Raw genomic sequence first — 57,671 nt, 5'->3', positions numbered from 1 at the left:
CCAGGGTGCCTGAAAATTCGATGACAATGATTTCTGCCGGAGCACCGCCTGGAATTTGTAATTTGGGCATCAATACCTTGGCTTGCATGAAGACTCCTGTGCCTCGATCGTTAAGGTGTACGAAAAACAGCCTGTTCTCAAAAAGAATGAGGTTTTTGCACTCTAAGTGGATGCATTGACAATAACGAAGGATTCTCATGCATGTCAAGGTAGATAGATACCTCCTGTCTTTTTCATGTAAGCTCATTGACAACCAATAGTACATCCCGCATATTATCTGCAACGCTCGAAGTTGATTGTTGCATTAGGACTATTCTTCAAAGATGAAGATATTTAAAGATAAATCACATACCGTAATCACCTTCAATTACCGACATCAGGGCAAATCAAAATTAGCCATTACGATCATGGCCATGTTTTCTTTCGCAAAACAAAATCAATTCCTCAGTTATGCTGATTTTTGGCGTGTCGCCAAAAAAACATTTAACTTTAAGGAAGGAGAATTTATTGATTTACATATGGCAAAGCAAAGAGCTGAGTTTTTGGTTAAAGGCTCCTGCTACAGCTATGAAAGTGAAACTCGCCAAAGTTTTGTGAAAGTCACTTTGGACAATCAGGAAAAACAACTGACAGTATGGGGTGACAGGCGATGGCTAAAGGATGAGGAACAGTATCGTTTATCTCAAGCAGATCATTTCACAACAATACCGATTACTTTAAAAAACGCATACGGGGGGATGGATCATGAGCTCAATCCCGATGGGAAGGGATGGGTAAAACAAACAGAGACCATCTGCGAAATAAAGGTACCGAATGTGGAATTACCAGGGCAACCGATAAAGCAGCCTACAGATACCCCTGCGCCTGCATTATTATTGCCATACTCGCCAACTTGTACGCACCAACTGAGTCACTTCGGAACGATTGATAATGAATGGTTACGCAATGAAAGTCCTTACTATCCCTCAGATATTGATTGGCTCTATTTTAATCTCGCTCCAGCAGATCAACAAAGAGAGATTTTCTTTAAAGGGGATGAACGGTTTTCCTGTATTAATATGCATCCCGAGAAAAAAATCATCGATGGTCAATTGCCTGGATTGCGTCTACGTTGTTTTTATAAACGGATTAATAGCACCGATCGCCTCAGTGAACTACAGGTGAATTTGGATACTATTTGGCTATTGCCTGATCAAGAAAAGGGAATACTTATTTGGCATGGCATTATCGATACACAAGATATTGCTGCTAATGATATTGAGTTTATTAATAGTGTGAATGAGGTTTTGGCCGAAACACCTAAGGATATCGATTATTATGCGAACCGGCGTAGCAAACCCAAAGAGGTAATCCCTAAAAAAATACCCAGTGATTCCAAAACTACGAATCAATCCATGTTAAGGGGATTGGGTTTTAATTTAGATGAAGAAGTAAATGAAATAGCTGAACATGTGTTTCCAGAAAGGAAAAAATATTTGCAGCAGAATCAAGCAGTTAAGATATTTCAGGGAAAAACCCCTACAGAGTCTCTCATGGCAATGGAACAGTACTTTAAAAATCGCAACCAAGCATTTCCTGCCCCCGCTTCTTTAAAAAATATGCTCAGGGCAGAATCACACCCTGAAAAAATCCCTTATGGAGGCAATGGCCAGGGGAGGCAATTTCTGGATTTTCTTAAAAAGCAGATTACGAATAGAACTTCTCCAACATCCGCTCAATCTGAAGAATTAGGTCGGTTTAAAAAGCTGGAACAACAGATTAAATATCTGGATCAAGTCAGTGCAATAACTCAATTTAGAACAGGGGCCGTGCGCACATCAACCTATTCACGTGAGGCAGTTGTTACAAGTCTAAAACAGGGAAAAGATTTTTCTGGAGAAAATTTGGCTGGAATTGATTTATCTGATTTGGATTTATCAGGAATTAATTTATCAGGCTGTAATTTGAGCGCATGTAACTTGACTCGAACGAGGTTAATCCACGCCAATTTAGCAATGGCCACATTATTCGATGCTCATTTATCTGAGACACAGTTGGCTCATGCCAATTTAACCAACGCCCTAATTAAAAACTCTGCTTTAGATGGAGCAAATTTTTCGGAAAGTTGTTTGCAGCATGCATTGATTGAGGACTGTTCTGGTAAAAAGATTAATTTCGCAAACGCTATTTTAAATCAAGTGCATTTTAAGAAATGCCACTTTCATGAAGGGCACTTTGTTGGCATAAAAGCTAATTTTCTTGATCTGGTAGACTGCACATTTGAGGGGAGTGATTTTACTGAAGCGAGAATGCAATTTGCGAATGTTCATCAAGGCCATTGGCGCTCGATTAATTTCTCCAAAGCGGATTTGTCGCATGCGCATTTTGTAGGAATTCAATTATCGGATGTGGTCGGAAATAATCTAATCGCACCTCATCTTTCACTCACTAATTGTGCTATTGAACATCTTCTTTTAGAGAACAGTCAGTGTGAGCGTCTTAGTTGTAAATGGTCAACCATTTCTGAGAGTACTTTTTCTAGTAGTCAACTAACCCGCGTCAATTTTCAGAAGGCCAAGCTAGCGCAAAACCATTTTATCCAATGCAATTTGGCTCATCTACGTGGCAATGAACAAACCAAAATATCAATAAGTCATTTTGAACAATGCAATTTGAGCAATTCGGCCTTACTAGGTGGTCATTATGAAGGCCTTACTGTGATTGACTCCAGCTTGGATGCCTCCCAGGTGGTACACAGCACCTGGAAAAAAGCAATGTTCCGCAAATGCAGCGCTAAAAAATTCAGGTTTGTGAATTCAACCATTGATTCATGTTCTTTTCAGGACATCAATTTTTTTCAGGGTATATTCCATAGTTCAACGTTTGACACAACGACATTTAATCATTGTAATTTATACAGTATCGCGTTCACTGATTGCCAAAGGAAGGAAGTGACAATCGAGGATTGCCTCGTGAAAAATATTACTTTAAATCAGGAGGAACAACCCTCATGAATGCTGAAGAATTGGCAACAAAGCTGGCGCAAAGAAAAATCATTCAAAAAGTTGTGTTGGAGTCTATAACCATTGAAGGAATTGAGGCGCTGCGCGCAGTATTCGTGGAAGTTGAATTTAAGAATGTGGTGTTTAAGAATGTGAGGTTGATAGCTTCTGTCTTTGAAAAATGTCGTTTAGAACACGTTACATTTGAAGCATGTACTATGCAGTTGTGTACGCTTACTTCCTGTACCATAAACCATTTAACCAGTATGCACACCAATTGGAATGCTTCTATGTTTCAATTAAATGAAGGTTCCATTAATCTGCATGCAACAGAATCTAATTTTTCGAATAGCAAATTGCTTGGGCATAATTTGCAAAAGAGCCATTTTAAAAATTGCACCTTAAATCAAACGAATTTTTCAAAATGTGACTTATCTAAGTCCGTTTTTATGAATTCAACCATGGAAAAAAGTACCGCAAAAAACGCACGTTTTGTTTCTGTTTTATTTGATAGAGTTAATTTAACGGCAGCAAATTTTGAGGCTAGTGAATTCAATAAAATAAAGTTCAATCACTGCAATCTTTTTAGAAGCTTATTTATTGAAGCGAAGATTTATGAGTCTGATTTTTCTGTAGCCTCAGGAATAAAACAGATCAATTTATTTAAAGCAACAATTAATCAAACTACGTTTAAAGGAATGGACTTGGCACCAGCGGTTTTGCAGAAAACTCAATTAAATGGGGTTGATTTTTCTCATTGTCACCTCAATCAATGCAATTTGAGTCAGTCCCAAATAAGTCATTGTTTTTTTGTTGCTGCCGATTTAACTCAGTCCTTGTTTGAAGAGTCCGAAATTCAGAATTCTTCATTCACTAAGGCGGTACTCAATTACGCTCGCTTCAATAACAGTCATTTAACGGCTTGCGACTTCTCCGAAGCAAAATTAAACCTGGCTTCTTTACACCATGTTACTGAAGAACAGGTCAATTGGACGCATGCAGAGCGCGATAATGTATTGACAACAAACCCAGAATTATTGGAAGCAGAACAGTGGTCATAGAAAGAAAAAAGGAGTCCATAATGCTTGAACCTGAATTAACAATTACCGGCACTCAAGGTGAATTAGTGAAAGGAAAAATTAAATTTTTTTCAGGTGATGGATATCATATCTTGACTCAAGGTCATTTAGTGAATGCTCAACCTGCATTTTCATGCGTTATTACTCCTCTAGTTGATGATGAAGTGTTGTTGTTTAAAGAGGCAAATAATTATTATATTTTGTCGATTATCCATCGTCCAAAACCTGCTCCTGTGACCATGAAACTAGGGGAGCACTTGAGTCTTATTGGCGAGAATCATGATTTAAAATTGAATGCTCCTCATATTCATTTGGTTGCTCAAGAAACCATAAATTTAAGTTCGTCCACCCAAAATATTGATTGCAATCAGGGGACATTTTCAATAAAAAATGCTTCATTCAAAGGGGATGTACTTAACTTTTCATATCAATCATTAAATCTGATGTGCCACTACATTCAAACGATTAGTGACACAATCAATACGCAAGCAATACGTTTTTATCAGCAAATCAATGAACTCGAGCATCAATTAATAGGCCACTTACGTAGTATTGTAAAACACACCTATCGGATCGATTGTGATGAAATGGAAATTTATGCTCAGGGTGATGCAAAGATTGCAGCGAAACAAGTTCAGTTAGGATAAGCAAAATGACAATGGCGTGTATGATAGGTGGAGAGGTGATGACTCCGGGCCCAATTGATGTATGCAAAATGCCCCCGCGTGGAACTCCTAACCCGTTTATGAATATTGGTACCTGGCTCACCTGCGTTGATTTCGTGCCCACGGTATTAATCAACGCATCCCCAAGCTGTAATACGGGAACTATTATTCCTGAATCGAATGGGGATCAAGCGGGGACCATGGGTGGCGTTATTTCAGGAACATTTATGGCTTTAGTGACCCCCTTAACCGGGGCCTTTAATGTACTTATAGATGGCTTACCCGCAAATAATCTTGGGATGACGGTTACTTTGTCAAATGATACAAACACCATGGGCATTTATTCGGTACCCTCGCAAACAGACGTTATTGCGCTGTAGATTGGTAGCCTGGGTTAGGGGTAAGCCATACTTCGGTTAGTCATTATGTGGACTGAAGTCCAACAATCCCGGGTTACGTTACGCTAGCCCAGACTGCGATTACTCTCGTTACGGTCCGAGTATTTATAAGAGTTGGGCCTTGGTCCAACCTACGGCTGCGGCAAATTGAGAGAAAACCTCTAAAATATATGATTTTACAAGTGAGGCTTAATTTGGTCATAAACAGAAGTTTCTATCCCAATATGGAAAAAGCCATCGAAAGCATGTAAGGGTAAGTCCATTACTTGCGCAAAAGTATGATAGATAGAGTTACTATTAATGGTCGCAGATAGAGGAATAGTGAATCCAGCGAAAGGATAATCAAGATCCAAATCATTGATTGCCTTCACAGCGTTTATTGCGCGTAACCAATGGTGCACGCAATCCTCTTTTTGATACACGGTGAAGTAGGCATGAATAGGCAGTGCAAAAGAACTTAGTGTTAAACCATATTGATGAGCGAACCGGGTATCATAAGTAAGACCATAGGCCCTTAAACTATGATCTCTGCGGTAACCAATAGGTACAATACATCCAGTACTTCGTGACATAGCAAGCCCATGCAATTGGGCGATTACCGTATTTCGCTCCAGATCTCTTAAAATCCAAAAGTCATGCACAAAACGATTAAAATAAGGGATTGGTAAACGAAACATAGCCGCTTGAATGCAATAGCTCATAAAAATCTCCCATTCAGTCGTGTCCCTGATGGAACTTCCTAATCTCTTTTTTTCGTGATCACTCATACATTGAGTATAGGACCTATTACATATTGAGTAACAGTCCTATTTTGTGAATTATGAACCTAAGAAAGCGTTAAGGATGGATGTGCTAAAATTATTCAATATGATTAATATTAGAGAGTTTAATGGCAAATCCTCTATCCAGGTTATCTGGATTTAATAAAGATGTGCGTTCGCGTTTGAAGAACGCAATACGTACGATTCTAAGCCTAGATGAAGAATACATCAACTACGATTGTTATAATGCATTTGATATTTTAACAAAGGCTGTCTGGCAAGCCGAACTTTCTAGCCTGCGCACCCATACAAAATATTCTGTTTTAGATGTTCTTACCGATGAGGACTTACTCAAAGTGATTGCTGAATTTGAAAAATCACTTCCCAACGTTTTAGCCGCTCTCAAAGAAATGAAGGCGAAGGTGGAGCCCCTTAAGCAGCTGGAACAACAAACGCAAGAAATAAAAAAGACGATACAAGAAAAGGATGGGACAATTGATAAAAAGCAAAGAATATTTGCTACGACTCCCATTCCTAAGGAACCCGGAGGCTGGAGCATTTTTATCGCCGATAAGAACCCTGGACCATTGAAGAGTATATTTTTATTTTTTGTACCCCAAACATCAATCGAGACGGCGCAAAAAATATGTCATGACTATGAACTGGCATCGCAAGCTCGAGAGGGATTGGTTGCTGAAATCGCAACATTAAGAAGGGAAAATACAACGTTAATGTCTGATTTAGATTCAAAACAAAAGCAAATTAAGGAACTAACATCAACGCAAGCAGCTTTTAAAAAATTAGGAAGAAATATAACAATTTTGCAAGATAATTTTAAAGTACTAAAAGAAAATGCTGCTTTGCTAATACCTCCTGAACAACAAGAGCATATGGCTCAAACTTTAGCGCGTCAACAAAATGAGAAAGACGATGATTTGCAGTTTTCCATGGAGATGTAACTCATTGGCTCAAATCAATGAGAAGCGATAGATCAAGCTTGAGCCGCTCTCCATCTGTCTATTAACTGCAAAAGCAAGACTCGATTTCAAGGTAACGGTTAAAACAACCCCATTATTAACATAAACTATGCCTTCCCACTAAATCTACGGATGTTGAATGTCTATGGTGTTGTTTTTTCGTTTTGAAAAGCCCATGGGACTCCAATGATGCACCTATCTCAGTATTTTGATTTTCCTCAGAGCGACCCTCAATTTCTACAGGATGATCAACGGTTAAGTGGTGATGATTTTCTGCGTTGTTATTATCCTCTCCTGGATTGCTCGTAATTTCTCTATCCGTTTCGGAATCATTGTCAAGCTCTGAAAAGTGACTAAACTCTGAATCGCTATGAGTCCCTGAACTATTATCCAGTTCATGGTCTATTTTATTCTGAGCATTTGTTTTACTTCGCAATTGTTCACGTAAGTATTCAGCCACTGCCGTTTGATTGCTTGCAGCTGCTTTATTAACAGCCATTTTTAATGATTTCTTTTCGGGCGAATTGGTTGAAAGTTCACATAAATAACGAACAATATCGGGTTTTTTATGTTTTACTGCTAAAATTAATGCCGTCTCAACAGTACGTTGGTTAAGCGCGCTCATTTCATAAGTACAGATACATCCAACACTATCCAGTTTCCCCATTTTCACTGCGAGAAGAAATGACTCTCTTATAGCCATTTTACTTGGAGCATGTTGATGTGAACGACATAATTCAATAAATATTTCTACCCGGTTATTTTTAACTGTCTCAAGCAATGCTTGATTGACACCGCGTTGAGTCGGCTGATTTGGGGTAGTCATGGAGCAAAAAAATTGAACAGATTCTCGCTTTCCTGCTTTTGCTGCGGCTACCAGCCCATGATTTATTGAAGATTGTTTTGGAGGGTTAGTGGATAAATTACATAAATGACTAATAATGTCTATATGCTCATAGATACTTGCTTGTGCCAAGGCTTCTCCAAGTATTGCTGGGGGGAATTGTTTAGAAAACTCACCAAGGCTTTGAACCACGGGTAAATTGCCCTCTTGGCACGCTTTTACAAATACGCGCTGAATGGTCTGCGCACTAGGGGCATTGGTTGATGAAAGGCAAAGTTTTTTCATTGCCTCCAGCTGCATGGTATTTGCGGCGTGGGTAAATGCTTTTTCGGTAGCCACAAGAGAGGGGGGATTTTTCTCTGATTGAGCGATAAATAGGGCGATATCCCAATGCCCTAGTTCAATCGCTGCCTGAAACAGCTTATTAATCCCTGATTGTTTTGGCATATTATCCGCAGAATAATAAAACAATTGAATAACACCCAGTTGATCATAGGTAATTGCCGCATTGAGAATGTGAATCAGTTCTGTTGAGGATGGCTCATAATCATAAGTGTTTAAAAGATACTTTATAACGTTTAATTGGCCTTGTCCTGCAGCCAAGAAAATTATTTTTTCGAGCTCCGCTGAGCTCAATTGTACCTTATTGTTTCGACAAAGATGATCTACAACGCGCCATTGATTTGCTCTTGCCGCAGTTCTTATCGCTTTATTCAATGCGTTGGGGGCAATTTGATCTTCTAAAAGAGCGATTAAACCCAAATTGCCATGTTGGGCCGCTTTTATAAAAATTGTTTTGCCTTCATATTCTTTTTCTGCCCAATTAAGCCGTTGTATTGGCTCATCTTCTAAAAGTTTAAGAATTTGTTCTCGGATGAACTCATCATCGATGACGGCAAGAATTTCAATCAAAACGCGTTCGTACTCACTGACTTCATCAGCAACTACCGGCGCTAAAGACAGGGCATCGATAAAGGCATTTAAATCAAAATGTTCCCCATGACAAAGAAAAGCGACTTCAGCTATTTTTGCTTGAAGAGCATATTTATTATCGAGTTCGAACTTTGCCTGTGGTTTGATTAAATCCAATACGGTAAGTTTGCGAGTTGCATTAAGCCAGGTATCTTCGATGAGATGATAATTGTCGCTACTTAATGCGGGTTCGCTCGTTTGGGCGATAATGCACGTATTCACGTATTGCTTTATTGCTTCACTTTTTTGGTCAATGATTCGCCCGCAATCTGGGTATTTTCTTAACCGGCGTAGTAATTTTTCGTCTTCCAGCAACATGGGATGGAGCGCAAGGTTATCGAGAATTGCCTCAAATACACGTTGAGTCACAGGATTTTTTTCCTTAGACAACATCGAGAATAAGGCCATCAATTGAAAAATAATTTCGGGATCCGACGTATTTCCTAGCGTGATTTGTTGAATAAAGCGAGTTACATTTTCTTCATTGATATGCTCTAAAAGCTTCGGTTTATAGGGTAATAGATAAAATACCGCGCCTTCATTATTGGATAAAAGTTGTTGTGCGGTATCATCATCGATTAAATGAGCCAGGTGTTCTAAAGTTTGAGGGGAATATTCCCGAGCAACAAGAGCAATAATAGTCGGTAACTCATGCGCAATAACTTGAGGTTGATTTAAGGTTTGGTTTAATGTGTGTAACCATTTTGAATTATTTTGTTCCTCTGAAGTGATCGCCGCGATAAGAAATTGTTGGCCAAAGAGTTTGTGTAACGCTAAAAAATTGGTTGGTTTTAAAGAAAATTGTAAAGGGGGTACTGAGCGAGAAATATCCTGTAATTTATTCTTGCTCAAAGTTCCGTCGAGTGCATAGTGCTGAAATGCTTGCTCATCGCTACGTGTTTGTTTCGCTGCTTCCAGGAGGGGCTTGGTTTCCGGAAAGTGATTGAGTAGAGCAAATAAGTGAAAAATTTCATTGTCTTCCGAGTACAAAGTAAATAAATGGTATTTAAGAAAGTCATGAAATAAGTAGGTTTGCAGAATTTGTTTCGTAGTGACATTACGCTGTAAAAGCCAGAGTATTAATGCAGCAAACAACTCGGGTTCGCTGACCCATTCTCGACATAATCCAATGATTCCTAGTGGATTTTTTTGATTGGCTAATTGTTCGTTTAAACGAATTAAATGGTTTTCAACTTGTTTAATTGCTTCATTACGTTTTTGTTCATGCAACTCAAGCACAACGCGTTTTTGAATTTCAGGATGATTTTTAAATAAAGCTGCATTGCCTTGATAAAAAGAAAGGAGTTTGTTTTTATCTGTTTGCAATAAGGCAAAAAATAATTCATTCCATCGAGCGCCTAGATACGCTATTTCCGGTTGAGATTTAGATAACACATATTGAAATGTGATTAAAAATAAAGAAGTTGCCGAATCTTCAACAAATTTTTGGCTGCAAAATTCAAGATAATCCATGAACCCTTGGTGCTGTTCTAATTTGTTTATCAGTTCATCTGTTTTTTGGCTATTGAATTTAGCAAGGCGTATCTCCGCCAAAAGTCTTCGGTGTGTTGTTTTTGCTTGGATTTGTTCTGATTCGAGAAGATCTCTGGAAAGGTAGTGATCGGAAAGATGAAGTGATTCTTCATTGGCATGAAGCCAGTTAAATAGCTCATTAATGATCATCTTTTGGCTCGAGCGGGTAAAGATAGCATAAGATGTACTACAAATAATCTCTAGTCAAGATATTATTTGGACTTTAAGATGCTATTTTGTTCTTGGTGTTATTTTAATACATGCTTTATTTAAAATGAATCTAAACAGCAATGAAATTAGCCAAAATAAAATAAGAATTGAGAAAAAATTGTGTCAAACATGGTGAAGATGGATGGAAAAATTTGATGAGATCCTATCTCAGGGGGCAGCGCCTAGAGCCCTCATCCTATTGTCGGAAGAATAGGGGATACTCGGGGTGAGGGTATTCTCAAGTTAAAATAAATAATGGGCTAGTAAATCTAATGGAAATACAAAAAAATTAAGTCTGATTAATTGGCATAACCAGACTTATATTGCAGACTAATACGAGGAGAGTAACCACATCCTTGTGGCATAGCGTCTTCCATGATGCTATAAATTCCCTTTAAGACATCCACTGTCATTCCTCGTTGATTTAAGCATAACAAACTGTTCTAAATTATCATCGCTTTTTTATCTCATATTCGTGTAAGAAATTTCTCAAAGTGACAGTACAATAAATCCTTATCAATTTTTAAAATTGAGGTAAAGTATGGGAACCTAACTCCATTGCTCAATTGCAGCAAACGGTACAAATACCTTCAGGCTTCCCCAGGAATTACTCCAGAACACATCACCATCAGTTCCGTCGCCATCCGAGTATCCCCATACCCATAAGTTATACAAACGATCACTCGTTGCTTGAAAATAAAGTGTACTTTGGGCTACGGGAAATAATTCGTCATCATCTGAGTTTGAGTGATCTTCAGACCAACCTGTTCCATCACTCCATAGTTGAAAGCGGGGATCTTGTTCAATACGAACATCATTACCATTAAAATCAAAACTAATGATCCGAATTGCAAGAAAGCCATCACTATGTGCCGTGGGGCCCAAATTGGACCAATCGTGCCATGCAAAACTGTATTTTATAAAGGGCGAAAAACGAACCCAGGTACTCTCAGCAATCGGTCTAAAAAATATCCCCACACCGGAAGCGCCTAATGCGGTACCACCACTAAAAACACTGTAGTCAGCGATAAAGCGACCATCTGCCTTGGATGCCTCTGCTTGGCCTCCTGTATTATCATGAACTAACGAATCAAAGGTCCATTCAAAATCATATGGAGGAGCGGTCACAATAAGCAATGAGCCACTTTTTATTTTGGGTTTTATTTTAGGATAGGTCGGTAAAACCAATTTAGTCTTTGAATGCTCAGATATTTTCCGCAATTCCTTAAGACTTTTTTGTGCCTCTTTATCTTCATAAATGAGTTTCGCTAAAGGGTTAAAAATGGTGGTATAATGCTTTAATTTCTCCGCATTGATAGACTCACGTAAGTCCATCTTTTTTTTGAGCTCTTGCTCTATGTAATCCATTCCTTTTAAAGCAATATTTTGTGAAAAAGGTTTGCCATTAATAGCAACAATCCGCTGGCGTGTATCATCATGATTTCTATCGTCCATGGCTTCTCTCCTTGAACTGGTAACTCCTTCCTAGGAGTTAAATTTCCTCCTCTTTTTTGTCATTAAACAATCCTTATTGATTAATATTTCGTCAATAAGTATAGCATATTTTTCGGCGCTTACTCTGTTGAAAACCGATTTCACTAATCAGCACATATTCGTTTTCTGTATTACTCATCATGTAAATTTTAGATTTTTTTCCATTTCGATTTGCTCCAATTTATCAATAGGAAAATTTATGGTCCAAGGCTTTATGGGGTGTGGTAAAGCGGTTTCTGTGCAGTACTCTTCTAAATCTTCAGTTGAAATATGCTCAATATGGAATTCATCAACAAGGAGTTGATGTGCCTCCTCAAAATCAGTCACTATTTTTTGAATGGAATCATTCCCTTCGCTTTTAGAGAATTTTAATTGTTTCGATTGGGCATCCCAAGCTAATGATTTACGACCATGTTCAGTAATGATCCCAATTACAGTTTTAGAATCGCGTATTCCAATTGCCAAGGGATAACGCTCCAGTTTGAGTAAATTCATTGCTGCCTTTTCTTGACTTATAGGACATAAATTAGTCTGCATTAAGCGAAGCCATCCCTGTCTTGTCTTTTTCTCGAGCACATAAACGTTATCAATCGAGTGAAACTTGAATTCATCTTCATTTTGACTAATCGACTCATCTTTTCCGGTAATCCGTATCGGAAATCGAGGTGCGGAAGAACCGAGGCCGGGATCTAAAAGAAATTTTTGTTCATCAATTTGTACCGTTAAAATGAGATGCGTGAGAGGAAGCTGAAGTATTTCTGGTGAATTGACTATTGCCCCCATAAGAACTCGCGCAGCACAAAATGAAACGGCATACCCTAGTTGTGATAGTGCATCTAATAATAATGCAGCTGTTTGAAAACAATATCCACCATGATCCGCGGTAAGTAAATTTTTATAGCTAAAAAAAGATAATGAATCTCTATAGACAGGGTGCTGGCGGGAAATTTTCCTTAATTCAAAATTTGAATAGGGAAAGGTTTGAACATGCGCAAAATAGATGGCGTTTAAATAATTGATTTTCTCCTCACTTGAGGGTTTATCTGGTAAGGGAGCAATTTTTATTGTTTGCAGGTACTGTTTTAAGTTTATTTTCATGGTGAATATTCGACCTATTGTTTCATTATAACGGTACTTAATATTTTGGTTTAATTCCAGTAGGGTAATGAAGCGCAGGAATTGACGGCATCTCTTATTTCCCCTGATTGTTCACATGAACTTCACGCACTAAAGCGAGCCATGCTTGCGCAGCTTCAGAAAGATAAGCGTTTCTGCGCCATGTCATTGCCATATTCCATTGAAGTTCTTTTTCTTTAAGTAACAGAGAATGAATTTGGCTGTGTTGCCTTTGCATCGCAATCATTCGTGGCAAAAAAGTAACCCCAAGACCTGCAGAAACCAGTTCTAACATAAAATCAATTTGACTGCTTTGTGCCACTATTTTGGGTTCGAAACCTATATGGTGGCTCGCATCCATTATCATTCGATGTAAAGCAAATCCACTACCGAAAAGAATAAAAGGAATCTCTTTCAGCTCAGATAAAGAAACGGAATGTTTTGTTGCTAATGGATGACTTGATGCTAAGAGCGCAACCAAGGGTTCAGAGCGGATCGGTTGACAATCAAACTCTTCAGGAATGGGTAATAAGGTTCCCGCGAAGTCTATGTCTCCTGCCCGCAAACATTCCGCGAGCTTATCACTTCCATGTTCAATGAGCTCAACCTCAATACCAGGATAAAGCTGGTTATAACGAGCAAAAAGGGGGGCAAAAAGAGTGCTACTCCCTACCGGAGAAATACCTAGGCGTAATCGTCCTTGCTTCAAGCCACGTATCTCATCAAGTTCTTTCAGAAGATCATCCCGCTCTGCAATCAGTTTGAGCCCTCGGTGATAAACAAGTTCACCCGCTTTCGTAGGTACATTACGTTTCTTAAATCGCTCAATGAGAGGAAAACCCAATTCATCTTCAAGCTGTTTTATTGCTTTACTCACCGTTGACTGAGTAGTAAAAAGGAGCTCCGCTGCTTTGGAGAAACTCCCTTGGCGTACGACTTCGACAAATGTACGAAGTGGTTTAAATTCCATAATAATTCCAAAATAGAATAAATATAAGTCTATAAATTCATTTTATTCATAATAAATAAAGATGTACACTTATTTGAAAGAATAATACTCATAACGGCTGAATATATGTCATTAAAATGTGTAAAAAACCCCCTGTTCCAAGTGGGATTGGTTTGCCTATTTTGGCTGGCTAGCGATCTGGTTGTTAAGCTTACCAAACTACCTGTGCCTGCCGGCGTCTTGGGCTTAGGTGTAGTTTTGCTTCTTTTGATGACCAAATGCATGAGATTAGACACTATAAAGCGTGGTACAGAACTACTCCTTGGGGATATGCTGCTTTTCTTTGTTCCAGCGGTGCTTGCAGTCCTGGAGCATCATGAATTTTTGAGTCTCCTGGGTCTTAAAATTCTGTTTGTTATTGTGTTAAGTACACTTTTGGTGATGTTATTTACCGCGGTGGTTGTGGATTGCTGTTATCGTTGGAGAACTGCTCATGTTCCGTCATCTACTGACTAACTCAGCGACCCACACGGTCTTTTGGTCCTTTATAACAATAAGCCTGTACTTTATTGTCAAACAAATGTACCGCCGGTGGTCATTTTGGTGGCTTATGCCGCTTATTCTTACCCCCCTTCTGATTGCAGTGATGATTCATCTATTGCATGTTAGTTATCAGGATTATTTTCGAGGAACACAATGGTTGGTCTTATTACTTGGACCAGCTACTGTCGCCTTTGCAATTCCTATATATGAACAACGTATGCTCATTCGTAAACACTGGCCCGTGCTGTCCATTGGTGTCATTACTGGAAGTTTAACTGCCATAATCTCAAGTTGGGCATTAGCTGTTCTTTTAGGCCTTGATGAAAATTTACGCTTGAGCTTATTACCGCGATCGATTAGTACACCATTCGCAATCGAAGTCTCTCGTGCCATTGGCGGTACACCTGATCTGACGGCTATTTTCGTTATTATTACGGGTATTTTGGGAGCCGTTATTGGTGAGCTTATCCTCATGTATGTATCGTTCAATTCATCTCTTGCCCGAGGTGCTTTTTTAGGTGTTGGCGCACATGCAGCAGGAACTGCCCAGGCGCGTAAAATAGGGCAAACCGAAGGGACAATTGCAAGCTTGGCGATGATCTTAGTTGGCCTTTTGAATGTACTTCTTCTTCCTTTTATTCGCTATTTTCTGAAATAACAATTCTCCATTCTCGCCCAATCCCACGTCATCTCGAGCATAACGGGTGTATTCCCCAGCCGACTCCTGTGCTACAGCGCGAAAGTCACTGGTTGTTCTCAAGATGACGTGTAGCGAATTGTGAACCGACATTAAATTTCAGTTGTTAATCAATCCTTAAGCTTATTTGTTTTAAACTGATAAAAAGCGAAAGAGGAGACTACCATGTCAAACAAAAAATTCACTGAACGTTTGAACCAGGAGCTCGATGAGCTTGGTGTTCCTGAGTTAATGACTGAGCGCGTACAAGTATGCTCCAAATTATTTCAATTACCTAAATTTAAAATTGAAGCGCTTTTGCACGGTGTTGTTGCTTTAGATGGCGATTCCATGCAAAAAATTGCCGATGAACTTGAAGTCAGTACCGATTGGTTGTTTGGCGACGGTAAAGAAAAAACAAAGCTTCATTAGCTCTTAATAAGCCCAGTTCGCTATGCTCTGGGCTTATGACAAGGAGTTTTTGGGGTTAGCTAACACGGGTCTTATGTGCAAACTGCTCCGATTCTTTGTCGATGTTTAGTTTAGCTTGCGCCAATGAAATAATGCCATCTAGTGAACGTGCAATCTCACCTTGAGTAAATGGGGTGAATAAATTTGTAGTATAGGCTGAATACAACATAGCTAATAAAAATAGAACTGAAAATACTACTTGCCTCATCGATTCACAAAAATAAGCTGCTGTATCCAAGAAAAATTCAGGGCTTCCACTCTATTCAGAATGAGATAAACAATAAGGAATAGCACACAGAATACCGATAAACAACATGATAGGTGCATGAACTATTCGAACTAGCCTTTTGCTCAAATCAATAAAGAAATTCCTTTGTTTCCAATTTTTTAATCTCTTCGGCACCCTGAATAATGGATAGGTAATCAAGTTGAGGTTGACTTAACTTTCTATTTATTTTCTGTACCAAAAGTAAGAGGCCTTTATAAAATTCATATTGCCTCTTCGCATCAATTGGGCACCATGCGACCTTTGTGAATCGATTCCTGCCTTCACAGGAATGATAAATACTCAGTTGGGCAACTATCTTATTCTTCTACGCTATTTATTAAACAAAGTCCCCCTGGGGGGAAATTTAATAATTCATAGTTACTAAGGCCGGAATAATAGCGACTCATCATGTAATACCCCTACAGTGACAACTCCTTGCTCAGACAGCCATTGATTTACCTGTTTGCGCCGGGTGTAAACAGGTAAATCAGTACGTAGAGCAGATTCATGTATCTTTTTTATTAATTCATCGGGCAGAAAATAGTCTGGATAATTTTTTTGTAGGTAGCGTTTCAGTTTTTTACCTTTGTCTGATAACCAAAATCCACCATCAAGTGATGCGGAAATACAGATTTTTTTAATGTCGCCAAAACGTGAAAAACGAATGAGTTTGTTTATTGAGTGTTTCCGTACGTAAAGAGTAGTATCTCGGCCAAAAAATTGGGTTTTGCTGTAATGATTTTCGACCAGTCCTCTTGGTTTAATTAACCAACCAGAAGCATGACGCTTATCTTTTTTCTCCAATACTCCACCAAAAAAAAACCAGGTTCCTGCATAACCAGAATTTCTACCTGTTGATTGGTACCAGGGGGTGTTATGGATCACTGTGATCAGACGTTGATGGCTTTTCTTCCATAAGTTTGCAGTAATCATGGTGTGCTGAGCGGACGGATCTTTTGGCGTATGCTTTTCTAAAAATCTCATTAGGAAAATGAACTAAGTTGACTAGACATGTAACGATAAACCATGCAGTACAGAAATTGCAAATACAAGAACTATATCTATTGCGATTCAGGTTAAGGAGCTCCTTAACCTGATAGAATGCATTTGGTTTGTTATTATGAAAGTCGGTGATACGTGTTGACTCCGTGATTGAATACATCAACAAAGTTCGCAACACTGGGAATAGTAGAGTGGCCTGAAAAAAAGGCCAGGCCCGCTTGTATTCCTCGAGTAATATTGGCGCCTGCGGCCAAATTATTTAATGAATTTGGGGCAATTGCTTCAAAGGCATGAATTGCAACATCCGGGAGATACTCTATTACTGCCGCTTCTGGATTATTAATGTATTGATACATTACAAGCCCAGCAACCAATGCATTGTAGCCTCGATATACAGTGCTCCAGCTTAACAGGTTATACATAGTCACCGATTTTGAGGTTGTTGCTGGTTGTTTTTCATAAGCCATGTTCACTACTCCTTGTTATTGTAAATTATAAAAATCGTTTTTTATCGTGCGACATTATAAAGTAAGTTTTGAATTTATATAAGAAATCTTTTGCTACTGAAAACCGTTAAATTCTTTCTGTAAATAAAGTTGAAGTTGAAAAAAAACGAGTTAAAATAATAACTTGCCTCTGGAAAACCTTAATGAAAAAATGAACAGGAATTTTCAGTAGCCCAATTAACTCAGTGGATTAAGCTAGGCTTTAATCGCCATTTATATTTTTTAAAAGGATTTTGAAATGCCAGGATCAACTTCAAACATATTAACTCGTCTTCAGGCACGCGTGCCTACTTCTTCCTCAGCCCATAGGAATACGCAAAGAACGAATGGCGGTTTATTGGTGACGCAAAGTACAATACAAGCAGGAATGCAAATTAATAATACAACAAGTCCTATTGCTTTAATCCCTATCGCTTTTGCCCAGACCCTAAATTCCGGATATGCTGTAGTACGGTCCGATACTCACCTCAATGAAAAATTGATCCAAGGGCTTCAAGCAATTTTTTCTGCTGTGATCCTGGGATTGGCAATCAGTTTGGTATTTCATGATGACCAAATAGTGAAGCAAGTCATGTTTTTATTTCAACTCCTCTATGGAGCCTTATTTCTCGTTACCTGGGGTGGTAGCGAGGTTTCTAAAGATACAACGTCAACACCTACCAACAATGGAGTCGCCCCTCTTCTCCTTAAATCGATTATTAAGAGCCCTGCTGAGGACGATTTAGAAAAGGGTGAAAAAAGTGAAAATGAGGAAGAACTTGGAGCAAGTGATGACGAGAAAATAGAAATAGAGGAACAGAGAAAACTCTCTAACTCGAAGTAATGTTGCTAGCGAGGGGATATTCTCATGCTGCGTAGACTGACCTTGGGCACTTCTCTGCCAAGGTCACGGGAGGGAAAATTGCAAATTAGAGCGAGATTTTAAATATGGGATGAGGGTTGCGGTGAGCTATCCTCTCCAAGTTTTATACCAGTCAATATTTTTTGAAAGATATCAAAATTTTTGCTTTGTGAACGGGTATCAATAATTGGAAACATGATATGTTGGAAAAAAGAGGCTCTTTTTTCAATTTCCTCAGCATAAATTTCAGCGATGAGTTCGGGCTCATTTTTAAATTCGCCACAACCCCAAGCGCCAAACATCGCATAAGGTTGGTTGGCAATAATTAATGTGTCCAGTTGTGCCGCAATGCGTCGTCGTAAATCATCCCGGTGTTCTTTAACTACTTCCGGCGCCTTCGAATGGGATTCAGCAAAGTGTTCTGGCGCTGCAGATCTTAATTCACGAAAAGGAAAAATATTTGTTGGCACAAGAAATGAGAAGCTCATATCAGGATCAGAAATCTTATTGGCTGAAAAATCATCTATTGACGGCGTAAGCAATACTTCAGGCCCTCTAAAACAAATTCTCGGTTCATCACTGTGGAAGGTTTTACATGCGTTTGGTGAATAGGCTTCTTTACAGCGTTGCTTTAAAATTTCGAGTTCTTCATGGGTCATTCTCCTTCGGCCTTCTACTAATTCTATGCCTTCAGGAGTATAAAGAAATGCATTCTCATAATCCTTATCATGTCGGACTATTTTATCCATTAATGAAAGCGCGCAAGTGGTTCGATGCCACATGTTTTCTTCTTGAGCACTTCCGCCTTCCAATGACCCTCCTCCAGGATAGAGGGAATTGGCCATATTTAATATGGAATAAATTTTTGCATACTTTTGGGTAGCCTCCATCGCTGTAACACCCCAATCTTGGTATACGACTTCAACCTCAGGAGGCGGATCAGATCTTTTTTTCGCCCAAGAAGTTAAATTTGCGGTTGCTGTCTTTTTTAATTCCTCTAATTTTTTATAATCAGTTATTGTACTTAAAGTTTTGCCCATGCTTTCATGACGCCAACGCTCACCAGAAAGAGCACCTTTGAACAAATTGGGTTTATGTGCTTCATGAACACCAAAAATGGCAGCATGCTCTACTGCATGACTAGCGCTGGGAGATTTTCCTCTAAAAAATTTTAGCAACATAATTCACAAACCCTTATTTTTTGGACTCAATGTGTCTCTTTGAAGAGCTAGAGCGCTCTGAATCAATATCTTAAAATCAATGCATCAAACGAACAGGCTACAAAAATTCAAATATAGGGTTCTGGGAAGGACCATATATCCATACATTCCTATCAAAATTAGAGTAGAAAACCTCTCATTCTATTCGCAGACGAATTCACCTGGCTATATATTGATAATAGTGTATATGATTTGGAATTCAAGAGCAGCACGTAGGTCTCCATTTGTTGACCGATATGAAACACGGAATTGATTTATCTGACTCGTTCCACTGGTTTATTCTTAAGAGAGTAACGAAAAACAAGCTTGAATTAGAAAATTTTTAGTATTTAGTTGAATTTATATTCCTTAAGCCTTAAATAAGTTATATTAAGAGAATCATAGAACAAGGAGCGTTTATATGATGAAAAATTTAATAAAAAATGGGATTGGGTTCATTATATTTTCTTTTGCAATTCAAGCCATCGCCAAGGATACGATCAGTGTTCAAGTAAAAACCGATGAGAAGACAGCTGCTGCTTTGGGGTTTACTGTGGAGGGTAAAAAATCGGGGGCTCGCGGGAAGTCCTATTCAGGCAAAGGACCTGCAAATAAAGTATATATCTTTGGTTATCGAAAAAATTCAGCATTTGGTCCAGACATTTTATGTGGTTCCCAAAAGCTAGCAAAAGACAGTATTGTGACTTTAGTGACTACAGGAGATCATTGCTCCATTGAAATCGATTAGGGGCTGCCTACCATTCTCCGATAATCGGGTTTTTCAGGATCATTGTCTGTCTTTATGGATTAGCGAACATGAGCCCCGCATCCTCAATCATTTGCTCATATATCAAAACCAAAACCGAGCCTTGATGAATTTCCAAAACAATGTCAGATAGTCGTGTTCGATTGAAACACGAAGTTTTTCCTGGAAAATAAAGTTGCGAATGATTGAGCTCCCATTGAAGCCCTTTTGAAGAAATAGTTGCTGTGGGTATTCCGATTAATGAAATTTTTGTATGCATGGGTAATGAGCACCCCATACTTGATTTTTCATTTAAAACAAAGCCGCGTATGGGGGGCGCATACAAAAGACAATTTGTTTCCATAAAAATATTTATGTTATTCAACACATGATCCAAATGCCCGCCATTGATTCCTACAATGATGGCAGGTAATAAATCATTCTCTTTTAAATAGTGCATCGCTTTTTGATAATCACTAAAATTTTGATCGGCTGAATGAAGAAAAGGATGGTTTTCTAAGAGAGATGGTCGAACAGAATCCAAATCCCCAGTAATTAAGTGCGGGCTAATTCCACGCTCTAATAAACTATTGGCCGCCCCATCTGCTGCGATAATGGGCATGTTCAATGTTTTGAAGAATGATGACTCAGGTAATTCTCCGTTGAGGCATAGAATCGATCGATAGCCTGTTAAATTAATTACATCGTGCATCATAATGTCTTTTTAAAAGAATAAGCAGCACACTGACAATCAAACCTACTGCATTAGAACTGATCACAAAAAATGAATCCGTACTGCTCCCATAAATAATCCAAGCTAGAGAACATATGAAGTAATTAACCAACATGAGCATGGAAAGATCATGAGTTGATCGTGTTTTTAAGGATTTGATAATTTGCGGCAATAAGCCGATAAAAGAAGTAATAAAAGCAATAATACCTGAGAGCATAACTATAGACACATTTTCCTCCGCTCAGACGAATGAGATCAGGTTCAAAGGGTTGGTTCATCCTCTCAGCCACAACGGGCACCCCTAATGTACGAACAATATTTTACCATGAAGGGTAAAAGCTGAAAAGTAAATCCTCTCAATGCTTCATTACTTGAACATGTTACTTGCTCTCGCGTCATTTTGTCTTCATTTAATCCAGAAAAATTCATTAGCTTACAATCTAGTTGTTTTTAATGACAAGTGAAATAAAAACACTCTAACAAAACATAAAAAATACTAAATGCTAAGGTTTTGTTAAGGTTGGTGTTTTAAAATATAGCTCATAAATTGGTCAGTCAGAGGATTCATTTTATGGGTAAGGTTATTGTTATTCACGCTAATTGTCATAATCCAACTGCAAAAGGTGATTTTGCTTTCGCAGGTAATATTGCCAAGGATGTTGTTCGCGAGCTCGAAAAACAGGGAGTTAAGGATATTGATGTCGTTTTAGTCAGTACGCTTGATGGGGTTCCTCGATTTAAAAGTATGTACGGCAATACAGTTAAGGGTCGTTTATCAATAGAGGGGACTGATGTTGGACTGTCTTCCTTGGAAGAGTTTGATGCCGTTGAAAATACAGTGGTAGCCTTTATCGATGCCAATCGTTGCAAGTATTCAGCAGCTAATCTTGTGAAGCGAGTTCTTTCTCCTGACAGTAAATTCATATTTGTAGGGAATGTAAACCAGGAGGCCTTTGCAGATATCTTCATGCAAACCTTATACCGTATGCAAGCCAAAATGAATCAACCCGGGCTTTATGAATCATTTAGTGATCAGGATATGTTGATTGGCAGTGCAGGTATTGGCCAGGACCGTTTAGGCTTACCTACCATTACTAAAGCAGAAGATTTACCGGCATTAAGTAATCCTGAGAAAGCCTCACTTCCGACAGGTAAATATGGTTTTATGTATCTTGCCGCAGTAGATTCTTCTAAAGATTATAAATTAATTGCACAATACATTAAGTTGAGTGGTCAAGATAAATATGTTCTTGTCGGGGATTTTGGCAGTAATAAATCGGATATCAAATATGCGTACGATCATGATACGACATTGCCTACTTCCAAGTCGCTGCCAGCAATCGAATACCATCAAAGCTTACCCAATGTAGTAATGCGCCAAACCGTTGCTAATTCATCAGGCGATTTGGTTTTGTCAACGGGTGTTACCAGTACTTTGGAAGCAATGAGGGATAAAAAGCTGACCTATTATCAAGATATGTCAAACAATACCGAATTTGTTGCAGCTTATTTAATTGCTGTGAAATCACTTGTTTCAAGTGATACTTCCTTATTTGGTGCCATGCCGCAGATGATTATCGAATTATCAAGCCTGCTTTTTGCTAAGAAGCCACTAAGCCGGGTTGATATGGAGCGTACCCATGAGCTGTTAGAAATCTCTTCTATAAGCTCCAGATTAGTGGACACGAATCAAACCATTATGGATCAAGCCAGTGGAAAACTCGCCCCAAAACTGCTTACTTTTTTGGGTGAGTCACGTAAGACACAAGATGCAGTTCAACTGGCTAACGTCTGTGCTTCATTACGTAAAACGGGTGAATTAGGTAGTCCAGTGCACGATCAGGCGCTAAGAAGAGCGGCAACTTGGGGGCGATTATTTGAACTTAAGGTTCTCATTAAATCAATGTCGAAATCGGATTTAGATAAAACAGATTCTACTTATAAACGCACAGCTCTGCATTGGGCCGTTTCCGGCAAAAATTTGGATTGCGCGCGCGCATTAGTGAACGCTGGGGCAGCTTTAGATCTTCAGGATAACTTGGGTCAAACGGCGCTACATAAGGCAGTGGCAGGGGGTGACCGAGAAATGATTAAAATGCTTATAGAGGCGGGTGCTTCTGTAGATATTCCTGATACGTCGCACCATAGTCCTAAAGATTGTGCCCCAGATAGTGGCGTCTTAGCATTTATTAATCATTGTCATTCACATCGGGCAGAAAGCAAAGTGAGTAAATTGGTAAACATCTAAAACATCAAAAAAATCATAGAATAGTTTTTCACCTCAAGGTTGGGGATCTTAAAAGTCCCCAATCTTTCTACGTACGGACATAATTTGTCCTCATTTAATGCAATTTTCTGGGTAAAATTGGTGCAATAAGTCATATTTTTTTCATCTGTTCAAAAGGCTTTCTTTTTTGCATAATGGGCTGCGATGTTAGTTTGGTTAAAATATTTTCTTTCTAAATTGACATTAGAGTTGATTATTAATCCTTAAAGACATGTTCCTTGAGGATGTTTTTCAAATAAGGAATAAAAATGAAAAAAATTGCTTTGTTAATCATGGGATGGACTTTAATGGGTTTGGCTGTAGCTGCAAACAACCCCAAAGAAGAGGTCCGGCATATTGTGACGCTCAATGGTCTAGCTCAAGGCGAAGGACGGTTTATTCGTACTGATGTTGTTGAGAATGGTAAATACAAATTTGGCTATTATTTTTGCGGGACCCGCCATAGCGTAGTCTATGGAGATATAGTTTTTGCTGACGAAGTGGGTGAGTCATATCGTGTAGAACGCTCCATCAAGTTTTCCATTTGCCAGGATGAAACATTAACTGATTGCCAGGAATTTGCTAATGACCAGTTTACTATTTTTAAGAATAAAGACGGCTACTTAGAAACCGATAGTCGGCCTGTTCTACCTCTAAGTATTGCCTCAGTAAAAGATGTATTTAAAGCCTGTGAGCCTAATCCTGAAGAAGATAATCGGATGAAAAAAATAATTCATGCGGGTAGTAATTATCTGATTCGCCAAGGCTGATTTTTTAGCTTGGTACAGCGAGTCGTATTTCGTGGCGCCAAGAAATTTTCTATTAAAAAAGCCTCTCTCCGATTTTTGGGAGAGGGGCAGGGGTAAGGGTTATTACTCGATTTAACCTTCATCCGCGCTGATGTGCACCTGCTCTCCATGGGGAGAAGGGAAAGACATATAAAATCTTGATTGCAGATTTTTTTGCGAATTTAGAGCAAAAGTATAGAGATTTTACTATAATGCCCACTATTTTTTTTCAAAATGAATATTATGTCACAACCAAAACCTTCGATTTTATTTATTGGTTTACTATCTGCTTTTTCTTTACTTACATTTGATCTCTATCAACCTTCGCTACCCTATATCACCAATTTTTTTGGTACGACACATAACTTAAGTCAATTAACCTTAAGTATTTATCTGTTTGTTTTTGGGGTGACTCAATTAGTTTGGGGGCCGCTAATTGATCATTTTGGACGGCGTCGTTTGTTGCCTGGCAGCTTACTCATTGCCGCTCTTGCCAGTTTAATCTGCGCCTTTGCGCCAAATATCTTTGTACTCATTCTAGGCCGCGCACTGCAGGGATTTGCTCTGTGTTGTGCTAATCTGGTTGCATTTTCCATCTCGAGAGACTTTGAAGATACTGTAGAGCGCGCCAAGGTTTTATCCTATGTTTCTATGATCGTTTCAATATCTCCAATTCTCGCTCCAGTATTTGGTTCGCTCATTTTTACTTATTGCAGTTGGCAAGCGAATTTCATGCTAATGGCCGTTATTGGTTTAGTACTTTTACTGAAATCGCGCAATGGATTATTGGAATCGCCATTTTGGAAGCAGCCCAAAGAGCCTTTTAATGTGAAACAAGTGATTAAAGCGTATCAAGAGATCATTCCATCGCCCACACTTTGGAGTGGTTCTTTTATTATGATGTTTAGTTTTGCCGCCGTAATGCTTTCAGTGATTAATTCGTCCTATATTATTATCGATCAATTGGGTTACTCACCTTTAGTGTACGGTATTATTTTTATCATTAATGGTTTAAATATTATTGTTGGAAATTACTTAGGTATTTGGCTGCGTAAGTATTTCAGCATGGCTTCAACAATTTATCTTGGTAGCTGGTTTATTATAAGCGGAGGTTTTGCGATGTTATTGTGCGCAAATCTCTCTGAATTTAATTTATACATCTTATCTTTTGCATTAATTTGTAATTTAGGTATTAGTTTAACTGCGCCGGCTACTATGTCGATGATGCTTGCAGACTATAAGGAAAATGCAGGTCTTGCACTGGCCATAATTCATACGGTACGTATGTTTGGCTCATCCATATTAACTATTTTAAGCGCCTATTTACTCATGCAATCACTCATTGCCTTGCCTTTAGGATTAATTGTTTGTGGTTTAGGTGCTCTTTACAGTTCTTGGTATTTTAACCGTTTGACAACGAGTGATTCTGAATTTGATGGGGCAGAAGCAGCTTAGTGTGTCTATTTTTTGCTCATCCTGCTGCTTGTTATAAACAATCAGACGATATAGAATCAAAAATTTATTGATGAGTTTGGTGATCTTATGATGTTACGATTTAGCTTGCTTCGTACTAATAAAGTGGTTACGAATCAGAAACCTAATTTTTTTCATAGTAATGCTTTTGATAAAGTCAAAAAAGATGTTCCTTTAAGAGTTATTGACCTTAATTTTTTCAAGGATACTACGTTTAGAGGACAACCAATTGGGCAAAATTTTGTAAGCGATGTGTTGAAAGAATCTGGAGTTTCTGTTGGATTTAGAGAAGTATCGGCAGAAGAGTTAGGTAGTAAGCCTGCACAAACTCTGTTAGGTTTATTATGGGATGAAGATTCAGCATTAGATAAAAAGAAAAAAATAACGAAACAAAAATTTCTTGAATCCTCCCTAGATGATACTACGAAAAAACCAAAAGGCATGCTAGCAGGGTTTCATTTCTCTGATTTTGTACCCCCAAAAAAGCATGATGTATTAGTGGTTGACTATAACAACATCCCTAATGAGTCACAACTCACCCCGATGAATGAGACAAAGACATTATCCTTGCAAACAACAGGAAGAGTAATCAGTGCAGTTCCTGCTTGGGCCATTATTATGAAGTTAGCCAAAGATGCAATGAAAGTGCGAGCTGATGTGAATCCTTTCTATGTAGATCAAGCCATTTTATCACCTCAGCTCAAAGCTGATTTTGATAATTTAGCCGCAGAATTTTATAGGGTATGTCGTGTGGTGAAAGAGGAAATTGATCATCCTGATGTCCATCAATATCGCAAAAATTTTCATAAATTTTATGAGAATTATGCTATTGAAGCAAAATCTGGACAAAATCAGCTGGATGCTATCCGAAATGAAATAGAGCAATCAACTGAGAGTCACCGGATGTCTCCAGTGTTATAAAAAGCATATAGTATCTCGCTAATGCTTGGCTTGACCTTTATGTTTCTAAGCAGAAGAGATAGTTATCCCCATATTATAATGCTTCTAATGAAGCAGAGTATGTGTAAAAAGTCTCCTCTATAAATTTCTCTTGGTAATTTATAGGGAAGACTTTTGCCTCTGCCTAAGATTTGGTGGGTGTGGTATCTGGAGTATCCTCTATTCCCATGCCATATTGTTCTAAGTTTTCTTTTATGGCCTGTATTTGTTTGCTTCCCAGTTTTGCTTCAATAGCATAATTCTCATAAAATTTATGCAGGCTCTTGCGATACTCCCGTACGTCTGAATGATCAATATCTTCTCTAACGACACGACATGCTTTATAAAACTCTTCTGTTAAATTATCAAAATCAGCTTTGAGCTGGGGTGATAAAATGGCTTGGTCTACATATAAAGGATTCAAGTCAACATTGAATGTGAATCCATCCCTGGTTATTTTCATGAGAATAGCCCATGCTGGCACGTTGCTTATCGTTCTTTCATACTCACCCGTATATATATCTGGCTCACCTTCTGGGCTACGAGATGGAGTGGTATCAGCATGCTCTGCTAATGGGGAAAACTGTTGATCGGCGGGGATGCTGGTATAATCAACAACGACCACTGTTTTAGTGGATGGTAATAAGAAACTGGAGAATTTAAATCCCACAAATATACTATCGGAAACAGATATCCCATGAACTTTTGCAGTATCTGATGCATGGGCTGCAAGGTTTGCTTTGGTTTGTACTAAGTCTCTGCTTCCATCAGGGTTATAAGCCACAATCTCTTTTTTTCCTACCATTCCTAACATCGCTCTTGATTCATTTTTCTTTAATTCACTTAAGGACATACCTCTGAACCCTAGCTTGATACCAGATTCATACCATACGGAAGAGAGAAAATCTTTGCCAATAGCTAGTCCTCTAAACGTAGTGTCTGTAAAAAATTTAAGGTTTGAAATAATTAATGGAACTCCTGGGAGGTGGTTATCATAAATTGGAGCAGTAGCGTTTTTTGCAGAAAATATACTTCTGCTTTGTTGTTGGGATTGCATAATGCTTGTTGTCTTAGATGTTTTGGTGATTAGGCCTTTTGCTTCAGATAAAAATCTCATCATTTACCTCCTGAGGAATTTTAAGATTATGCTCTAAGATGATTTAATTATAGTTCATTTGCTCAATATTTGATTAGTCAAATGGTGGTTAGCTTGCAAATTTACTTAAAATCTGGATTGGGACTATAATCTCGGGTTAGAAAATTTGGCAAAATGGAGAAACAGATTATACAATTAATGTATTTAAGGTTTTATTCTTAGTCACTTGGCTGACTTTATTACCAAAAGCACGAATCATGGAGGATATAAATGAGAATATGGCGAGCTGCTGCACTAGGAGTTTCATGTCTCCTTTTTTTAAATCAGGCGAATGCACAAAATACGGAGATCAATAATACAATCAATAATAACATCACTAATTTTGCTCAATTAGTGCAGGCTGTTGAGAGTGGGGAAGATGTACGCGCAATCATCCATTTTGATAATTGCCAGGTCACAGGCCCCGCACTCCCGACTCAATTAAGAAGACGGTTAGAGGGAGCGACCACTCGATTTAATTTTACTAACTTTTTCCATGGCCAGGAGACTGTTAATAACGAGTTAACCGATACCGTGACCACGTCCATGAAGTTTTTTATCCAGAACGCTTCAGGAGAGTTCTTAACGTTATCAGGTCGCTTAAGTGTTTTTGAAGATAATACAGCAACCTTACATGTGAATTTTTTTGATCCCATTTTGCATAAGCAACAATTAGTAGTCGATTGGCTTTGCAATATTAGTAATGGCGAAGACAATAATGGTTTAGTATTGTTTAATTTTTCTTAGGTAAGTGAGCTACAGAAAAAAAACAAATCATGGGATCTTGAAACTAAGGGTCCCTGGTTTTTCATGTTTCATTTTTAGAATTAACAACCTATCTATGATATCCTTTTGATTTACCAATCAGTTGTCGTCTGCGATGAAAATAAAAGTTTTTTTTGGTGTTTTTTTCTTATTAATGAACCTTGAGGCTGTTGCTGCCCCTCATTTTGTGCCAGCTGAACCATCACCAACAGCTCGTTATGAAATCAACGGACCTGCCTTATGTGCTACAGCTAAAGAAACCTTGGCTTATTTAAATAAAGGCAATGGTTATGATCCTCGAGTGATTCATGAAGGAAAAGTTTTTAAAGTCCCGCTTGCCCGAGTAAAAGCGACCTTGGTGTTTATATGCCAGCATCAAAGCGAATTGAATAATCCTGCTTTTGTTAAAGATCACTTCGATTTTGTTCGATGGTATCCCGACCTTGAGCAAGCCAAGTCACTGAGTGCGCAAAAACCACTTGTTGCTCATTTACCCAAAGATAAAATTTTAATGACCAAGTATTACGTGCATCGTGCTCCGGCATCAAGCAAGCGCAGTGCAGCCTATCCTTTTGCTCTTTATGGTCTTCCTAAGGATGAGGCGTTACTGACTCTAGAGGAAGCAGATGCTAAGCCTGGACTCATACGCTTTCAATATGGAAAGCAAGCCATCCTAAAGGGTGCCTTAACGAATAAGAATGTCCCTGCGCTGGGTTATTTGAGTCGAGAAGACATTGAAGCGGCATTGATGCAGGGTACTGTGGTTGCTGATTTTGGTAAAAACCAGACAAAGACCTTTAATGTTCATCGTTGTAACAATATTGCCTACGACAAAACCCAAAACCCTTATCAGCAAGAACGCTATTGGTATTTTAAACAGGTGGCAGGCATCAAAGGTTATGGAAAGGATGCTGATCATAAAATCACCGTCAATACGGAGGTGACTTTTGCAGCGGATCTTGAGCAGTTTGGTTTGGGTAAATTATTGATGGTGCAATATCCTACTCGGACAGGAAATCTGGTGACGCGAGCGGGTATTTTTGCGGACACAGGTGGAGCATTCGAAAACAATGTGTATCAAGTTGATTTTTTAGCGGGTAGCTATGCAGGAAGAGGGGCATTCGCTCAGGCAACCCGCCACTTACCCGATTATGTGGCCGCTTATTTTATGGTATTAAAAAAATAATATGAAAATTTTCTTAGTTTGCTCATTCTTTATAAGTTCGATGGTGCATGCTTTTTCTTGCAATGATTCGCAAGAAATCCATAAAGCACCAATTCAATTTGATCAACAACGTATTGCGTTAACTCGCCAGTATCAATTAACTCATTATGGAATTGACTCAACATCCATTGAAATTGAACCGAGAATGATTGTTTTGCATTGGACGTGTATTCCGACGTTGGCCGCCACTTTTCGTGTATTTAATCCACCCACCTTCCCTAAAAATTCACCACGAATTAAAGAGCTACCTGGTGACTTGAACGTATCAACCCATTTTGTAGTGGATCGGGATGGAAGTATTTATCAACTCATGCCGGAGCATTGGATGGCACGACATGTTATAGGATTGAATCATTATGCAATTGGCATTGAAAATGTAGGTGGAATTGACAGCAAAGATGATTTAACCGACGCCCAAACCAAAGCAAATGCTTTTTTGGTGTGTTATCTCAAAAAGAAATATCCAAAAATAAAATATGTTATCGGACATAATGACTATTTAAATTTTAAAAAAACTTCTCTTTGGCTCGAACGGGATCCCAATTATCAAACAGATAAAGATGATCCTGGTCCCGACTTTCTCAATCGTGTGATGAAGTTGGTTCGCAGCAGCTGAATTTTTAAATATGAAAAATACAATAAAAATCAATAGGTCTTTGTGCCTATGGCGAAGATTAACTAGGCTTAATATACTATAATAAAACGTATTGATTAAGCCGTTCAAATAATAGTTCTTTGCCCTAAATGACCAGATCAAAACACGGAGTGAATATGTCTGATAAGTTATTGGATGTACTAATAGTTGGAGCAGGGCCTGTTGGTTTATTTTGTGCAAACGAGCTGACTCGTCAAGGTTTGAGTTGTCGGATCATTGATAAAAAGTCAGCACTTAGTGATAAATCTAAGGCATTGGCCATTCATATTCGAACACTTGATCTGCTTAGGGATTGTGGTTTCCTTGACGAAGTACTCATCCAGGGACAAAAAGTAGATGGAGTTTTGTTTAAGTCTAAGGGAAAAGAATTAATCCACGCGACCTATGCACATGTTGAAGCTGATTATCATTTTGTGATTGATCTTCCTCAAAGCAAAACGGAGCACATTTTTCATCAGGGGTTAGTTGATCGAGGTTTGCATGTTGAATGGCAAACTGAATTAACTGAAATCGAAGAAACAGCAAACCATACCGTTTCTACTATAACACAAGCTGATGGCAGCATTGAAAAAGTACAATCACACTGGATTATTGCTTGCGATGGTTCGCACAGTACGCTAAGAAAATTAGTTAATGCTGAATTTTTAGGCTCTTCTTTTAAACAAACTTGGTGGCTGGCTGATCTGCTTATTGATTGGGAACTCCCGGAGAATAAATTTATTATCTACGTAAGTGATGAAGGACCTGCTGCGTGTTTCCCAATGGGAGACAAACGTTATCGTTTGGTAATGACTGCGCCTGAAAAAGTCATGCATCAATCCCCCACAATCGAAGACATCATTCGCGTCTTTAAAGCGCGCTGTACAGATCCTGCAACATTACATGATCCAGTTTGGATCAGTCAATTTGGTATTGATCACAAGCAAATCGAAAACTATCGTTATGGGCGAGTATTTTTTGCTGGGGACTCCGCTCATGTTCATAGTCCTATGGGTGGGCAAGGATTAAATACCGGATTACAAGATATTTATAATCTCGCTTGGAAATTAGCACTGGTTCAAAAAGGACTGGCAAGCGATGCGTTACTGGATAGTTATCATCGCGAACGTCATCCAATTGCTGCGGGGGTATTAAAAGATACTGGAGTAATGACTCGTTTGATTATGATGAGTAATCCGGTGATGATTTTTTTACGTAATTTCCTATTAAAGATGGCCATGTCATTCGACGCAGTTAAAAATTTTGTCATGTATAATCTTGCTGAGTTGTCGGTGAGCTATGCGAACAGTCCTATAGTCAAAGTATTGGGTGAAAAAACCCAATTCAAAATAGGTGGATTTCTCATTAATTCTCCTTTTATTGACGCAAAAAGCAAAGAAAAAAAGGAATTGCAGCAAATTACTCAAGGAACGCTGCATCATTTATTTTTATTTATGGGACTGGAACCTGACAATAATAACCAACGGTTGGTTTTCTCTGAACTTGCAAGGGCTGTTACGCAGCAATTTAAAGGTTTAATCAAGACTCATATTATACTGCCTCAATCTGAAATGACTGCAGTTGATGAAGAGATTTCCATCTTGATTGATGAAAATCAAAAGATGCATCAACGATTTAAAATTGATCGACCTACTGCTGTATTGGTTCGTCCAGATAAATATATAGGTTTAACTCAGATGCCGGTGAATAAGGAGGAATTAATCAAGTATATGGAAAATTCCTATCTTCTTACGAACGCTAAAGGATGAGCCAAAAGAGTAAGCACGAAGACTTAAATCAAAATGATTCTTGATGATCTTTGGGTGTTGTATATAATTTGCGGCCATATTTTTGTTAATTTAGGACTTTTAATCGCCGCTTGCAGCAAATACCACAATAGAGAAATAAGCAGCCGAAGTTTTATTCAGGATAATAGGAATGAATTTGTTTTAAAGGAGGTGAACCAAGAAGAGAGTGTGATGGGTATTTTTTATTCTTTGTGAATCAATAGAGGGCAATATGTTTCTCAAAGTGTGCAATAGGTTGTAATCAATTTAAAAATAGAATAAAAATTGCTACATGCATTATAAGTTTTATTGCATCGACAGTGAAAATGGTCACAATGCGATAAAGAAAATTAAATCCCTTATCTAAGTCACAAACCATCCTAACACACTATGGACTGTTACATGCGGATAGGGAAATTTCTAACGTACGCTTTATCATACGATTTAAAAGATACAGTAGTGAATATATTACTGGTTATTACGCTAAAAAATTGAATAAAAATAATGAGCAATGGATTAAATACCTTATGAAAAAATTACTGGCGTGTTGGTTTTTGGGTCTTGTCTGTTCAGTGAGCGGTTTTGCTGCTCCAAGCGATGCAGAACTGATTAAAAAATTAAATGCTATTGAAAAAAACTCAAATACAGTCATGGGGATTACTGCCATTTATATAGAAAAAAATAAAGTAATTGCACATAATAGCAATCAGCGTTTCTTCATGGCCAGTACAATCAAATTACCTATTGCGATGGCTTTTTTACACCGCGTTGATGAGAAAAAAGACTCTTTAAATCGTGTAATTAAAATGGATGCACGTAATTCGGTTCCTGGCTCTGGGGCACTTCATTATTTATTCGAAAAGAAAAAATTGAATATTTCTTTGAAACAAATCTTGATGCATACCCTCAAAAATAGTGATAACAGTGCAAGTGATGCATTATTACAGGCTGCTAATGGTCCTAAATATGTAGCACAGCGTATGAGTGCGCTTGGTTTAAACAATATTTTTATTAATCGCTCCATTATGGAAATGTTTGTGGATACAAATCATGTGGATCGTTCCTTTTTAACAAAACGCCAGCCGGTATATTCTTGGCAAAAAATATCGAATCGTGTTCCTTTGAAAGAAAAGCAGCAAGCTTGGCAGCGTTTTGAAAAGGACATCCGCGATACCACCACACCTAATGATATGGCAAAATTGTTGGTTAAATTATATAAAAAACAAGCACTTTCAGAATCAAGTACTAATCTTCTTATGAACATCATGGAGCAATGCCGAACTGGTCGCAGTAGAATAAAAGGATTATTGCCTTCCAATGTTAAAGTAGCCCATAAAACAGGAACATGGTCTATTTATGAGCGGGACTATTTAAGATACCCTGGGTCGAAAAAACTGTATCGTTTCGTGAGTGACGTTGGCATTATTACTTTACCCAATAATAAAGGCCATGTTGCAATTGCAGTATATGTTAAATCGAAATCAGCCAGTGATTATCCACGCAGTCGCGCCATCGCGCTTGCAAGTCGTGCTATTTATGACCATTTTATGAAGTCATGATTTGGGACACGCTGAATGTGGCCAGGGCAAAAACCTAACCGAGGTTATTTGCTGTGATTCCAAGTGCTACGAAAATTTTCTCTTGTTGTATATGCTACAGCGTGGGATGTTCTTGCTAAGTCCGGTTTAGTGGGCCTTTTTTCATCTTTTGTGTTGCAATTATCCCAATTTTTCTTAAAAAAACTTAATGAATACATGACCTGGAAAACTCTTGCCATTTCGTATACTCTGTCAAAAAAATAAATTTGCAGACAAGGAGGTTGAGGTGAATCGTCGTTTGATTTTGATTTTTAGTGGACTCATCTATTTTTTCATGAGTTTTGGTTTATATGCTCAATTACCTTGCTACTACCAGGAATTAACTGCTGATGAAAAGCGTGATCTATTATGGGCTGAAATTACCTCAAGCCATGAAGAGGATCCCTTACCCCAGCTTACCGGCAATAGTTTTAATGAAGTGCTCGAAAAATTAAAAGGATTGTTTAACCTAAGCCCTACATTTGATACTGCCAGTGATGAAATTCCTGAAGGACGAGTAAAAATCATTCACGCCAATGGTTCAGTAGGAAAAATTGCTTTAATTCCCTCACCAGATCATCCCTTCACAGGTATTTATCAGACGGGGGGAATAGGCATAGCACGTCTTTCGTTAGCAACTCCTCCAGCTGATGATACTTATATTCCTGGCATGGCGATTAAATTTTTAATCACAGAGCATCCTTCTTTAAATTTGCAAGTGATGAATTTGCTTGAGGGACAACAAGGCAATTGGAATTATTTTGCGAAAGATTTTTCGAACCAAATACCTCATCCTACCAGTTGGACCTTGAGTGCTATTGAGAAAATATTTGAATGGACTCGCGACCCGGCGAATAATCTTCCTTTATGGCATTTAGCAGCTTGGACGAGTGATGGAAAATTTGATGGAATCCCTGTGTTCCCTGAGCGGATCTATTTTCGACCAACGAGCCTGGTTAAGGATTTAATCCCTGAAAATTCACGAGAAGACTTCAGAATCTCTTTGGCACAAGTACCCATGGGCCCAATCTATGAAGTCTATGGAGAATATCAAGGTATCGAGTATCGTATAGGGACATTAATGTTGGAAAGTCCTTTATTGGCTTCCAATTACGGTGATAAGAAATTATTTTTCCAGCACCAACGATAATTCAGTATCCATTAGGTCTTGATCTATATTGATCATAGGTCAAGACTACCTTATCTTCTTCGTTTTCTGGCCTGATAATTAATTCTCTCGGGCCGGGTTGCGTTGTTGGTGTATTTAATTCCACGGATGAAGTGAAGCACTGCTCTATAGGTTTTCCAAGAAGGCCTAATTTTTTTATACTCTCATTGAGATCCACGCTGGGTGTTTTTTGTTTATTGTGCGCTTCAAATGCCAAGCTGCGTTCGTCTGAGTCAAACACTTTATATCTTAAAACTTCTCGAAGATAGGATTCTGATGGTGTTGTATCCATGCTTGTATTGTGATTCTCTTTGATAAAGCGAACTGCTTTGTTAATCTGTCCCTCTTCATTTTTTCGCGAATCTTTGCCGCAAAGGGTATCCAGGTTATAAATGTGCGGCAGAAGACTTTGAAAACCATCGTGACCATGAACATAAGTAATAGAGTATCCTTTGTGAGTCGCAGGTCTTGCCATCTCGCTTTCTTTAGCGTCATCCCAACGGTTCCATAAAAGATGAATTAAAGGCCATGCTGTTCTTTCTTGTTCTGACATATTGGTCCTGTCATGAATTGCATCCGTATGAAAAAGTGAATGCATGACATTGTTATCAATGAAGAATTGAAATTGATGATTAATCTGATCAATGGTTTCCGCTAAAGCATTCGCCGTGGAATCATCATAATTTACTCCAACACGTGCTGCCAGCAATTGAATGGTATCGAAACGAAACGGAGCGTGGCTAAATAAAGTTATACCCTTTTCATTGAGTGTATAATCCAATATCTTAAGTGAGGGTTTATAGCTTTCGTTGATTAACTGGGTTAACTCCTCATGGCGAATAATATCATGCTCAAGTAACAGTTTAAGTCCCCAAAAAGAAGGAATTTGTACCTCACCAATATATCCTGGGGGAATAAAGGATTGCCCCGCCGTGAATTGTTCAAAAGCATAAATAAACTCGCTGCTATGGTTTGAAATCAAAACATTTAATGGGCAATGGTTTCGACGAAGCATACTAAGAATTCTAAAGGTGAAATAATCGCAATTTCCGCGATCAGCTACTTCATCTCCAATAAGGCGAATCAGGGTTTGATTATCGTGGATTTCTAATTGGGACATGAAATCATTAAATTGGCTAACACAGTAAGCCAGCTTCTCTTTGGGTTCAGATAATTTTTGTTTTAACTTCTGTTGCTCCTCTTCAGCGGCTTGTAGCTTGATTAGGGCTTGAGACAAGGTGTTCAGTGTTTGAGTTTTAGCAGTTGTTGCGGTGATTATTTGTTTCTCTAGATTGGCAATTCGTTCTTGAGCATTATCTATTTTGATTTGTGTAAATTGTAAGAGCGTACGGTTTTCCAAATATTCCTCAAGAAGCGCCCCGTACTGCTCATAAAGCGTTACAAATTGTTGATAAGCTGCCTCAACATTCTTAATTTTATGGTTGAATTGAATGATTTGATGGCGAAAAAGAAAATGAATGAGTTTGATTGGATTGCCATGTAAATCGCCAAGAGTAATTGAACCTAAATTGGATTCCAGTTCATCAGGAAATTTATAAATATCAACATGTTTATTTATAAGACGGTAGGTCATTCCTTAACCTAAATGGAGCGATTTTCATAACAAACATAATGGATTCAATCAAAAATATCAATCAAGACCATGTAAATCACCCCTGAGGACGGGCAAATATAATCACCTGTAGTGGTTAAAATTTTTCAGGGCGTTTCACTTCCTTGTCATTTTATAAAAAGAAGTATTAAATTTAAAAATGAAAGGCAGGCAATAACGACAAAGGTCAAAATCATCCCACGGACACGAAATTTAAGGGGATGCTCTTTGGTAAGAAACGCATAAGCATGAAAGATTCGTCCCAAGATAAACAAAAAAATCAAAGCTAAAAGCACCATCCAGTTGGCTTTATTTGCTTCTGCACAAAAGAGTAAGATCAGTGTAAACGGAACATACTCAACAAAATTGCCGTGCGCTCTTATTGCCATTTCCAAATCAACAAACTCTTTGCTTCCTACTCGCACTTTATATTTTCGACGTAAGGTAATAACACGTGCTGAAAGATAGATATAGGCAAAGGCTAACAGGGAGCCGGTTACGGTTGTCATTGGATACATTTTATTCTCCTAATCAATAGGGCGACTCATTCGTTGTCACAGAATTTAGTTTCATTACAAAATCATCAAAGCAAAGCTGCACCTCATGGAAAAACAGTAACCAAGGACAATGACCTGCGTTGCTAATTATTTTATGGATACAATTTTTGTCTTGGAATTTTTCATTGTTCATAAAAATTAGGGGCGGACAAATAAAGTCATTCTCACTGGCAATGGTCATGGTGGGTATTGTTTCTGGAAACCATTTACATGAATAATCCGGATAAAAATGTTCAATGGCATAATGATAAGCAGTATTATTAAAGGCAAAAAGAGGCATGATTTTTTCTCCTTCCACCAATTCTTCCGCGGTAAAACAGTAATGTTTATAGGTATTCCAAAACATTTTATATGCCTCATCCGAAGGTGCCAAATGATACTGGCTGGCGGGAGGAAGTAAATCAGGTAAATGGTGTTGCTGTTGCATGGAACTCACATGCTGAAAAAAACTGTTTTCGGTGGTGGTATTCATTAATACCAGACCTGTCAGATAATGTTTTAGTTCCGGCAAATTTAATGCAAACATCCCGGAAAAGCTGTGGGTGACTAATACCGGTTTAGGAAAGTCTTTTAATAAATCAATTAAACCCTCTTGCCAATACTTGATATCAAGTTTTCCTTGAGTATTGATGCCATCTTGCGGGAAATCTAATAGAAAAATAGATCCAGGCAACTGCAACCTACTGCATAAGTTATTGAGGTACTCAGAGCCCAAACCAGGACCACCGGGTAAGAATAACCAGCTGCATCCAGGACTTTCGGTGATTTGTTTTACTTTATAACCATATTTTGTGTGTTGCATGGGGGAATCACTACTTTTTATTCAGTTATTAATCATAACACACAGCCTAGTTGAATTAATGCGTCGTTAGCATTTATAGTGGGTTAAGTCGTTTCCATTTAACTAAACTAGGCACAAAAGCCGGACTACTAAACCAGGTGAGGGTATGATGAAAAAAACATATTATATTGTTTTTTTATTCAGTTTTTTTTTAGCTTCGGCTCATGTGCATGCGAATTATTTGCGATACAGCGGTAAATGCCAATTTTCTCTGACTCGGGATCGTTATGCTTATTGTTTAGAGAAAGAAATGGTTTTTTATGACAACGAATTTAAAAGTATTTATAGTAATTTACCTCCCCAAGCATCCATACTTGCCTCTGAAGCATTAGCAACACAAATTATTGAACCTAATTGTGACGCAATTGCACAAAAAATTGGTGCTGGTTTGGAATATCATATTGCTTTTCGCACCTGTATGATTTACATCTCCAAAGAAAAGATCGCTTGCATTAGGAGATTTGTTCCTTGCCGAATATGTTGGGGGAGTAAGTGGGCCAATGCGATAAAAAAACCTTTATTATTCCTGGAAGGAGTTTCGATTAATATATCGGATCCCACTTGAGAAAATGTCCCCGTCTTCCCCCTTTGAGGGAGACGGGACATTGATTAGTTTGTTGGTGTGGGTTTTGAGGCAACAGCATTATCAGCACAATTATCAGCAATGCTATCTATTTCATCGCTATATTGTTTATCAGTCATATCATTTGATCTTTTGAGCAGATCCACTAGCTTGGGCTTAGCGCATTCACAATAGGCACTAATTAATTTCTTATCCTCATCTGTTTGTTTGGGATCAACGAGATTCCATCTGTCTTGGCAAAAATCAGCTACGTCGCTGTCTTTTGCTTTACTCAATCCTACTTCATCCTCCAACGAATCCATTGCATCATGCAGCAGGGTTCTTGACATGCAGAGATGGACTGCTTTTTGAACTGCGGCATCATTGTCTAAAGGTTGTTTGGCAGCACAACCACAATATTTTTCGCCAAAATTTTTAAAGTCTACTTTATCTTTTGCTTCATCTGCTTTTTTCATCCAAGCATTAGTACAAAGCGTTTGAAAGTCTCCGCCACCTGCCGTATCTGCTGCATAAGTTGGTAAAGCAAATATAAGGGAAAGAACAGGAATAGCCATTCTTTTGAAAAAATTCATAATTTATCACTCCTTTGATTTAATAGTACTCCTTCCTCATTGAGGATAACGAATGTTTTTTGGGTTATCCACAATATTTGAAAAAATTTAGTTTTTGCTGCCTTTTTGGATAGAATGAAACTTTTTAAAGGAACGATCATCATCATGACGGCAGTAGAAAAACATTGGTCTCGAGTGGAGTACCTGCACAAGAATGTCAAGAATCGCAACATTCATATTAAAGGCACCCACAGTTACTACAGTGATGCATGGACAGGGAGTTTTGAGGAAACGGTCGTCAGGTATCTCTATGGAGATGAGTTCAGTTTAAAAAATTGGCAGCCACAATGGAATATTGACCAACTCTTTATTGGGGATTATGTCTGTATTGCGGCTGAGGTAATTATTATGTTGGGAGGGAATCATAATCACCGTGCGGATTGGTTTTGCTTGTATCCTTTTGCAGACAATTATGTACAAGCATACCAAGGCAAGGGGGATACAATCATTCATGATGGCGTGTGGCTTGGCATGCGCTCCATGATTATGCCGGGTATCACCATTGGTGAGGGAGCGATTATCGCAGCCAATAGTGTGGTGACAAAAGATGTTGAACCTTACAGTATTGTTGCCGGTAGCCCTGCTAAATTGGTTAAAAAACGTTTTGACGACACGGTGATTCAACGCCTTCTTCGCTTGGGTATCTATGGGTGGGATGAAGAGAAATTTAATCGCTTGCAGCAGTATATTTGTAGTAATGATATAGCTGCCCTCGAAGAGCAAAGCAGGAATTATGATGCCTTAGATTAGGGTGTTTTTCCAGGTGAGAATGCAGATTATGGCAGAAAGTGAAGGCTGGATGGAACCAGCCTGAATGAGGTTAGGTACCTTAGTTACATACGGCTTTTATTGGTTGAGTGGCTAAATTCGTGACCTGAGCTTTGGCTCCAGGATCTGCTGCTATGGGAATTTGTTGTAGGTTGGTTAAAGCAGAAACTAAAGAATCACCTTGTTTCAGGCTCGTTCCATTGAACATACCTTTTCCACTAATCACCTGAATGGAAATATAATTTTTTGCGCTTGCCACCGCATGTATTTCACATAACAAAGAAAGTGTCTGTTTGTTCGTATTGGCCAAAACAGCAGGTTTATTGGGTTCAAGATAGATTTCGATGGGGGCAGAAAAAACGGAAGTGCTCATTAAAACCAGAACACAAGAGAATAATTTAGTAATAAATCGATACATAATTGTCCTTTTTTATTATTTTTATCGAATAAAAATAGATGATTTTTTTTGCAGCCTTTATTATCATGCAATCAATAACAGAAATAAAGAATCCAAGATAAGTCAGCGTAACCTCTATGTGATACAAAAGGATGAGGTAATGAAGAGCACTATAAAAATGAACGACTTATTGGTGTTCTCTCTGAGAATCAGTGCCACATTGCGGCGGCACTTCAATTGGTTTCGGGCGCAATAAATTCAGTCTGAAAATAACCATTTATCCTTTTACAATTTTGCCAGTACGTCCTTGTTCCACCACATCAGGATCGCAGGCCTCGCCATGAAGCAATTTAGTGATCTCTCTGATTTTCTCAGTTTTGGTACGTCCCTGGCAAAAAAATAAATAATCATGGATACGACGTTCAAACCAACGACCCTTAAGCATTTCTTTATGTTGCTCCAGCCTTTCTTTTTGAGCAGGGGTCAGGCTATAAGTTTTTAACTTGCTGTTGGGTTGAGATGGAGGAGCCGATTTATGGGATATGGTTTCAACAGGAACCTTCGCGGTCTCCTGTTGAAATGGCACTAAATTTTTATTTATTAAATGAAGTGGAATAATTTGGGTGTTTCCAAAAATACCTTCTTTTGGAGGAGTAAAAAGTGACAAACTCATACTATTAAAATCATTAAATGTATGCAGAGTAATCTGAACTGAATGAATTTTACCCAGATCATATACCCAACCCCTGTTGGTTTTTTTCTTGTCTAGAATGGGAATTGGTGTCCATTGGTTATTATCTAAATGATAAAACTCGGGCACTCCTTTCTCGTTAGTTCCCCATTTATAATAATTTGCAATTAGCTGATCAGCGTAATAGTGAAACATCTTCATGATCCCAGGTTTTGATTATTTTACATACTATCAATCTATTATTAACAAAGTCTTAAATATTATCGAATAGATAAGATTTATTATCGCACACTCATTATTTTTATTAATCGATTTTTTTTATTGAGTAACGAGTTGTCAGTTCATGATAGCCAGGATTGAAAAGTGAAAAATACCATGTAAGAATCTTGTGTGAACATTTTGGACCTAAATTGTTAAAGGATGATCAAATGCTCAAAAAACTTCTTATCAGTACTTCACTGTTACTATGTTCTCTTTCTGCATACAGCATGCCTGAAGAGGAGAAAGCTTATCTTGCCAATCAATGTCATGAATTATCGCAAAAAATTGACGAATTAAGTACGAATCAAACAAACCCTTGTTCCTCTTTGATGCAAGAGTCTGCCCGATTAGTAGAGCATGGCGGGCAATTCATATTAAAAGAATACTGGTTTAATGCCAGAACGAATTTGCATCGTTCTTACAGGCTGTTAGGGGATGCAAATCATATGAACTGTAAAACTGCCTCAGCAATTTTAGCTGCTCGAAAAGGCATTGATGACATTCTAGAGCAGCTGTATGGTCTAGAATAGATCTTGGTAAGGACTGATCTCTGACAAAAGGAAAAGCAAAATGAAAGTTATCGTAGTTGGTGGAACTGGAACAATAGGTGATGCAGTTTGTGAAGAATTAGCTCAACGCCACACGGTAATTACAGTGGGGCATACGAGGGGTGATTTTCAAGTTGACATTCGAGATACCCGTTCGATTGAATTACTTTACCAATCAATCGGTTCGTTCGATGCCGTTGTTGCTGTAACCGGAGAAGTATGTTTTGAAGCATTAACCAAATTTTCTGAGGAACAATATACTTTAGGTCTGAATAGTAAATTAATGGGGCAAGTGCGACTGGTGTTAGAGGGGATAAAATACATCAATAAAGGGGGATCATTTACTTTAACTAGTGGTATTTTAAGTCATGATCCAATCCCTATGGGTACCTCTGCAGCCATGGTCAATGGCGCGATTGATTCATTTGTAAAAAGTGCGGCGATTGAATTACCTCATCATATTCGTATTAATGCGGTAAGCCCTACTGTTCTCTCAGAATCAATGAATCGATATGCTCCTTTTTTTCGCGGATTTGAATCGGTACCCGCACGTCGCGTTGCTTTGGCGTTTAGTAAAAGCGTTGAGGGTGCACAAACGGGTATGGTTTATTCTGTTGAATAAAACGTTAGCAGCAGTAAAACATTTAAGGAATGGCTTTTAAAATGAAGATTGGAATACTCGGCTTTATTATTTTTTCCTCGGTATTTGCCGCAAAAATTAGTGCAGCTGTTCCTGCTGATTTGATGTTCCATAATCAACCCATTGATGCGCTATGTTTTTTTAACTCCGAAGGCAATGAAATTGATCTGGAAGACTGTGGATTAGCGAAAGCTAAATATGCTGTAAAAGGACATAATTCCAGTTTAATTGCTAAAGGGTATATAGGCTATAATTGGCAAGATCCTGAATATCCAGGTCCAGCAGAAGGATATAGTTATTATAAATTTTTTAATGCTGGAAATAATGAGTATTGGCTTTACACCATCAATAGCGGCGGGGGTACCGGAGACTTCACTACCCTCTATAAGGTAAAGAGAAAAAATACCCGAACGTTAGAAATCGAAATGCTGGTTGGTGGTGATCGTTGTAATGGTGGCGTACAAGATGTATCAGTAGTAAATAATCACTTAAGTTTTAGCCAAAACCTGACCGCCTATGATCTTATTGCATTATCTAAGACATCTGATTTAAAAGTTAAAGCGTATGATGATTTGGCGGCTTGTGCCATTTGTTGTGTTGCAAAAGCATATTATGAGCTGAACTCCAATGCGCAGTTGCAGTTGAATTTTGTTGATTTAGAACATGCTAAAGACATGCAAGAAATGACTGAGCAAGGAACACTCCAGCCATGTTTTAATCAACTATTTGCTTCTTATAATGCTGAAGGTAAAAATAAGTTAACGCAAAACATGCTCGATGAATTCGTCGCGAAATTTAAGCAAACCTGTAAGAAGGCTGATTAAAATAATTGAAGCTTTGGCAACACATTCAATTTTTTAAGAAGCGAGTGGACTGACGTAATAAGCATAGGGCTTTTACGTCTCTCAACTAGTTGAGAATTTTGCCACTAGGATCCTTAATAATTTTCTTTCCATCAGGATTCACTTGAACTGATGAACCGTCGGTGTTCGTGATGAGCTTGGTTCCATCGGGTTTATAGATTACAGACGAATGATCCACGTTAGTTACAATTTTGGTTCCATCGGGCTTAGTTTGAACTGAGGAGCCATCCGCATTCGTCACAATTTGAGTGCCATCGGATTTGGTCACTACAGATGAGCCATCTGGATTTTTTATTAGGATAGGTTGGGCTGCAAAAGAGGTGATGCTCAAACAATCTAGAAATAAAAAGATGATGATTAAACTAAAAAAGTATTTTTTTATTTGAGACCAATCAAAGTAATGAGCATTCATATTAATTCTTCCCTGACACAAATTATTTATAAGTATAGTCATTAAAGAGGTTGAGAGTTAATTTTTTATCATTGTGTCTAAGAATTTTCTTTTATTTTGCAAGCGACAGAAACGCTTAATTTAGGCTATGCTTATCAAATGCTGCAGCACGAATATTGTGGCCTAGAATTGTCTAGGAGAGTAGGAAGTATGAGTTATTTTAATGCAAAAGACCCAATCGGTGAGACTCAGGATTGTCCCAAGCAAATCAGCGTGGAGTTGATTCCGAGAACAGTGGATCTTGGTGGATTTGAAGTAAAACGTATATTACCTGCTAAAGAAAGAAGAACGGTGGGGCCTTTTGTTTTCTGGGATCAAGCAGGTCCTAGTGAACTGTACACGGGAAAGGGGATTGATGTACGCCCACACCCTCATATTGGTTTATCAACGATGACTTATTTATTCTCGGGTCGATTGGAGCATCGAGATACTCTTGGAAGCCATCAAATTATTGTTCCAGGTGAGGTCAACTTAATGACTGCTGGACGAGGAATTGCTCATTCAGAGCGTTCGCCGCAACAGGACCGTTTTTATCCACAACATTTTTTTGGCATTCAATGTTGGCTTGCATTACCTCTTAATAAAGAAGAAACGAATCCTTCATTTACACATTATGATAAAAGCGTAATCCCTGCTCATAATGATAAGAGAATGCATTTTCGAGTCATTGCTGGGGAGTGGATGGGACTTAAATCTTCTGTGATGACTCAAACCGATGCACTTTTTGTTGAATGCAAGTTGGAGGCACATTCTGAGTGGATCATTCCACCTACCGTAGAAGAACGCGCAATTCATCTTTTAAGTGGTAAGATAATCATTGACAATATAATCTATAATGCCACACAGATGTTAGTTCTTAAGCCTGGAGCTGAGCTCAAAGTGGTGGCGGATTCTGAGGTGCATCTGATTATTCTGGGAGGTGCTGCCTTAGAGGAAAGACGCTACGTGTGGTGGAATTTTGTGTCCAGTTCGAGAGAACGAATTGAGCAAGCGAAACTGGATTGGAAAGAAGGAATGTTTGGGAAAATACCTGGTGATGAAAAAGAATTTATCCCTTTGCCAGAGTAGGGGCCTTCACATCCATTAAGTGAAATACATTTCCCTCCTCCCCGTGGGGAGGAGGGGCTCTTTAGGGCGGATGAGGGTGTTGAGTGGGTTCATGAACCCTCACCCCAGCCTACTGGGAGAGAGGTGATTCGTTGTCACTTAATGGCTGTGAGTCTTGCCCTCAATATTGCGATGCTTTGTTAACGTAAACGTTTATACACTTAATCTTATCAAAAAGGACCTTGAAATGAAAAAGTCGGATCAAGAAACTCAATATCTCAAAGATGGCGTCATCAAAACAAAATTAACCGGTTATAATCTGCTCAATAACTCCAGATTAAATAAAGGCACTGCGTTTACTAATGCTGAAAGGGATAGTTTCGCACTTCATGGTTTATTACCGCCCCAAGTAAGTACCTTACAGGAACAGCAAAAACGTCGTCATGATGGATTGACGGCATTGCCAACCCCGTTAGAAAAATACAGCTTTTTGCGCGATCTGCAAGATAACAATGAAACCCTTTTTTATTCATTGATCATTAACAATATCGAGGAAATGCTCCCAATCGTTTATACCCCTGTAGTTGGGGAGGGATGTCAAAAGTTCAGTGAAGTATTTCGTAAGCCTCGCGGTCTATTTCTTAGTTATCCCAATAAGAACCTGATTGATAAAATCTTTTCTCATCCACGTTATGACTTGATTAAATGTATTGTCGTCAGTGACGGTGAACGTATTCTTGGCCTTGGTGATCAAGGTGCAGGTGGAATGGGAATCCCGATTGGTAAAATGGCACTGTACACTGCTTTGGCTGGTATTCCACCTCAATATTGTTTACCCATTTTACTGGATGTAGGAACAGACAATGAAGAACGATTGGCCGATCCGCTTTATATTGGCTGGCGGCATAAGCGAATTCGCGGTGCTGAGTATGATGAATTTGTTGATGCATTTATATCCGCAGTAAAACGTCGTTGGCCACATGTTCTACTGCAATGGGAGGATTTCGCTGGTGCAAATGCGGCTCGTTTGTTGAGCCGGTATCGAGACAAACTATGTACTTTTAATGATGATATCCAGGGAACTGCTGCAATGGCGACAGGTACACTGCTTTCCGCTATTAATGTCACTGGAATTCCACTCAAGGATCAAAAAATTGTGTTCCTTGGTTTTGGGGGAACTGGCCATGGAATTGCGCAATTAATACGCGGTGCTCTTAAGGGGGCAGGATTAAGCGATGAAGAAGCTGGAGATCGCATCTATGCTGTAGATAGATATGGCCTTCTGGTCGAAGGCGGTAAAGGATTGACAGATGATCAGGCCGCTTTTGCTCGCAAACGTTCCGAAGTCGCTGGATGGCAAGTCAGTAACCGTGAGGAAATTAGCTTGCTGGATGTCGTTCGTAATGTAAAACCTACCGCATTAATCGGGGTTTCGGCGCAACAAGGTGCGTTTACCGAAGAAGTGGTGCGTACCATGGCTAAATACACAGACAGACCTGTTATTTTCCCTCTCTCTAATCCAACCTCTCATAGTGAGGCAGTGCCACAAGACCTTCTCACTTGGACTGATGGACGTGCTCTGATAGGAACAGGAAGTCCATTTGAACCCGTTCAGTATAATGGAAAAGTGTTTCATATTGACCAAACAAATAACTCCTACATCTTCCCAGGATTAGCATTAGGTATCATCTCAGCAAAAGCAAAACGTGTTTCTGATGGCATGATCAAGGCCTCGGCGCTTGCGCTAGCAGAATGTTCTCCTGCAAGAAAAAATAAGTCGGCCAATCTTCTCCCCCCCATTGCAGATCTTCGCGCCATTAGTCTTGCGGTAGCTAAAGCCGTGGGGAAACAAGCCATTTCAGAAGGTCTGGCTGGGGTCAATGAGGCTGAGCTTGAAATTGAACTGGCTGCCAATATATGGAATCCAATTTATATCCCTTATGAATTAGCTGACTGAGCTAAATTTAAACCCTTTCAATAACGACTTGGAAAAAAGAATCCAAGTCGTACTTTTTTTATGCTCAACTAAATGTTTATATAAAAAAACATTATGGTATATATTAACTCATATTATGTATTAATACTGTGGTATCATTTTTAAAAGCGAAAGAATGGTTTCTTATGCGACGAACTGTATGAATCATGGAAAGGATGACTCAATCACAGAGGATACATAATGATAAAATCCAAGATGTCTATTGATTTAAAATGCGTTGAGGATCTATTCGCAGATAAGCTCACTTACGAAATCTCTCGTGATTATTTAATGGAATTATTAGAGGTCGGCAAATTAAACGTTTGGCAGTGGGATTTGAGCACCAATGAAGTCATTGATTTTGGTTATTCTAAATCTTTATCCGTTTTAAACCCAGACAGTGTAGTGGGACATATTGATCATTTTATAACACGACTTCATCCAGAAGATCGTGAAGAGGTTGCTAATACATTACTCGAATCTTTCGCCTATTTTGAGGATCATAAGGCGGATTTCAGGATTCAATCGATGCAAGGGCATTATGAATGGGTATCGGCCCAGAGTCGTTATATTCGCGATGCGGAGAATAATGCGATTAAAATGATTGGGACGTGGCATTTTATTACCGAACACAAAAAGAACCAGGAATTAATTAAATTACAGCAGGCAACACTCGATCGTATCTCAAGATGTTATTTTTCAGGGGAGTCTGCATCGTCATTAGCTCATGAAATCGCTCAACCCATATCAGCCCTAAACTCTTATCTTCTTGGAAGTATTTTACGTTTGCAGCAGGGCGGTAAGGAGGCAAATGAATTTATAGATGTACTTCAAAAGGCACTGGAACAAGTTGAATTAATCAATACAATTATTAAGCGGATGAAAAGTTTTGTAACTCATGGGGAACTACACTTTGAGCGAGTTAATTTGGCTTTGTTAGCCAAACAATCTGTAGTTTTGTCCAAATTGTATTCCAATTTTTCTGGAACCGTTCAATATGAAGTAGATGAAGATTTAACAGAAGTCTCTTTAGATCGAAATCAAATGCGACAGGTATTTTTAAACCTTATTAATAATGCATTTGAAGCCATGGCTGATGCACAAACAACGAACCCAATCTTGTTGATTCAAATAAAAAATAATGATGCTGAGGTACTGGTTATCATTAGGGATAATGGCCCAGGAGTTGCACAAAATGTGCTCGATAATCTACTGGCTTCATGTTATAGCACTAAGGAATATGGTTTAGGTCTTGGCTTAAGTATTTGTAGAAAAATAATTGAAGCTCATGGTGGGCATTTCAAGATAGAAAAAAACCCCTCAGGGGAGGGGACAATATGTTCTTTTAGACTGCCTAAGCAAACTTCGGGGCCTTACAATGAATAAGACCATTTATATTGTCGATGATGATGAGAATGTATTACGTGCTTTAAAATGGCTTTTTGAGTCTATGAACTTTGAAGTGAAAACCTATTTGAATGCAAAAACTTTTCTGGAACAATATAATCCGGATTATATAGGCTGTTTGATTACTGATGTGCGTATGCCAGACATGGATGGGTTAGAGCTATTTGAACGATTAAAACGGCAAAACAGCTTGCTCAAGGTAATTATTATCACAGCCTATGGAGACATACCTATGGCTGTTAAAGCGATAAAAGCGGGGGCGATTGATTTTATAACCAAGCCTATAAATGAAAGTGATTTATTAAAGCTAATTAAAAAATGCCTTGAGCATTACCCAAACCTTACCACAAATGCCATGAGCAAATATGAACTTTTAACCGAGAAAGAGCTGCACGCTCTAGAACTCATTTGGACTAATAGCTCAATAACGCTCTGATTCGATGGGTATAATCACTTAGAGAGGTTTTCATCATAAATTCCTTTAACGGCGTATCGATATCAAAATAAACAATGTTGGCTAAAAATCCATAACAACAGGCATCCAGAGCATGGATGGTAGTACCAAATATAAACTCATTAGCTTCTAAAATATGATGAATTGCCTGCAAATCCTCAATGCCTGATTGATATACCTCCTTGCTGGAGTATCTACCAATTCCTTGATAATGATATTTCTCAATATTGTATTTTCTTATCTTTTCAAGAGAGGCATCGGATAATTCAGGAAGCTGTTTTAAGAATTCCGCTTTGAATAAAGGCCAAAATTGCTCATCTTGCCAACGCGAATAGGACATAACCCAATACAAATGATTGTCTAACATGCGATTCACTAAAAAATGAGTATTTTTTTGTTCTGATGTTAAATGGTGATCCAGGTTAACGTATTGTTTTGAAAGATAATGCAGTATGTTATTACTGTCCGTAATGATGCGTCCTGCATCATCCAGATAAGGTAACTGTCCTCGCGGTGCATTCCGGGTATTAACAATATGTTCATGCTGATACTCTATTTGGGCTAATCGAAGAAAGGTATCCACCTTCAATCCAAAAGGATTGTTATCGGGTAAGCCAAAGAGTTCTGGATAGGAATACAAAATTATCATCGAAAATCTCCTTTTATTCATTAGGTGGGGCAGTAATTGAAGTCAATCTCTTCTTCTAAAAATGGAATAAGAGCGATTTTTATCGATACTGCGCATCATCCAGATGCCACTGTTCATAAGCATACATTTTTTCTGCCGCAACAATAAAGAAGCGAGTTATTTTTAGATTATTTCTCTTGATTTTACTCCTATTTAACAAAACAAAAGCATTTTTTTACAAATTACGTCTACAACTTAATATTTGTTTAATAAATAATCAGTATCATATGCAGATATTCCCTTGCATTGCTTTAAAAAGAGCACCAAAGAGTTAGGGGGGGAGACTATATGACCATTGAACTGAGTACGACAAGCCAAGATCTAATTAAAAAATTAATCGAAAGCGATTCTAAGCAAACCTCGTTGTTGCAAAATATTACAACAACGATTGATAGACAGGATTTGATACAATGGATTAAGCAAACCTCTAATACCCAGACGAGTGATAACGCATTTTTTTTAATCGCCTCATTACAAGCCTCACTATTAAAAGATTTGAATAAATCATTAAGTCCTGCTGGCGAAAAGGAGGATGATGCCACCAGTGCGGATGCGTCAGCGGCACTCAAATATGGGTTATTAGCACTGGCAGGAACAGTTTATTTTGGTTGTGAGGGATTTGACGGGATTACCGCATTCATGGGAATTTTTTCTTCAATTCCTACCGCTGTTATTTTTGCCGCTGGTACCCTATTTTCCATCCTTTCCATGGTCGTGTTTTATAGCTTTGACTTGGTGGAAATTTCCAAAAATTTAAAAATCAAAACTTCAGAAACACCCCAATTGCTTGATGTTCTACTGGAGCAATTTAAACAAATAAAAGCGCTTCGGGAACGACTTAGTAAAATTTCCGGTAAAACTAAGGACGAACTTGAAGCAGATCGTGATCTTCTTCTCATCTTGGCACGACGACATCAGGATTTAAAAGCAGCACGCGATGAGCTCAGTGCTGCTTTAGATAATCCTTACTTAAAAGCTGGGAAATACATCACCGCCGCGGTTGCCGGGGTTATCTTTTTTAGCGGTGGTTTTTTTGCCGGGCAAACTGTTGCTCTGACTATTGCAGGTTTATTCGTTGCGACCATGTCAGCAACGGCATGGCCTATTGTGGTTGCCAGTATTGCTGTCGGGTTAGCGGCACTTAGCGTGTACTGGTTTGTTGAACGTCCAGGAATTGAAAACCTAATCAGTCGTTGGCGTGGGCTCGATAAGAAAAAGATTGATAAATTATGCAAATCAGACGTTGTCGATGAAGAAAGCGCCAATTTGGAAAAAGCGATTGCTGATCTTAATACGGGCATTAGTAATCTGGTGAGAATAGAGGAATTGGAGAAAAAGGCCTCTCGTGCCGATGAGTTGGAAGCAATGGCATCTCGAGCGGCGGGATTGGAAAAAGATGTATCGCGTTTGAAGGGCGAATTGATTCTCGAGAAGCAATCGGTAGCAGCCTCTAAAAAAGAGACGCACCTATCGCCACTGCAAAGGTTTTCTCGTTTTAGAAGAACACAATCGGAAAGTAATCTTTTGGATCTTGATAGTTTTCATTCCCTTGAAGATAAGCCATCTTCTTCGGCGCTGAGCAATGTGTAGGGTGAATAGGAGCGAGTTGTAGCCTGGGTGAAGGCAAAACCGTAACCCAGGATCTTTTTCTACCATCCCCAGTCCTCCTCACCATCCCGAGCGTTGCGAGGGATCTCCTCGCTGTATCACGGTATCCTGCTAGAATTTCCTTCACTACGCTTGGAATGACGGGGTTATTAACCCCGTTGTACGGTACTCAGACTACTCGCTCCTTTACAAAGAAGGGCTTAATGCGGTCTCGGTATCCAAAATGATTTCTTGGTCCACGGAACGGGCATTTTTACCAGAAGCAGCTAATAAACCATTCTTGACTAGTCCCTGCATGACAACGTGATCGCTTGCAGCGTGTTGCCATGCCGGAGTCGCAACAGGCTTTTGTACGAGTACAGTTGGCGGTTGGGGTATCGGCTTTCTCCCTGGATTGAGTTCACTTTCTTCCGCCTCCAGCAATTTCAGTTGCTCGGCAGTAAGGGGTATGACTTGGCTGCTGTAGAAGGGGAGTACGCGAAGTTTGAACACTAATGAAAATGCCGCAAATGTGCTGCTTAACTCAGTGTATCCATGACTCAAGGGATCATTATAGGCTTTCTGCAATTGAGACGGAGATAAGATATCAATGTGATTGAGATCGGTACGATAATAAATTTTTTGATCTTTACCTAACAGCAGCAGTGGTTGAGGTTGGCGATAGTGATAATCAACATCCGGCATTTGTTCCAGGCCACCATACTCTGTTTGCGCTGGAAGTTCATTGCCTTTAAATACCTGATGGAGATCTTGCAATGAACACATCATTCCCGCCAAACAGGCTTGCTTATTAAAATAATTATTTGAAACATCAAAATCACCATCGCCACCTGCTTCAACAGGGGGCTCGCTGCTATCGGGAGTTGGATCATATACGCGTTTGGTGTAGACGGTTACCCGGTTTAACTCATCGTGTAAATTATTGACTAAAATACTACCCCAAATTCCAAAACGTTTAGGAAGTAAGTCACGTAAGTCACCCACGAAAGCAATATGGCCCGCAGCAAAGTGATCGGTATAATAGTGAAAACAAAAAAACTCCATTCCCAAAGCCAAAGCCTGATAGCGATAGGCTATATCTTGCAAGTTATCACGATTTAAGCCCTCGGGTGTCTGTTCGATAACCTTGAGTAATGCATTGAATTCGCTATTTTCTGATTGATACTCTGAATCAGCCAGCAATTGGGTTAGCTCATAATAAATGCGTGCATAGCGAAGCGCTATATGATGGCCTATAGCGTATACACGCACTGACCATGGAGTAAAATGGGATAAATTTCTATTCAAAATTTCACTATAATTTTTGACCCTCAGAGCAAACATCAGTTGTTGTACATAGAAATTTAGCGTACTTGAAAATGGGATGTAGTTGGCATTATTTATTGCATAAATAGTGTCAATATCGCTTTGATGTACGTTGTTGTTAGCGAGGCGTTTATAAGAACAAATTAATTTCTGTTCCTCGCTTTCGTTAACGGGTTCTTTAATTAAATATTGTCCTAAGGTCTCACAAGAGCCTGTACTATCATAACTTCCTGGACTTGCATTATATTCAGCAATACTTGGCAGATTAAGCGATACTTCGCGACCACCAAAATAATCTCCAGACATGGCTACAAGGTTACCCGCTGAAAGATTTAATCCAGTAGGTTGGGGAAGCCCCCCTTCATTAAACCCTTGTACGTGTAGATGCAAGAGCCCCTGTTTATCTATAGTGATATAGGGATTGTTTTTTAAGATAGCCCAGTCTAAGAATCGTAAGGCATCGCCCAGTTCCGTATGTTCTTTTGTATCCATAAGCAAGCTCCATTTGTCTTATTTTGAGTACACTACGAAAATTATGAACTACTTAATGCTATGCCAGCATGATGTTCAGAAAGAAGGGGGAAAAAATTAACTATAGAAGTGAACTATAAAATCTTCAAATAAACTAAGAGTTCCTGAAAAAAAATGAATCGCTGTGCTTAAAAAGTGGATTTTTTCCTTAAGCGAGGAGGCTTTTTCACTTCTATAATAAAAAAAAGAGCAGCTTGAGATAGTGATGACTGATGAAAAAAAAGAATCATTAAGATTATTACGTAACACCCTGTTTTCGACTTCAGAGCAAAGTACCGCCTCCTCTAAAGATCGCGGCAAAGATTTTGATGCAACGAAACAGAGTCAATGGCTTGAACTGAGCAAAAACATTATTGAAGATTTAGGAAAAAAAATATCTTCTTTTCCGCAAGTCCCACCCGTAGTTCATCAAGATATTCATTGCCCATCTGAGATGTTCTTGTCTCGAATAGGTTGTACTTATGCTTGGTTGGCCGATAAACGTCGTGAAGTCGCTAAAATGTTGAAACAAGGTCCATTTCGACATCAATTTGGGTTGATTAATAAAGCGGGTTTTGTCTCTACAGACCAATTTAATTTGTGTCGGGATCTACCCACCCAAAAGAATCTAGTTTACAAGCATCTCGAGGATTTAATTCATCAAAATAAGGAGCATGTTGAGGTAAACGCACAAAAATCGGAAAACGGTACCAAATATGAGATTAGGATTAAATTAACCCCTGAGGAACGTGAGTTAGTACATCAAAAAAATACAGAGTCCCCATTTCCATTTATCGAAGACGATGTGATTCTTACGATTACTTTTGACGACTACGGTAAAGAGGATACCAGAACATCGCTGGTCGTGGATCATCGTCCTACCCCGTTTAATCAAAATTATCGTGATCGATCGAGTTATTTTCAGGTGCAATTTGAATTAATTGAACCTGATTTTCAGGCTTGCTGCGATTGGGATTCTAATCAAGAAATTCAGGAATTTTTAATAAATTCAGGAAAAATTGCTTATCGCCTTGCGCAATTACAACCCGTTGGCCGAGGAAACTCAGCAATTGTTGAATGGATGATCCGGGGGCTTGCCAAAGAAAAGAATATTGAATTGGGACCTTTTAATCATAATGAATTGGGGTGGGATTTTAAGGCGTTCTTTACCCCAGATATCAATGAGTATGCACATTGGTTTTCTGAAAAAGCATTTATTAGGCCTGTATTAGAGGAACGCGAAAGTCTAACACCCAAAAGTTTATAAAATTCGGCTTGCAGTTTTCAATAAAAAAATTTCAGTTATTTTATTTTCGATAATTTACAAATTTTCGAAAATAATTAATACTGTCTCTAGTTTTTTAACGAGTATCAAAAACATGGCTCAAATTAAAATAAAAAAATCCAAGACAAGCTCCGTATTAGAAAAATTACGCAATGACCTCATAAGTGGTTATTTTGACCCAGGCCAAAAATTACCAATGGAGCACTTAAAAGAACGGTATGAGGTAGGATATAGTCCCTTGCGTGAAGCTTTATCGCGATTGGTCTCTCATGGCTTGGTCAACTTTGAGGATTTATGTGGCTTTTCTGTTCCTCCTTTATCGTTAGAAGAATTCTATGATCTTTATGCAGTCAGAATTCAGATTGAAACACGTGCTCTAGAGTTAGCCATGCAACATGGCGATGCGTATTGGGAAGCGGAAGTTCTCGCCTGTTGGCATCGATACGCTAAATATCTTACCCCACCACCCAATAATCCACTGGATCCGCTGGAGTGGAATGCATTACAAAAAGAATTTACTTTTACCCTCATTAAAGCGTGTCAATCTCCCTGGCTGCTCAAAATACAAAATATGTTGTACGACCATTCATCACGTTATCGTTTTCTATGTTTGGGACGCCATCATCAGGATGAAAAGGTACTTGCTGAATTCAGACAAGAAAATGAGGCGCTGGTCGCTGCGGTATTAGCACGAGATAAAGAAAAGGCAATTCAGATTTCGCAGGCTGGATGGGATAACTCAATCAAAATTATGGCAGACAGTTTAAAGGATAAAAAAAGCTAAGGATTAGCGATGGCTAAGTATAAAAAAAATTATTTACTCATTCCTTCCGTACCTACGCCCAATGGGCGATTGCATTTGGGACATATTGGCGGGCCCTTTTTAAGTGTGGATATACTGGCACGGTACCTGCGTCTGTGTGGGCATTCGGCGTGGATAGTCTCGGGAACAGACAGTTATGAGTCCTATGCAGCAGGAAAGGCAGAGGAAGAAGGCTTAACCCCTGAAGAAACAGGTAATCATTATCATGACTTAATTGCTCACGATTTAAAGTCCATGCATATCCAATGCGATCAATTCGTTAATCCACTTGCCAAACCGTGGAACACGGCTTATCACACATGGCATGAACAAATTTTTCAACAATTAGTGCTCAATAAGGCAACAGCCCTATTAAAAGAGAAGATGCCTTGGGATGAGAAGAATCAGCGCTATTTGAACGGATATTGGCTGCAAGGCAATTGCCCAGTGTGTTTTGAAAAAACAGCAAGTTATTTTTGTGAATGTTGCGGGGCGCATTTTCGTCCCGAAGAAATGATTGGCGATGCTCATTTACTACCAAGGGAAGTTGAAAATATATTTTTAGAGCTTCCAAAACACGTGGAACTGAATTCCAAAGGAATCAATAAAAACTTAGAAACATTGTTTCATCGTTATCAAATGTTGCAAAACAATCGATTTAGGCTCACTACCCAGTGTGAGTGGGGTTTAGCAGATAACACCGATAATACGGGTACTCGAACTTTGTTTAGTTACGGTTTTGTATTTGCCTATTTTTTAATGTTTGGGGAAATCGCAGGAACATTCATGGGGAGCAACAAAAATGCGTTTGCTGTCGATTCGGAGGTGATTACGATTTCCAGTTTTGGTATCGATAATGCGTTGCCCTTTTTAAGCAGTGCCTTAGGGATTAGTAGCGGATGCCCGCAATATAAGCCGTTTGATTATTACCTGGTTAATTATTTTTATTATCTTGATGGCAGTAAATTTTCAACAAGTCGCCAGCATATGATTGCTGTAGATGACGCGATTAATCACAAGGGACTTTCCAGTGACCTTATTCGACTCTATCTTGCCTCGCTTGATGTACGTAATCAAACAGGAAATTTTGTCCTGGATGAGTTTATCCAATATTACAACAGGACCTTAGATTGGCTTGAGTGCTATGTAATGCAGGGAATACCCAATATACCTGCAGTGATTACTTCCTCTTGTGAGGAACGATTACAACATCAACTCTTTGATTTGTTCGCAATCCAAGAGCATGCCTTACAACCGAATCATTTTTTGCCACATCTTGGGGTTCGTTCGCTCAATGATTGGATGATATTGGGGCAAAATTTAGATCCAAAATCAAATGATTATTTTTGGTGGCTCAAAGGATTTACTTTGGTGATTTATCCCTATATGCCTGAAGTGGGGGGAACAATTTGGAGTGCGCTCGGATATGACCATTCACCCGTTCAAACTGATTTTTTTGCTCAACCTACTCGCCCATTGCAGAAGGAAATAAAACTCACTCTAAAACGAATTACTGATGAATTTGAATCGCATATTGAAGGATTAAGTTATGAACCCAACGCATCATGATGAGCTGTTTGATTTATTAGGAGTAGGGGGCGGCCCTTTTAATTTGAGTATCGCTGCTCTCTTATCGTCTGTTGAACAAATTTCCAGTGTTTTTTTTGAACAAAACGAAGCGATGATTTGGCATCCGGGGATGTTATTTCCTGATGCCGAAATCCAAGTCAGTTACTTAAATGATTTAGTGACACTCGTTGAGCCTACTAATCCCTATTCATTTATTGCCTATCTGGCACAGCACAAACGATTGTATCGTTTTATCAATGCCCAATTCAAAAATGTATTACGCGCTGAATTTAGCCATTATTTACATTGGGTGAGCCGGTCTTTACCCAATTTATTTTTTAAAGAAAAAGTTGAGGATATTTATTTCGATAAGTCCCATTTTGTCATGCAAACAACACAAAGGAAAACTAAAGGAAAGCATCTTATTTTAGGCAACGGTTTAACAGCAAAAATTCCTGCTTGCGCCAGACCTTATTTAAGTAAGAATGTGTTTCATAATCAGAGTTTCTTACTTAATCCGATAAATTGGCAAGGAAAAAAAGTGGCACTTATTGGCGGAGGACAAAGTGGTGCTGAAATCGTACACTATATTTTATCTCATGGTGATCAATTACCTTCAGAATTAAATTGGATTTCAAAAAGATATCAGTTATTGCCTATGGATACTTCTCCTTTTGTGAGTGAGTTTTTCACTCCGAAATATGCTGAATATTTCTTCCATTTATCCGAGAAAGAAAAAGAATTTTTATTACAAGAGCAGCACTTAGCGAGTGACGGTATTTCTTGCCACTTGTTACAAACCATCTATCAAAAACTGTATAGCCTGGAGTTTTTGGAGCATAAGGATAAATTTTTTAAGTTTTTATCACGGCATGAATTAACTCATATGGACAGCGAATTAGGGAGATATCAACTCCTGTTGACGGAGCTTGGTACTGCAAAAAAAAGCATAATTTCTGCGGATATTGTGATTTTGTGCACGGGGTATCAATGGGAGTTTCCTTCTTATCTTTCTTCATTAGCTGAAAAAATACCTTTAAATGATGAGGGACGGTTTTGTGTCAATCAGGATTTTTCCATCACTTGGGATGGACCGAAACAACATCGTATTTATGTCCAAAATGCAGCACGCCATTCCCATGGAATTGCGGATCCCAATTTAAACGTTATGGCATGGCGAAGTGCAAAGATTATCAACAGCATAGCGCAATCGCAAATTTATGATCTCAATCATGAGAATACCTTTTTAGATTGGGAACGACAGTTCATACCTGAGGAGCGCAAATATGCCTTGCTTGCCTAAGTCTGGTGTCGTAACTAATCCAAGATTGTTTTTCTCTACTTCAGAACATCTTGCGCCTGGGATTGTAATTAACCCTGTTGATTTTGTAGCAAATCGAGCTTGTCCTCCTGTTCAAGTCACTTATTTTCAAGTATTGCCCCAGTGTGAAACGCCAATCGATTATCACCAAGAAGAA

At 38.7% G+C, this 57,671-nt stretch carries 57 protein-coding genes, 1 pseudogene and 1 riboswitch (2 of these 59 running past the window's edge); of the genes and pseudogenes, 36 read left to right on the top strand and 22 right to left on the bottom strand.

The window, feature by feature from the left end; translation table 11 throughout:
• Positions 1-88: the 5' end (the start) of a type VI secretion system Vgr family protein gene (locus ACF8MK_RS03520; RefSeq protein ID WP_392538186.1), read on the bottom strand. Its footprint begins 2,309 nt before the window's first position; 88 of the gene's 2,397 nt are visible here — the first part of the coding sequence; it begins with the start codon at positions 86-88; its stop codon lies off the left edge, out of view.
• Positions 89-323: 235 nt separating this feature from the next.
• On the opposite strand from ACF8MK_RS03520, the pseudogene ACF8MK_RS03515 reads away from it, so the two are divergent.
• The 5 genes and pseudogenes from ACF8MK_RS03515 to ACF8MK_RS03495 form a co-directional block, all read left to right on the top strand.
• Positions 324-1,160: pseudogene (locus ACF8MK_RS03515) on the top strand (DUF2169 domain-containing protein); the annotation flags it as partial.
• 234 nt (positions 1,161-1,394) lie between these two features.
• Positions 1,395-2,993, top strand: coding sequence for a pentapeptide repeat-containing protein (locus ACF8MK_RS03510; RefSeq protein WP_392538911.1), 1,599 nt, complete (start codon positions 1,395-1,397; stop codon positions 2,991-2,993).
• Positions 2,990-4,042, top strand: coding sequence for a pentapeptide repeat-containing protein (locus tag ACF8MK_RS03505; RefSeq protein WP_392538185.1), 1,053 nt, complete (start codon positions 2,990-2,992; stop codon positions 4,040-4,042). The genes ACF8MK_RS03510 and ACF8MK_RS03505 overlap by 4 nt, the downstream gene beginning before the upstream one ends.
• A gap of 20 nt (positions 4,043-4,062) precedes the next feature.
• A complete protein-coding gene (locus ACF8MK_RS03500) occupies positions 4,063-4,707 on the top strand; it encodes a DUF3540 domain-containing protein (protein WP_392538184.1) in 645 nt (214 codons plus the stop codon).
• A gap of 5 nt (positions 4,708-4,712) precedes the next feature.
• Positions 4,713-5,105 (top strand): PAAR-like domain-containing protein, encoded by a 393-nt coding sequence (locus ACF8MK_RS03495; protein WP_265702014.1) that lies wholly within the window; start codon positions 4,713-4,715, stop codon positions 5,103-5,105.
• A 194-nt stretch (positions 5,106-5,299) separates the two neighbouring features.
• Here ACF8MK_RS03495 and ACF8MK_RS03490 read toward each other — a convergent pair whose 3' ends face one another.
• Positions 5,300-5,824 (bottom strand): hypothetical protein, encoded by a 525-nt coding sequence (locus ACF8MK_RS03490; RefSeq protein WP_392538183.1) that lies wholly within the window; start codon positions 5,822-5,824, stop codon positions 5,300-5,302.
• A gap of 188 nt (positions 5,825-6,012) precedes the next feature.
• On the opposite strand from ACF8MK_RS03490, the gene ACF8MK_RS03485 reads away from it, so the two are divergent.
• On the top strand, positions 6,013-6,843 hold the full coding sequence (locus ACF8MK_RS03485) for a hypothetical protein (RefSeq protein WP_392538182.1): 831 nt from the start codon (positions 6,013-6,015) through the stop codon (positions 6,841-6,843).
• 115 nt (positions 6,844-6,958) lie between these two features.
• Here ACF8MK_RS03485 and ACF8MK_RS03480 read toward each other — a convergent pair whose 3' ends face one another.
• The 4 genes from ACF8MK_RS03480 to ACF8MK_RS03465 form a co-directional block, all read right to left on the bottom strand.
• Positions 6,959-10,360, bottom strand: coding sequence for an ankyrin repeat domain-containing protein (locus ACF8MK_RS03480; protein WP_392538181.1), 3,402 nt, complete (start codon positions 10,358-10,360; stop codon positions 6,959-6,961).
• 609 nt (positions 10,361-10,969) lie between these two features.
• Positions 10,970-11,875, bottom strand: a complete 906-nt coding sequence (locus tag ACF8MK_RS03475; RefSeq protein ID WP_265702018.1) for a hypothetical protein — start codon at positions 11,873-11,875, stop codon at positions 10,970-10,972.
• A gap of 177 nt (positions 11,876-12,052) precedes the next feature.
• Positions 12,053-13,012: an arylamine N-acetyltransferase gene (locus ACF8MK_RS03470; RefSeq protein WP_392538180.1), complete on the bottom strand. Its 960-nt coding sequence runs from the start codon at positions 13,010-13,012 to the stop codon at positions 12,053-12,055.
• Between the two features lie 94 nt (positions 13,013-13,106).
• Entirely contained in the window at positions 13,107-14,000 is an 894-nt protein-coding gene (locus tag ACF8MK_RS03465; protein WP_392538179.1) for a LysR family transcriptional regulator, read from the bottom strand.
• 105 nt (positions 14,001-14,105) lie between these two features.
• Here ACF8MK_RS03465 and ACF8MK_RS03460 point away from each other — a divergent pair, with 105 nt between their 5' ends.
• From ACF8MK_RS03460 to ACF8MK_RS03450, 3 genes are all read left to right on the top strand, one after another.
• Complete coding sequence (locus tag ACF8MK_RS03460; RefSeq protein ID WP_392538178.1) at positions 14,106-14,495, top strand: CidA/LrgA family protein; 390 nt, start codon at positions 14,106-14,108, stop codon at positions 14,493-14,495.
• On the top strand, positions 14,473-15,180 hold the full coding sequence (locus ACF8MK_RS03455) for an LrgB family protein (RefSeq protein WP_392538177.1): 708 nt from the start codon (positions 14,473-14,475) through the stop codon (positions 15,178-15,180). The genes ACF8MK_RS03460 and ACF8MK_RS03455 overlap by 23 nt, the downstream gene beginning before the upstream one ends.
• A gap of 204 nt (positions 15,181-15,384) precedes the next feature.
• Positions 15,385-15,630 (top strand): hypothetical protein, encoded by a 246-nt coding sequence (locus ACF8MK_RS03450; RefSeq protein WP_392538176.1) that lies wholly within the window; start codon positions 15,385-15,387, stop codon positions 15,628-15,630.
• Positions 15,631-15,685: 55 nt separating this feature from the next.
• On the opposite strand, the gene ACF8MK_RS03445 is transcribed toward ACF8MK_RS03450, so the two are convergent.
• The 3 genes from ACF8MK_RS03445 to ACF8MK_RS03435 all read right to left on the bottom strand — a co-directional run bounded on the left by ACF8MK_RS03445 (position 15,686) and on the right by ACF8MK_RS03435 (position 17,406).
• Entirely contained in the window at positions 15,686-15,877 is a 192-nt protein-coding gene (locus tag ACF8MK_RS03445; protein WP_392538175.1) for a hypothetical protein, read from the bottom strand.
• Positions 15,878-16,318: 441 nt separating this feature from the next.
• The gene (locus ACF8MK_RS03440; protein WP_392538174.1) at positions 16,319-16,921 is read right to left on the bottom strand and encodes a hypothetical protein; all 603 of its coding nucleotides are present in this window, start codon (positions 16,919-16,921) and stop codon (positions 16,319-16,321) included.
• 134 nt (positions 16,922-17,055) lie between these two features.
• Positions 17,056-17,406 carry a hypothetical protein gene (locus tag ACF8MK_RS03435; RefSeq protein WP_392538173.1) on the bottom strand — a complete coding sequence of 117 codons (351 nt, stop codon included), beginning with the start codon at positions 17,404-17,406 and terminating at the stop codon, positions 17,056-17,058.
• Positions 17,407-17,683: 277 nt separating this feature from the next.
• Between ACF8MK_RS03435 and ACF8MK_RS03430 the strand changes: the two genes are divergently transcribed.
• Positions 17,684-18,268, top strand: coding sequence for a hypothetical protein (locus ACF8MK_RS03430; RefSeq protein ID WP_392538172.1), 585 nt, complete (start codon positions 17,684-17,686; stop codon positions 18,266-18,268).
• A gap of 98 nt (positions 18,269-18,366) precedes the next feature.
• Here the strand turns inward: ACF8MK_RS03430 and ACF8MK_RS03425 are convergent, their stop codons facing one another.
• Entirely contained in the window at positions 18,367-19,467 is a 1,101-nt protein-coding gene (locus ACF8MK_RS03425; protein WP_392538171.1) for a poly(ADP-ribose) glycohydrolase domain-containing protein, read from the bottom strand.
• 439 nt (positions 19,468-19,906) lie between these two features.
• Between ACF8MK_RS03425 and ACF8MK_RS03420 the strand changes: the two genes are divergently transcribed.
• Entirely contained in the window at positions 19,907-20,233 is a 327-nt protein-coding gene (locus ACF8MK_RS03420; protein ID WP_392538170.1) for a hypothetical protein, read from the top strand.
• Positions 20,234-20,285: 52 nt separating this feature from the next.
• On the opposite strand, the gene ACF8MK_RS03415 is transcribed toward ACF8MK_RS03420, so the two are convergent.
• On the bottom strand, positions 20,286-20,942 hold the full coding sequence (locus ACF8MK_RS03415; RefSeq protein ID WP_392538910.1) for a thiamine diphosphokinase: 657 nt from the start codon (positions 20,940-20,942) through the stop codon (positions 20,286-20,288).
• The gene (locus ACF8MK_RS03410; RefSeq protein WP_265702030.1) at positions 20,926-21,192 is read right to left on the bottom strand and encodes a SemiSWEET family sugar transporter; all 267 of its coding nucleotides are present in this window, start codon (positions 21,190-21,192) and stop codon (positions 20,926-20,928) included. The genes ACF8MK_RS03415 and ACF8MK_RS03410 overlap by 17 nt, the downstream gene beginning before the upstream one ends.
• Positions 21,179-21,276: riboswitch (TPP riboswitch) on the bottom strand. It overlaps the preceding gene by 14 nt.
• Positions 21,277-21,534: 258 nt before the next feature.
• Between ACF8MK_RS03410 and ankY the strand changes: the two genes are divergently transcribed.
• From ankY to ACF8MK_RS03390, 4 genes are all read left to right on the top strand, one after another.
• Entirely contained in the window at positions 21,535-23,211 is a 1,677-nt protein-coding gene (gene ankY / locus ACF8MK_RS03405; protein WP_392538169.1) for a Dot/Icm T4SS effector AnkY/LegA9, read from the top strand.
• Between the two features lie 287 nt (positions 23,212-23,498).
• Positions 23,499-23,999, top strand: a complete 501-nt coding sequence (locus ACF8MK_RS03400) for a hypothetical protein (RefSeq protein ID WP_392538168.1) — start codon at positions 23,499-23,501, stop codon at positions 23,997-23,999.
• A 261-nt stretch (positions 24,000-24,260) separates the two neighbouring features.
• Positions 24,261-25,472, top strand: coding sequence for a multidrug effflux MFS transporter (locus ACF8MK_RS03395; RefSeq protein WP_392538167.1), 1,212 nt, complete (start codon positions 24,261-24,263; stop codon positions 25,470-25,472).
• 87 nt (positions 25,473-25,559) lie between these two features.
• A complete protein-coding gene (locus tag ACF8MK_RS03390) occupies positions 25,560-26,411 on the top strand; it encodes a hypothetical protein (protein ID WP_392538166.1) in 852 nt (283 codons plus the stop codon).
• Positions 26,412-26,574: 163 nt separating this feature from the next.
• Here the strand turns inward: ACF8MK_RS03390 and ACF8MK_RS03385 are convergent, their stop codons facing one another.
• Positions 26,575-27,549 (bottom strand): hypothetical protein, encoded by a 975-nt coding sequence (locus ACF8MK_RS03385; protein WP_392538165.1) that lies wholly within the window; start codon positions 27,547-27,549, stop codon positions 26,575-26,577.
• 246 nt (positions 27,550-27,795) lie between these two features.
• Here ACF8MK_RS03385 and ACF8MK_RS03380 point away from each other — a divergent pair, with 246 nt between their 5' ends.
• From ACF8MK_RS03380 to ACF8MK_RS03355, 6 genes are all read left to right on the top strand, one after another.
• Positions 27,796-28,311, top strand: a complete 516-nt coding sequence (locus tag ACF8MK_RS03380) for a hypothetical protein (RefSeq protein WP_392538164.1) — start codon at positions 27,796-27,798, stop codon at positions 28,309-28,311.
• Positions 28,312-28,444: 133 nt separating this feature from the next.
• Positions 28,445-29,515 (top strand): hypothetical protein, encoded by a 1,071-nt coding sequence (locus tag ACF8MK_RS03375; protein ID WP_392538163.1) that lies wholly within the window; start codon positions 28,445-28,447, stop codon positions 29,513-29,515.
• Between the two features lies 1 nt (position 29,516).
• The gene (locus tag ACF8MK_RS03370) at positions 29,517-30,170 is read left to right on the top strand and encodes an N-acetylmuramoyl-L-alanine amidase (RefSeq protein WP_392538162.1); all 654 of its coding nucleotides are present in this window, start codon (positions 29,517-29,519) and stop codon (positions 30,168-30,170) included.
• 155 nt (positions 30,171-30,325) lie between these two features.
• A complete protein-coding gene (locus ACF8MK_RS03365) occupies positions 30,326-31,957 on the top strand; it encodes an FAD-dependent oxidoreductase (protein WP_392538161.1) in 1,632 nt (543 codons plus the stop codon).
• A gap of 545 nt (positions 31,958-32,502) precedes the next feature.
• Positions 32,503-33,534: a class A beta-lactamase gene (bla, locus tag ACF8MK_RS03360; protein ID WP_392538160.1), complete on the top strand. Its 1,032-nt coding sequence runs from the start codon at positions 32,503-32,505 to the stop codon at positions 33,532-33,534.
• Between the two features lie 265 nt (positions 33,535-33,799).
• Positions 33,800-34,702, top strand: a complete 903-nt coding sequence (locus tag ACF8MK_RS03355) for a hypothetical protein (protein WP_392538159.1) — start codon at positions 33,800-33,802, stop codon at positions 34,700-34,702.
• A 1-nt stretch (position 34,703) separates the two neighbouring features.
• On the opposite strand, the gene wip is transcribed toward ACF8MK_RS03355, so the two are convergent.
• The 3 genes from wip to ACF8MK_RS03340 form a co-directional block, all read right to left on the bottom strand.
• Positions 34,704-36,314, bottom strand: a complete 1,611-nt coding sequence (wip, locus tag ACF8MK_RS03350; protein WP_392538158.1) for a Dot/Icm T4SS effector Wip — start codon at positions 36,312-36,314, stop codon at positions 34,704-34,706.
• A gap of 146 nt (positions 36,315-36,460) precedes the next feature.
• Positions 36,461-36,850 (bottom strand): MAPEG family protein, encoded by a 390-nt coding sequence (locus ACF8MK_RS03345; RefSeq protein ID WP_392538157.1) that lies wholly within the window; start codon positions 36,848-36,850, stop codon positions 36,461-36,463.
• Positions 36,851-36,863: 13 nt separating this feature from the next.
• Entirely contained in the window at positions 36,864-37,691 is an 828-nt protein-coding gene (locus ACF8MK_RS03340) for an alpha/beta hydrolase (protein WP_392538156.1), read from the bottom strand.
• Positions 37,692-37,836: 145 nt separating this feature from the next.
• On the opposite strand from ACF8MK_RS03340, the gene ACF8MK_RS03335 reads away from it, so the two are divergent.
• The gene (locus tag ACF8MK_RS03335) at positions 37,837-38,295 is read left to right on the top strand and encodes a hypothetical protein (protein ID WP_392538155.1); all 459 of its coding nucleotides are present in this window, start codon (positions 37,837-37,839) and stop codon (positions 38,293-38,295) included.
• A 44-nt stretch (positions 38,296-38,339) separates the two neighbouring features.
• On the opposite strand, the gene ACF8MK_RS03330 is transcribed toward ACF8MK_RS03335, so the two are convergent.
• Positions 38,340-38,885 carry a hypothetical protein gene (locus tag ACF8MK_RS03330; protein WP_392538154.1) on the bottom strand — a complete coding sequence of 182 codons (546 nt, stop codon included), beginning with the start codon at positions 38,883-38,885 and terminating at the stop codon, positions 38,340-38,342.
• A 114-nt stretch (positions 38,886-38,999) separates the two neighbouring features.
• Here ACF8MK_RS03330 and ACF8MK_RS03325 point away from each other — a divergent pair, with 114 nt between their 5' ends.
• On the top strand, positions 39,000-39,674 hold the full coding sequence (locus ACF8MK_RS03325) for a CatB-related O-acetyltransferase (protein ID WP_392538153.1): 675 nt from the start codon (positions 39,000-39,002) through the stop codon (positions 39,672-39,674).
• A gap of 79 nt (positions 39,675-39,753) precedes the next feature.
• Here ACF8MK_RS03325 and ACF8MK_RS03320 read toward each other — a convergent pair whose 3' ends face one another.
• Both ACF8MK_RS03320 and ACF8MK_RS03315 read right to left on the bottom strand, forming a co-directional pair.
• Complete coding sequence (locus tag ACF8MK_RS03320) at positions 39,754-40,110, bottom strand: hypothetical protein (protein ID WP_392538152.1); 357 nt, start codon at positions 40,108-40,110, stop codon at positions 39,754-39,756.
• A gap of 256 nt (positions 40,111-40,366) precedes the next feature.
• Positions 40,367-40,975: a hypothetical protein gene (locus tag ACF8MK_RS03315; protein WP_392538151.1), complete on the bottom strand. Its 609-nt coding sequence runs from the start codon at positions 40,973-40,975 to the stop codon at positions 40,367-40,369.
• Between the two features lie 233 nt (positions 40,976-41,208).
• On the opposite strand from ACF8MK_RS03315, the gene ACF8MK_RS03310 reads away from it, so the two are divergent.
• Genes ACF8MK_RS03310 through ACF8MK_RS03300 form a run of 3 tightly spaced genes read left to right on the top strand, consistent with a single transcriptional unit; the run spans position 41,209 to position 43,053 of the window.
• On the top strand, positions 41,209-41,571 hold the full coding sequence (locus ACF8MK_RS03310) for a hypothetical protein (RefSeq protein WP_392538150.1): 363 nt from the start codon (positions 41,209-41,211) through the stop codon (positions 41,569-41,571).
• A 40-nt stretch (positions 41,572-41,611) separates the two neighbouring features.
• Positions 41,612-42,211, top strand: a complete 600-nt coding sequence (locus ACF8MK_RS03305) for a short chain dehydrogenase (protein ID WP_392538149.1) — start codon at positions 41,612-41,614, stop codon at positions 42,209-42,211.
• 41 nt (positions 42,212-42,252) lie between these two features.
• Positions 42,253-43,053 carry a hypothetical protein gene (locus ACF8MK_RS03300; RefSeq protein WP_392538148.1) on the top strand — a complete coding sequence of 267 codons (801 nt, stop codon included), beginning with the start codon at positions 42,253-42,255 and terminating at the stop codon, positions 43,051-43,053.
• 85 nt (positions 43,054-43,138) lie between these two features.
• On the opposite strand, the gene ACF8MK_RS03295 is transcribed toward ACF8MK_RS03300, so the two are convergent.
• Positions 43,139-43,504 (bottom strand): hypothetical protein, encoded by a 366-nt coding sequence (locus tag ACF8MK_RS03295; RefSeq protein ID WP_392538147.1) that lies wholly within the window; start codon positions 43,502-43,504, stop codon positions 43,139-43,141.
• A gap of 189 nt (positions 43,505-43,693) precedes the next feature.
• On the opposite strand from ACF8MK_RS03295, the gene ACF8MK_RS03290 reads away from it, so the two are divergent.
• The 4 genes from ACF8MK_RS03290 to ACF8MK_RS03275 all read left to right on the top strand — a co-directional run bounded on the left by ACF8MK_RS03290 (position 43,694) and on the right by ACF8MK_RS03275 (position 48,408).
• Entirely contained in the window at positions 43,694-44,611 is a 918-nt protein-coding gene (locus tag ACF8MK_RS03290) for a pirin family protein (RefSeq protein WP_392538146.1), read from the top strand.
• Positions 44,612-44,837: 226 nt separating this feature from the next.
• Positions 44,838-46,547 (top strand): NAD-dependent malic enzyme, encoded by a 1,710-nt coding sequence (locus tag ACF8MK_RS03285; protein WP_392538145.1) that lies wholly within the window; start codon positions 44,838-44,840, stop codon positions 46,545-46,547.
• Positions 46,548-46,766: 219 nt separating this feature from the next.
• Complete coding sequence (locus tag ACF8MK_RS03280; RefSeq protein WP_392538144.1) at positions 46,767-47,951, top strand: sensor histidine kinase; 1,185 nt, start codon at positions 46,767-46,769, stop codon at positions 47,949-47,951.
• Positions 47,944-48,408, top strand: a complete 465-nt coding sequence (locus tag ACF8MK_RS03275; protein ID WP_392538143.1) for a response regulator transcription factor — start codon at positions 47,944-47,946, stop codon at positions 48,406-48,408. Before ACF8MK_RS03280 ends, ACF8MK_RS03275 begins: the two co-directional genes overlap by 8 nt.
• Here ACF8MK_RS03275 and ACF8MK_RS03270 read toward each other — a convergent pair.
• Positions 48,386-49,075: a glutathione S-transferase family protein gene (locus ACF8MK_RS03270; RefSeq protein WP_392538142.1), complete on the bottom strand. Its 690-nt coding sequence runs from the start codon at positions 49,073-49,075 to the stop codon at positions 48,386-48,388. The genes ACF8MK_RS03275 and ACF8MK_RS03270 overlap by 23 nt on opposite strands.
• Positions 49,076-49,402: 327 nt before the next feature.
• On the opposite strand from ACF8MK_RS03270, the gene ACF8MK_RS03265 reads away from it, so the two are divergent.
• Positions 49,403-50,704: a hypothetical protein gene (locus ACF8MK_RS03265; protein WP_392538141.1), complete on the top strand. Its 1,302-nt coding sequence runs from the start codon at positions 49,403-49,405 to the stop codon at positions 50,702-50,704.
• Positions 50,705-50,908: 204 nt separating this feature from the next.
• On the opposite strand, the gene ACF8MK_RS03260 is transcribed toward ACF8MK_RS03265, so the two are convergent.
• Positions 50,909-52,519: a hypothetical protein gene (locus ACF8MK_RS03260; RefSeq protein ID WP_392538140.1), complete on the bottom strand. Its 1,611-nt coding sequence runs from the start codon at positions 52,517-52,519 to the stop codon at positions 50,909-50,911.
• 244 nt (positions 52,520-52,763) lie between these two features.
• Here ACF8MK_RS03260 and ACF8MK_RS03255 point away from each other — a divergent pair, with 244 nt between their 5' ends.
• The 5 genes from ACF8MK_RS03255 to ACF8MK_RS03235 form a co-directional block, all read left to right on the top strand.
• Positions 52,764-53,804 carry a hypothetical protein gene (locus ACF8MK_RS03255; protein WP_392538139.1) on the top strand — a complete coding sequence of 347 codons (1,041 nt, stop codon included), beginning with the start codon at positions 52,764-52,766 and terminating at the stop codon, positions 53,802-53,804.
• A gap of 112 nt (positions 53,805-53,916) precedes the next feature.
• Positions 53,917-54,606, top strand: coding sequence for an FCD domain-containing protein (locus ACF8MK_RS03250; RefSeq protein ID WP_392538138.1), 690 nt, complete (start codon positions 53,917-53,919; stop codon positions 54,604-54,606).
• Positions 54,607-54,615: 9 nt separating this feature from the next.
• Positions 54,616-56,193, top strand: coding sequence for a methionine--tRNA ligase (locus ACF8MK_RS03245; protein ID WP_392538137.1), 1,578 nt, complete (start codon positions 54,616-54,618; stop codon positions 56,191-56,193).
• Positions 56,174-57,496, top strand: coding sequence for a lysine N(6)-hydroxylase/L-ornithine N(5)-oxygenase family protein (locus ACF8MK_RS03240; RefSeq protein ID WP_392538136.1), 1,323 nt, complete (start codon positions 56,174-56,176; stop codon positions 57,494-57,496). Before ACF8MK_RS03245 ends, ACF8MK_RS03240 begins: the two co-directional genes overlap by 20 nt.
• Positions 57,480-57,671, top strand: the 5' portion of a protein-coding gene (locus ACF8MK_RS03235) for a cupin domain-containing protein (protein WP_392538135.1). Its footprint extends 159 nt past the window's final position; only the first 192 of its 351 coding nucleotides appear in the window; the start codon lies at positions 57,480-57,482; its stop codon lies beyond the right edge, outside the window. The genes ACF8MK_RS03240 and ACF8MK_RS03235 overlap by 17 nt, the downstream gene beginning before the upstream one ends.

The organism is Legionella sp. 227 (assembly GCF_043161935.1).
GTDB lineage: Bacteria > Pseudomonadota > Gammaproteobacteria > Legionellales > Legionellaceae > Legionella > Legionella sheltonii.
This window is presented reverse-complemented; position numbering and strand designations above follow the sequence as displayed.

Coding starts and splice junctions, on each gene's coding strand:
- ACF8MK_RS03415 (WP_392538910.1), bottom strand. CDS start 20,942: ATGCACGATGTAATTAATTTAACAGGCTATCGATCGATTCTATGCCTC.
- ACF8MK_RS03260 (WP_392538140.1), bottom strand. CDS start 52,519: ATGGATACAAAAGAACATACGGAACTGGGCGATGCCTTACGATTCTTA.
- ACF8MK_RS03335 (WP_392538155.1), top strand. CDS start 37,837: ATGATGAAAAAAACATATTATATTGTTTTTTTATTCAGTTTTTTTTTA.
- ACF8MK_RS03490 (WP_392538183.1), bottom strand. CDS start 5,824: ATGAGCTATTGCATTCAAGCGGCTATGTTTCGTTTACCAATCCCTTAT.
- ACF8MK_RS03290 (WP_392538146.1), top strand. CDS start 43,694: ATGAGTTATTTTAATGCAAAAGACCCAATCGGTGAGACTCAGGATTGT.
- ACF8MK_RS03270 (WP_392538142.1), bottom strand. CDS start 49,075: ATGATAATTTTGTATTCCTATCCAGAACTCTTTGGCTTACCCGATAAC.
- ACF8MK_RS03435 (WP_392538173.1), bottom strand. CDS start 17,406: ATGGCTTATGAAAAACAACCAGCAACAACCTCAAAATCGGTGACTATG.
- ACF8MK_RS03485 (WP_392538182.1), top strand. CDS start 6,013: ATGGCAAATCCTCTATCCAGGTTATCTGGATTTAATAAAGATGTGCGT.
- ACF8MK_RS03510 (WP_392538911.1), top strand. CDS start 1,395: ATGTTAAGGGGATTGGGTTTTAATTTAGATGAAGAAGTAAATGAAATA.
- ACF8MK_RS03455 (WP_392538177.1), top strand. CDS start 14,473: ATGTTCCGTCATCTACTGACTAACTCAGCGACCCACACGGTCTTTTGG.
- ACF8MK_RS03340 (WP_392538156.1), bottom strand. CDS start 37,691: ATGCAACACACAAAATATGGTTATAAAGTAAAACAAATCACCGAAAGT.
- ACF8MK_RS03345 (WP_392538157.1), bottom strand. CDS start 36,850: ATGTATCCAATGACAACCGTAACCGGCTCCCTGTTAGCCTTTGCCTAT.
- bla (WP_392538160.1), top strand. CDS start 32,503: ATGAAAAAATTACTGGCGTGTTGGTTTTTGGGTCTTGTCTGTTCAGTG.
- ACF8MK_RS03370 (WP_392538162.1), top strand. CDS start 29,517: ATGAAAATTTTCTTAGTTTGCTCATTCTTTATAAGTTCGATGGTGCAT.
- ACF8MK_RS03280 (WP_392538144.1), top strand. CDS start 46,767: ATGATAAAATCCAAGATGTCTATTGATTTAAAATGCGTTGAGGATCTA.
- ACF8MK_RS03480 (WP_392538181.1), bottom strand. CDS start 10,360: ATGATCATTAATGAGCTATTTAACTGGCTTCATGCCAATGAAGAATCA.
- ACF8MK_RS03430 (WP_392538172.1), top strand. CDS start 17,684: ATGCCAGGATCAACTTCAAACATATTAACTCGTCTTCAGGCACGCGTG.
- ACF8MK_RS03285 (WP_392538145.1), top strand. CDS start 44,838: ATGAAAAAGTCGGATCAAGAAACTCAATATCTCAAAGATGGCGTCATC.
- ACF8MK_RS03265 (WP_392538141.1), top strand. CDS start 49,403: ATGACCATTGAACTGAGTACGACAAGCCAAGATCTAATTAAAAAATTA.
- ACF8MK_RS03440 (WP_392538174.1), bottom strand. CDS start 16,921: ATGAGATTTTTAGAAAAGCATACGCCAAAAGATCCGTCCGCTCAGCAC.
- ACF8MK_RS03365 (WP_392538161.1), top strand. CDS start 30,326: ATGTCTGATAAGTTATTGGATGTACTAATAGTTGGAGCAGGGCCTGTT.
- ACF8MK_RS03495 (WP_265702014.1), top strand. CDS start 4,713: ATGACAATGGCGTGTATGATAGGTGGAGAGGTGATGACTCCGGGCCCA.
- ACF8MK_RS03445 (WP_392538175.1), bottom strand. CDS start 15,877: ATGAGGCAAGTAGTATTTTCAGTTCTATTTTTATTAGCTATGTTGTAT.
- wip (WP_392538158.1), bottom strand. CDS start 36,314: ATGACCTACCGTCTTATAAATAAACATGTTGATATTTATAAATTTCCT.
- ACF8MK_RS03375 (WP_392538163.1), top strand. CDS start 28,445: ATGAAAATAAAAGTTTTTTTTGGTGTTTTTTTCTTATTAATGAACCTT.
- ACF8MK_RS03320 (WP_392538152.1), bottom strand. CDS start 40,110: ATGTATCGATTTATTACTAAATTATTCTCTTGTGTTCTGGTTTTAATG.
- ACF8MK_RS03450 (WP_392538176.1), top strand. CDS start 15,385: ATGTCAAACAAAAAATTCACTGAACGTTTGAACCAGGAGCTCGATGAG.
- ACF8MK_RS03465 (WP_392538179.1), bottom strand. CDS start 14,000: ATGGAATTTAAACCACTTCGTACATTTGTCGAAGTCGTACGCCAAGGG.
- ACF8MK_RS03425 (WP_392538171.1), bottom strand. CDS start 19,467: ATGTTGCTAAAATTTTTTAGAGGAAAATCTCCCAGCGCTAGTCATGCA.
- ACF8MK_RS03470 (WP_392538180.1), bottom strand. CDS start 13,012: ATGAAAATAAACTTAAAACAGTACCTGCAAACAATAAAAATTGCTCCC.
- ACF8MK_RS03475 (WP_265702018.1), bottom strand. CDS start 11,875: ATGGACGATAGAAATCATGATGATACACGCCAGCGGATTGTTGCTATT.
- ACF8MK_RS03395 (WP_392538167.1), top strand. CDS start 24,261: ATGTCACAACCAAAACCTTCGATTTTATTTATTGGTTTACTATCTGCT.
- ACF8MK_RS03330 (WP_392538154.1), bottom strand. CDS start 38,885: ATGAATTTTTTCAAAAGAATGGCTATTCCTGTTCTTTCCCTTATATTT.
- ACF8MK_RS03385 (WP_392538165.1), bottom strand. CDS start 27,549: ATGATGAGATTTTTATCTGAAGCAAAAGGCCTAATCACCAAAACATCT.
- ACF8MK_RS03380 (WP_392538164.1), top strand. CDS start 27,796: ATGAGAATATGGCGAGCTGCTGCACTAGGAGTTTCATGTCTCCTTTTT.
- ACF8MK_RS03390 (WP_392538166.1), top strand. CDS start 25,560: ATGATGTTACGATTTAGCTTGCTTCGTACTAATAAAGTGGTTACGAAT.
- ACF8MK_RS03460 (WP_392538178.1), top strand. CDS start 14,106: ATGTCATTAAAATGTGTAAAAAACCCCCTGTTCCAAGTGGGATTGGTT.
- ankY (WP_392538169.1), top strand. CDS start 21,535: ATGGGTAAGGTTATTGTTATTCACGCTAATTGTCATAATCCAACTGCA.
- ACF8MK_RS03325 (WP_392538153.1), top strand. CDS start 39,000: ATGAAACTTTTTAAAGGAACGATCATCATCATGACGGCAGTAGAAAAA.
- ACF8MK_RS03400 (WP_392538168.1), top strand. CDS start 23,499: ATGAAAAAAATTGCTTTGTTAATCATGGGATGGACTTTAATGGGTTTG.
- ACF8MK_RS03310 (WP_392538150.1), top strand. CDS start 41,209: ATGCTCAAAAAACTTCTTATCAGTACTTCACTGTTACTATGTTCTCTT.
- ACF8MK_RS03240 (WP_392538136.1), top strand. CDS start 56,174: ATGAACCCAACGCATCATGATGAGCTGTTTGATTTATTAGGAGTAGGG.
- ACF8MK_RS03305 (WP_392538149.1), top strand. CDS start 41,612: ATGAAAGTTATCGTAGTTGGTGGAACTGGAACAATAGGTGATGCAGTT.
- ACF8MK_RS03315 (WP_392538151.1), bottom strand. CDS start 40,975: ATGTTTCACTATTACGCTGATCAGCTAATTGCAAATTATTATAAATGG.
- ACF8MK_RS03505 (WP_392538185.1), top strand. CDS start 2,990: ATGAATGCTGAAGAATTGGCAACAAAGCTGGCGCAAAGAAAAATCATT.
- ACF8MK_RS03500 (WP_392538184.1), top strand. CDS start 4,063: ATGCTTGAACCTGAATTAACAATTACCGGCACTCAAGGTGAATTAGTG.
- ACF8MK_RS03420 (WP_392538170.1), top strand. CDS start 19,907: ATGATGAAAAATTTAATAAAAAATGGGATTGGGTTCATTATATTTTCT.
- ACF8MK_RS03300 (WP_392538148.1), top strand. CDS start 42,253: ATGAAGATTGGAATACTCGGCTTTATTATTTTTTCCTCGGTATTTGCC.
- ACF8MK_RS03295 (WP_392538147.1), bottom strand. CDS start 43,504: ATGAATGCTCATTACTTTGATTGGTCTCAAATAAAAAAATACTTTTTT.
- ACF8MK_RS03255 (WP_392538139.1), top strand. CDS start 52,764: ATGACTGATGAAAAAAAAGAATCATTAAGATTATTACGTAACACCCTG.
- ACF8MK_RS03250 (WP_392538138.1), top strand. CDS start 53,917: ATGGCTCAAATTAAAATAAAAAAATCCAAGACAAGCTCCGTATTAGAA.
- ACF8MK_RS03245 (WP_392538137.1), top strand. CDS start 54,616: ATGGCTAAGTATAAAAAAAATTATTTACTCATTCCTTCCGTACCTACG.
- ACF8MK_RS03275 (WP_392538143.1), top strand. CDS start 47,944: ATGAATAAGACCATTTATATTGTCGATGATGATGAGAATGTATTACGT.